Below are 57,358 nucleotides of genomic sequence, written 5' to 3'. Positions count from 1 at the left end.
AGAACTGTATTTCTGCTGACGGATAATAATTTACTAAGTTCTCGGGTAGACGGGAGCTTCTGGTGCTCCAGAAGGTGTCCTTTCATAATCATTTTTTTAAAATAATCCTTTAATTGGATATAAAACGGACGATCCTCGGCAAGCTTAAAATCATTAAACACTTCCTTTGCCTCCTTGCTATCATTTTTACATAATTATAACTATCACAAAAGGTCCACTATATATATTTTTTCTTTAACTAGTGGTATGGTTTTGGGTATCATTTATATAACTTTGATGGAGAATGTGATAGGTTTAAACTTACTTCATTTTCTTATTTATTAATAATTAAGTCTCATGAGCTATCGAATTTTATTTTAATGATACATTAGTTGGTGTTGCACAATCTACAAGTGCATCAAAGGAATAGAAGAAGATCGTCACAAAGAAGCTTTTGCTTTAATAGGCAAAGGCTTTAGAAGGATCATTAAAAATTTTTGAAATATAAACACAGGGATTGATTTTATCATGCAAATGATAATTATCCATATGATTCTAACCACCTTAATTATGTCTTTCAACAATTAAATAAAAAGAGAGCCCTCTTATTACCTATTTAATAGTAGTCAAAGTGGTAGCTTATTAAAAAGCAAAAAAGGATGACAAACATGTTTGTCATCCTTTTTTTGTACATGGCAACCGTTTAGTCTTTATCACAAGGAAGTGAAACATCTAATCCCACTTTTTAAAGTGTTATTTGTTTCTAAAAGTTAGTATATCAGTCGTATAAGGAAATATACATCCACTATTTACCATGAATACATCTCTTCTACAATAGGAAACTTAAAAGAAATAAGGAGGTGACACAACATGGCAAACAACAAAAGCAGCAACAACAATGAATTATTAGTACGTGGTGCTGAACAAGCAATCGATCAATTGAAATATGAAATCGCTAGCGAATTTGGTGTAAACCTTGGTGCTGATACAACTTCACGTGCAAACGGATCAGTAGGTGGCGAAATCACAAAGCGTCTTGTACAAATGGCTGAGCAACAACTTGGCGGAGGACGTTTCTAATACAACTTTATAATTGATGGCTGAAGGGAGAATGGATATCCATTCTCCTTTTTTATGAGTAATTTTTTACACCTTGGCAACTCTTACATTAACTTTTGCTTAATTGAAGCCACTCTAAAAGAGTGGCTTTTTTAGAAGGATTTTAGGTTTTTAAATCCAAATAACAGGTTAATATTTACTTATAAAGCAATTGAAGGGTGTAGAAATGGAGGGGAGTAAGTTGCCTAACAAAGAATATCCATACTATTTTATAAAGGTAGGTAAGTTATATTATGTAAATGAATCATGCAGAAACGTAAAAAGGAAAGAAATCTCTAGTTACGAATTTACAAACAATGAATTGGTCGCATTTCCCTTTGACACACAGTCCATTGCAAAACAGACCGCAGATGAATGTGGTGGTTATATTGTAGTTAGAAATGCTACGTTTGATGATTATATTAACCAAGAAGAACGTTGGAGTAAGTATATAGATTATAAAGAGAAACATATATGGAAACTCTATAATGTTAAGTAAATAGTAAAGTACTTTTGCTATAGTAATTTTATATTTATCTATTTTGTAGAAAAATCGCCCATTTGTCGTCAGTTGGAGTAAATAGTAAAATTATAATTTTTATAAGTAAGTTTATTCATTTACTTCTTTATATAAAATAAATTTATCTTATATTTTAAAATAAATTCACCTTATTAAAAACACGTTAATGCTAAATGTTTATAAATCTTATGTTGAAATAAAGGATGATAAAAAAATTTCTTAAAAGGGAAGTAGAACATAGAGTAGTATAGAATATGAAGTGGAAATTATCATTTGTCGTCAATGAGTATAATTAATAAGACCTTGATCTTTAAAAGTTAGTTTTTATCTTTTCTCTTTGAACAATTAGTTATTAATGATGTAGTGATATCTTTTTTTATCTAATTGAAGACATATGAAAAATACCTCAAAGGAAATAGGAGCGTAATTATGCATATTATTCTATATATCACTTCATCTATCAACCTTGCATAAAAAGAGTGCAAATGGGAATACTGTTTGCAAAAGAGAAAAGATAAAGGGTTTGACGTTTTATGGAAAATAATGTTCTTAATGAAATGGATCGAGTCGATCCAAATTTACGTGATGAAATGTTGGCTGAATTGTTTTTGGAACAGATTATGAAGAATTTCAAAAAAAGTAAGATCCTTGAGGAAATTGATCATTCCTTAAAAAAGAAAGATAAAAAAGCTTATTTGCTTTTAACAGAGGAACTTAAATTTTTATCTTGATAAAAATACTGTACAATAGAAGAAACTCGTCAAAAAAAGCCTTTGCCTGTAATGGCAAAGGCTTTTCAATTTAAAAGGATTTTAATAAAAATAAACTTCTTATGCTAAAAGTATAAATTAACTAGTTTTTTCAAAAAAATCAACTACAAAGGTAGATAGTGTTAGATCGTCAAGATTAAAGGCAACTTTAATTTTATTCTCAAGATCCTTTGTTACTCTTCTTTTTCCAACTTCAACTAAAGCAATTAGTGAAAAACTACAATTAACTGCTTTGGCAAAATCACGTTGATTCATGTTGTAACTTTTTCTTATTAGTTTAACGAGATCTTTATCCATCCGTTCTCACTCCACATGTAAATTAGTTGAGTCAACCTTTTCTGATAAAAAGAAACGCCAACAGATGCTAGTTCAGCTTCTTTCTATTAAGAAAAGTTAAACCAATTATTCTATATTTTATTTATTAAAGTACACCCTGCAGAAAATCATTTATGCTCTTATGAAAGACCATTTAGAAACTATATGAAAATTTATTTTACAATGATCACTGGACAGTCAGCAGAATGTGCGACTTTATGGCTTACGCTTCCCAGCAACGCTTCTTTTATCATACCTTTTCCCTTATTCCCTACTATAATTACATCGTAACCTTCTTTCTCTGCATACGATGTAATTATAGTTGAAGGATCTCCATGAAAAGCATGCACGTCATACTCAACGTTTGATTCAGAAAGAAATTGAACGACTGAAGATAAAAGCTGTTGATCTTCGTCATCAATTAATTTATCTAGATCAATATTAAGAACAGGTTCCTGTAGGGGAAGTTCTTGATTAATATGCACGACTGTTATTCGTTCTGATCCCATCGTTTTGGCTAGTCTTGCTCCATGTTTCAGGGCAGAAACAGAGGGCTTTGAACCATCAAATGCTATTAGAATTTTTTTGTACATATAAGTTCTCCTTTCAAGGTGGACTTTTCCCCATAATCGTTAGTAGAAAGAGCATTTATTTTTAGATGTCATTTAAATTTGAAGAGTTATACTCATTGATCCTGTTAAGTTTTCTTAATGGGTGATTTTATCAACGTGCAACAGATGTTTGCGCCCAAATGCAACGACAAGCATAGCTAAAAGAACGAAAATAGCTCCTGTTATAAATGGAACATGTGGAGAATAGGTTTCAGCTAACTTATTAGCTAGCCATGGACCAATTGCTCCTCCAATAAAACGAACAAAACTATATGCAGCAGAAGCTGTTGCTCGTTCCACGGGTGCAACCTCCATAACGGCTGTTGTAATGAGAGTATTAATTGTACCTAAGAAAAGACCAGCAACAATAACTGAAATAATGACGACAGTTGGAGAATCTGTCCAAATTCCCATCGCTAGTAAGGTTAATGCAAATAAAATGAGCATTGTACACATAGATTTAATCGTTCCAAATCTTGCTTGTAGTCTTGGAGCGACAAACACAGAAGTGATAGCTAAACAAAGTCCCCATCCAAGAAAAACATAACCTAATCCATGCTCATCTAAATTCATAACAAATGGAGAATATGCCATTAATGTAAAGAAACCAATGTTATAAAGGAAAGCTGTAAGTCCGAGCCTAAATAAACCAGGAAATTTCAATGCTTTAATAGGATCTAGTACAGAGCTTTTAACCTTTGGTTTGGCTACTTGCGGCATTTTTAGTAGAAGTGCTAAAAATGCTACAATCATCAAGACACTGACGCCATAAAAAGGACCACGCCATGAAATAGAACCTAATTCACCACCAAGTAATGGACCTACTGAAATACCTAATCCAATGGCAGCTTCATATAAAATAATAGCCTTGGCTGTCCCTCCTAGAGATAGGCCAACGATAGCAGATAATGCTGTAGCAATAAATAATGAATTACCAAGCCCCCAACCACCGCGGAAACTCACAATTTGCCATATCCCATTAGACGACCCAGCAAGTGCAGAGAAAACAATCGTGAATAAGATACCCGTTAATAACGTCCATTTAATTCCTATTCGACTAGAAACTACACCTGTTATCAGCATAGCTACACCTGTTATTAAATTATAACTTGAAAATAATAACGAAACCTGGCTAGGAGTAGCATGAAGCTGACTTGCAATGGCTGGTAAAATAGGATCGACAAGACCTAATCCCATGAAGGAAATGATCGTTGCAAAGAATATGACCCAAACGACAAGAGGTTGCTTACTTGACTGACTTTGGGCATTCAGTTTTTCTTCATTCATAACTTAAAAACTCCTTATATAATTTGTTGATTACAAGCTTCTCATCTCTTAAAAGAGCTGTTTAAAAATAAGAATAGAAGGAGAGAAATCTCGGTCATCCTATTTACTTCTTATTTTCATCTAAAACGCTATATATGATTCCATTTATTGTACGAATAAATTATAATCTCATTTAACGTTGACGTCAACGTTAAATTTAGTTGTTTTATACAAACTTTTTTATTGTCTACTATTTTCTTTATAGAACTTATTTTTTAACTTTTAGAGAAAAGTTTGGAAATGCTGTACAATATAAAATAACTTTTTATCTACTAGTGAATTTATAAATTTTTAAAAAGGAGCTTATTTATGAATGAATTAAGAATAGATGATGTGGCCAGAAGAAGTGGATTAACAAAGCGTGCCATTCGCTATTATGAGCAAATTGGGCTTTTACCTTCGCCTACACGTAGCGAGGGTGGGTATAGGCTATATACAGAAAAGGATGTTGAGTTTTTAAAGAAAGTTATAAATGCTAAAGAAGTAATGGGATTTTCACTTCAAGAATTACAGGAATTCCTCAAACTTAGCGAAACATTAGAACTTCAAAGGTTGGATTATAGACAGGTAAAGGGAACAAGTCAACAAAAGAAAAAGCTAGAAAAGGTCCTTCACACTGTAGAGGAGGAGTTAAGATTAATCGAGCAAAAAAAGAACAATATTCTAAAAGTAGAAGCTGATTTACTTTCACTTCGAGATCGTGCTCAAAAAGCAATAATTCGATTTGAACAAGGGGAATAGTGATCTTTGCATAGTCTTGCTAGGAAAGTTCAAGTAGTACCACAATGTGTAAACATTGCTGCATAGTGTGATTTGATGCAGATAATGTAAGAACAGAGATTATCTATTGCTCATACTTTAATATTTGTACACATGTTTGATGAAAAAAAGGGCAAACTTTTCGGGATGAAATGAATTCCTAAAATCAAGGGAACTTTATTCCTCATCTTTTTGGTATGCTGACATAAAAAGGACCAAACGTTAACGTTGACGTAAGCGTAAAAAGGGAGTAAGATTACTCAATGTAAATTCAAATTAATAATTTTGCTAAAAGGAGGTTTGTAAAATGGATTCAATGACTTTTGTCTTATTTGGGGCGACAGGGGATTTGGCTAAAAGAAAAATTTTCCCTGCTCTTTATAATTTATTCTTAGATCAGAAAACCCCTCAAACAATTTCTATTATTGGATCAGGTAGAGAAGAGATTTCTGATGTAGATTTTCAAAACCAGGTGAAACAATCAGTAGAAACCTTTTCCAGACGATTGACAAATGATCATTCTAAAATGGAAGACTTCATAAGTTTTTTCTGCTACAGAGCCTTGGATGCGACAAATGAGGAAGACTATAAAGATTTATTAAATCTTGTTCAACGTCGTGAAGAAGAGCTAAGCATTCCAGAAAATCGGATGTTTTATCTATCAGTGGCACCGGATTTTTTTGATCTCATTGCGTTAAACATCAAAGAAAGTGGACTAGGTTCTACAAAAGGATGGAAGCGTCTCATTATTGAAAAACCGTTTGGGCATGATTTGAAATCTGCGCGAGATTTAAACACAAAATTAAGTCAAGCGTTCAAAGAAGATGAAATTTATCGAATTGATCATTATCTTGGAAAGTCTATGGTACAAAACTTGGAGGCTTTAGAATTTGCGAACCCTATTCTTCAATCATTATGGAATAATCAATATATTTCTAATGTCCAAATTACAGCAAGTGAAACGGTCGGAGTAGAAGAAAGAGCTGGCTATTATGACCAAGCAGGTGCAATTCGAGATATGGTTCAAAATCATATGTTACAACTTTTAATGATGACTGCTATGCACCTTCCAAAAAAAATTAGTTCAGAAGAAATTCGTGATGAAAAGAGAAAAGTGATGGAATCACTTCGTCCGATAAAGAAAGAAGATGTAGGCTTGCAGGTTATTCGAGGTCAATATGATGCAGGGGAAATTCATGGTCAGCCCGTTGTAAAATACATCGATGAACCTAAAATTAATTCTGCTTCTCAAAATGACACGTTTGTAGCTGCGCGCTTATGGATTGATAATTCTTTCTGGGGTGGAGTCCCATTTTACATTCGTACAGGTAAAAGAATGAAAGAGAAGTCAACTCGAATTGTCATTGAATTCAAAGATTCTTTAAAAGAACTTTACAAAAATAAAAATGAGAAAGTTGAACCAAATCTTTTAATTATTGAAATTAATCCAAATGAAAATGTGTCCTTACAGTTGAATAGTAAAAATCCATTGAAGAACGGAAAAATTGAACCGGTTAGAGTGGAGTTTGCGACAGAGCAAAAGGGCGTACCTGAAGCATATGAACGTCTAATCTTTGATGCTTTAACAGGGGATTCAACATTCTTCGCCCATTGGAATGAAGTTGAATTAGCTTGGGAATGGGTACAACCTGTACTAGAGGCTTTTGAAGAAAATCTTTTACCTCTTTATTTGTACCCATCTGGTTCCTATGGTCCAGATGCAGCTAATAGTTTGCTGAAGGAAGATGGGTTTAAATGGTGGCTAGATGAAGAAAATCTGGAGCCTTCAACATTAGTTGTTCCAGTTTAATACAAAATAATAAAATTGCTAGGAGATAACAACATCTATGAATACTAACATTGAAAAACTTGCTATAAATACAATTCGAACTTTGTCTATTGATGCTATTAATGAAGCAAATTCTGGTCATCCAGGTCTTCCTATGGGAGCCGCGCCAATGACGTATGCTTTATGGGCAAATCATTTAACACATAATCCTCAGAATTCAAAATGGTTTAATCGAGATCGTTTCGTTCTTTCTGCTGGCCATGGTTCTAGCTTGTTGTACAGTATGTTGCATTTAAGTGGGTATGACTTGTCTATAGAAGATTTGAAGAGTTTCCGAAAATTAAACAGTAAAACACCAGGTCATCCTGAGTTTGGCCACACCGATGGTGTGGAGGCTACTACAGGTCCTTTAGGTCAAGGGATTGCCAATGCAGTAGGAATGGCCATGGCAGAAGCACATTTAGCTGCAAAATTTAATAAAGAAGAATTTCCTATGATTAATCACTATACGTATGCCCTAGTTGGAGATGGAGATTTAATGGAAGGAATCTCTTACGAGGCGATGTCGATGGCTGGCCATATGAAGCTTGGCAAGCTGATTGTATTATATGATTCAAATGATATTTCTTTGGATGGGGAACTAAACCTTTCTTTTGCTGAAGATATTAAAAAACGAGCTGAATCTGCTCACTGGCAATATTTAAGAGTGGAAGAGGGCAATGATGTAAATGATATCACAAAGGCGATCGAATTAGCAAAGCAAAACACAAATCAGCCAACTCTTATCGAAGTTAGAACGATTATCGGTTTTGGTAGCCCGAAAGTAGCTGGATCAAATAAAGCTCATGGAAATCCCCTTGGAATAGAAGAGGCACAGGCAACTAAGCAAGTGTATGGATGGAATTATGAAGAGGATTTCTTTGTTCCAGAAGAAGTAAAATCTCATTTTGAAGAACTAAAACAAAAAGGGATTGAAAAAGAAAGAGAATGGAAAGAATTGTTTAGCTCTTATAAAGGAGCTCATCCTTCATTGGCAAAAGAGTTAGAAGATGCTATAGAAGGGAAAGTTTTAATAGAAGCAAAAGACATTTTAACATTCGATACAGAAAAAGCTATTTCAACTCGCGTAGCAAGTGGAGAAGCGATTAATCATTTTGTGAAATCAGTTCCTTCTATTTTTGGTGGAAGTGCCGATTTATCTCACTCTACGATGACTGATATAAAAGAAGAAGGAGCTTATTCGGATAAATATTTCGGGAACCGAAATATTTACTTTGGCGTTCGAGAACATGCTATGGGTGCTGCAGGAAATGGGATGGCTCTTCATGGAGGAGTAAAGCCTTTTGTAAGCACATTCTTTGTGTTCAATGATTACCTTCGTCCATCTATCCGTCTGGCAGCTTTACAAAAGTTACCGATTACTTATGTGTTTACCCATGATTCGATTGCAGTTGGGGAAGACGGTCCTACTCATGAACCCGTGGAACATCTGGCAGCTCTTCGTGCTATACCTGGGCTTACGGTCATTCGTCCATCTGACGCAAATGAAACAGCTAGTGCTTGGGCTTATGCGTTACAACAAACTGAAGGTCCAGTTGCCTTAGTTCTTAGCCGCCAGAACTTACCTGTATTTGAGGAGACAAAAGGAAACTTAGATGATCTTTCTAAAGGGGCTTATGTATTAACACAAACAAATGAAAAGCCAGATATAATTTTGATTGCTACAGGTTCTGAAGTCTCTTTAGCCACAAATGTAAAAACTGAACTGGAGAAAGAAAGTGTTTCGGTTCGTGTTGTAGCTATGCCAAGCTGGGAACTTTTCAGTCATCAACCAAAAGATTATCAAGAGCGAATTCTTCCTTCTTCTTTAACAAAGCGTGTGTCATTAGAGATGGGGATTTCTCTCGGATGGGAACGTTATGTAGGACCTGAAGGGAAAATAGTATCGATTGACACATTCGGTGCGTCAGGAACGGGAGCAGAGGTTATGAAATTATTTGGGTTTACGACAGAAAATGTTGTTGAACTTACTAGAAGTGTATTAAACGCTTAAATAAAAGATATGGGGAAGGAGAACAGAAACAACCTCATGTTTCCCTCATTATCATGTAGTTGTAGACGAAAAGAGAAGGATCAGTTTGTAAAAGCCAACTTGTATCTATAAGAAATATTAGCTGTAGGAGGCAATGAATATGAAAGTCGGATTAATTGGTTTAGGAAAAATGGGCGTAAATTTAGGACAGAATCTATTAGATCAATACCAGGAGGTTGTCGCATTCGATGTGAATCCAGATGCTGTTGAAGAAATGAGAAAGTATGGTGCTACAGGCACATCTAGTTTAAAGGAACTTGTTCATTCACTGGAAACACCCAGGGTTCTTTGGATCATGGTTCCCCATACGGTTGTAGATTCAGTTATTGGTGAAGTTACTCCTCTTTTAGGAAAGGGAGATATTGTGATTGAGGCCGGTAACTCTCACTATAAAGAATCCATTCGTCGTTATAACGAATTAAAAGAAAAAGGGATTCACTTTATGGATGTGGGAACTTCAGGTGGAATGGAAGGGGCTCGTCATGGGGCTTGTTATATGATTGGGGGAGACCCTGAAGCATGGGAAATTGTTGAACCTATTTTCCGTGATACTGCTGTAGAAAATGGATACTTCTATGCTGGAAAAGCAGGAAGTGGGCATTTCTTAAAAATGGTTCATAATGGAATTGAATATGGAATGATGGCAGCGATAGGCGAAGGGTTCGAAGTGTTAGAAAAAAGCGAATTTGATTATGACTATGAAAAAGTAGCAAGAGTCTGGAATAATGGATCAGTCGTTCGCTCATGGCTGATGGAATTAATAGAACGTGCTTTCTCTAAAGATGCAAAACTAGACGAGATCAAAGGTATTATGCATTCTTCTGGTGAAGGAAAATGGACAGTTGAAGAAGCGCTGGATCTTCAAACAGCTACACCGGTTATTGCAATGTCTCTGTTAATGCGTTATCGCTCATTAGAAAATGATACATTCACAGGAAAAGTTGTGTCAGCTCTTCGTAATGAATTTGGCGGACATGCTGTAGAAAAAAAATAACTGGGATAATAGTGGATATAGTAAAAAAATAACCTAATGGAGGAATAAAATCATGAAATTCTTTATTGATACTGCAAACCTTGAGGATATTAAGAAAGCATATAAAGTAGGCGTTTTATCTGGTGTGACAACTAATCCATCTTTAGTGGCAAAAGAAGGAGTAAAATTTGAAGACCGCATTGAAGAAATTCTAAAAACAGTACCTGAAGTAGAATCAGTTTCGGCAGAAGTGACTCCAGATGCTGAAACAGCAGAAGAAATGATTGCGCAGGCAGAAGAATTAATTAAAATTAACGGCGGCGACAAAAATATTACTATTAAACTTCCAATGACAATCGCTGGCCTAGAAGCAACACGCTATCTTGCAAAAAAAGGAGTGAAAATAAACGTAACACTTATTTTCACGGTGAACCAGGCACTTTTAGCAGCTCGTGCAGGTGCGACTTATGTATCTCCATTCTTAGGACGTTTAGATGATATTTCAGAAGACGGTGTCCACCTGGTCTCTAAGATTGCAGAACTGTTCCGTGTACAAAACATTGATTCACAAATTATTGCAGCTTCTGTCAGACATCCGGATCATGTGACACGTGTAGCGCTTGCCGGAGCTCATATTGCAACGATTCCGTATGCTGTTATTGAACAACTAGTGAAACATCCTTTAACTGAGCAAGGTATTGAAAAATTTGCAGCTGATTGGAAAAAGGCTGTTAAAAACTAAAATCTTTTAACTGAAAATAAGTAATTAGATGGAAAGGAACGTTAGCTTCTCGGGAAATGCTAACGTTCCTCTATCTTAAATGGATAGTGTTTATTTTAATATGATTAGAGGTTTAAGTATGATGGATTTGTTAAATGCCAAAGGAATTAAGACTACCCATGGTTTGGAACTATATGTAGATTTAATAAAGAACATTAAGATTAAAGAACTTAGTATCCCAACTGTAACTAACCCATTCTATGAGGTTAAGTTTGAAATTGATTATCTTTTATTAGAAGAACATAAATATTATGATCATCAACAAAATTATTTTTGGATAGTTATGAACGAAAACCTCAGTTTAATTACATTAAAGGAACCAGAGATGCAAAGCTTATTTGGCGTTAAAAATGAAGAGGAGCGAGAAGCCACCAAACAGCTTTTAGGTGAGTGGTTAATCAAAACAACTGCTTATAAAAAAGCAATTACGCGATACCTTAATGAATTTGAACAAAATAACACGAGAATAGAAGAAACCCAACGTGCTAAGAAAACTGTACAGTTCCTAAAGAAATTACTGGAACTAAAAACAACAGATATTGAAAAGGCTCTCATAGAAAAGCCAGTTTACTCTTAAGTGAGAACAATATAGATCAATTATCTATAATTACGTACTTAATAAGTGTAATACAAAAGCACTCTTATATCTAATCTAATATTGAATGTATGTGATATACAGAGGTAGTTAACATAATCAAAATTCTAGGAATAAAAAAGAGACCTTGATTTATAAGGTCTCTACAAGTTAGCAAGCTTTTGATCGGCTACAAATTTCATAAGGATGCCTGAACCTAAAACATTTAATAATATGCTGCTACCTAAGATAACACCATATAATAATCCAACTATATGTAATGTTAAAGTTAAAATTAAAAAGATTGTTCCTGTACTTACTAGAAGTAATCCTAAGCTTCGATTATCCATCTATTTCACCACCAATAATAAAAAAAGTAAATATAGTTATATTTTAACATAATACACCTTATTTTACTTTTAAATATTATGTATAAGATATACAAATTAAGTTTACATAATACCTCTTCAAGGAACCAAGCAAAAAATGAACCCATGCAGGATAAGGGTTCGGAGTAGGATGACTTTTATCGGATATGCAGCCTTTTATACATCTTTGACATACCAACGCTTTAGTAGGAGACGAACGAGAAAAAAATGTATAAAAAGCGCATGTTTTATACATATGCAATAGAACAAAAACACTTTACTTTATTATCCAAATTATTTATGATTTACAAATCGATTAGTAAGTTAATTACCACTTACTGAAAAAGCTATCTCATTCCATGAGATAGCTTTTTACTTTCATCTTTTCACAGCATGCTTTCGATGACTTCAAAGGCAATTAGTGAAATCATAAGCCCTAAAATAATAGAAATCATATCAATCCAACATATATTATTGAATTTAATCAGCCACAAACCAGTTAATCATGATTGGTCTGTATTATTAATCAGACAATTCCTTTAAAATGTCTTTCTTTGACAAATAATAAGCTGGAATTAAGGTTGCAATTAAACCCATCATAGGAGTAGTGATCAAACAAATTAATATCATCTTCCAAGGGAGAGTAACACTATTATGATCAAGTGACAACAATAGTTGGTTTAATAATACAGATCCGAAAAGAACTCCTAGGATTCCACCACCTAATGTTACCAGTGCTCCCTCTACTAATGTCAAACGAACTATATTTTTAGTTTTACTTCCTAAAGCACGAATTGTAGCAAACTCTCGTGAGCGTTCTTGAAGACTACTTGCCATACTGTTCATTAGGCCTATCATTGCTAACAAACAAATCAACAACACACATGATAATAAAATAACAACCCTTTGATTAAATTGGTTATATAACGTCTCCAATTCAGTTTGACGGTTGTATAATATAACTTTAGATGAAGGCTGATTTCCGATTAAAGCTTCAACCTTATTTTCTATGTTATTTTTAGATTTTTTATCAAGTATTTTATAATAGACTTCATTTATACTATCTACATTAAAACGTTTTTTTATAAATTCAGGTGAAGTATAGATACCTATATCAGGACCTTCTTGCATAGGGTAATCTTTTATAATGCCAACTACTTTTAGACTAACTACTTGCCCTTTAGATTTTCCATCTTTATATTCAAATGTATCTTCTTTAAAATTTAATTCAGTATCCTGTATAACTTTGATGTAGTCTCCCAATTTATATCCTAACACTTTAGAACCATAATCTGTTATGACTATTCCACCTTGATTCAATTGGTTTACATTTATACTTCCTTTAGTGACTTTTAATGGTAGGCTGTCCTTAATTTTATTAAAGTCTACACCTTGTAAACCTGTCAGGACTTCTGTTCTTTTATTTACATTGTACAACATAAGGTTTGAATTCCTTTTAAGATTAGCTTCATTAAAATTTTGAGTAAATACAGTAATATCTTTATAAACTGGGACTGTTTTTATCCCAGGAATGCTGTCTACTTGCTTATAAAACGTTAACGGTAATCCAAGTTCGTCATACTCTGAATTAGAATCAATTACATGGCTTAGAGGATATTTCGTTTGTATTGATTTCTCCGTTGTATCTCTAACAGTAGTTAAAACATTTATTCCAACAATACTTATAATGACACCTAGCATTATTACACCTGCTATTTGTACGCTTCTTCGTAACTGCCTAATCGTATTACGACTTGCTAATAAACTATATTGTTTTAAAAAAGGTTTGATTATAAAAGATAATATTTTAACAGTACATCTTAACAAGAAAGAAATACCAAAAAATATAGACAAGATTAATATGGCAGCCGAAAGTATATAGATCTTAGGATCATGGATTTTTACATAATTAAAAAAGCTTAGAGCAATAGATAAGAAAACTAAACAAACGCTAATAAAAGGTAAAGCAACCCTTGTTTTACGTTCTGTGCCAATGGATTGTCTATATGCTTGCATAGGAGATAATTTACTGGCTAAAGTTGCAGGGGTTGTACTTGCTACTATTGTTATAAGAATACCCCATAACGTGCTATACATAATGGAAGTCCATTCAATATAAATATGTTGTACTGATATTCCACTCACTTTTGTTATTACACCCTTTAGAATAAAAGAGATTCCTATGCCAAAAATGACACCTAGTATAGCAGATAAAATTGCAATAATTATTGACTCAGAAATCACTAACCATGCTATTTGTATCTTCTTTGCCCCTAATAACCTTAGAGTAGCTAATTCCTTTTTCTTTTCTTGAATCGACATTTGCAACGTGCTAATTAACAAAAGGGCACTTCCAATCAATACAGCTATATTTAACCCTTGAACGACAGGTTTTAGTCCTCCTAATTGCTTGCGCTCTTTATCCATCTTTATTTGTCTATCAATAAAAAATTTAGGATCAATCTCTTTCACTTGATTTATTACTTGTCCTTTCACATGCCAGTCATTTAATTTAATCATTAATGTTGTAACATGATTATCCTGAGAAGTAGCTTTAGATAACCAATCATATTGGAATAAAACAACTGAGTGAAGATATTCACTTTTCTTCATAATTCCTGAGACACGTACGGTTTTCTCTCCATTTGGTGGAAATGGAAAAGTTAATTTAGAACCAATTTTTAAATTCTTTGCTTTAGCCCAGCTATATGGAATAGCCACTTCAGATTTTCCAGGTAGATGACCTGAAGATAGCTTTGTGAGTTCATGCTCTTTTGATAAAGAATCATTTTTTAATCCCACATACATTGGCTGAAGTTCCATTTCTTTTTTATAGGGGTTACCTTTACCGATATATGGATAAAGAAATGGGCTGGTTCGTTGAACATTTTCAAATTTATTGATTTTGTCTACATCACTACTATTTAAAAATAAAGTAGATCTTTGATAACCCACTATTAAGTCATAATTACCGTATTTCTCTTCAACTATGTTCTCATTTGATTTTTCCAGAGTACTCATCAGTATATTAGAAGAAATAAGTAACATGAAGCCAATTGAAATTCCTATAATAGACAATAACGTTCTGCTTTTTCGTGATTTAAGAAAGCTTTTTGCTAAAGAGAAAATTAAACTCATAATGAAATACCTTCCACTCTTTCAGTTATTTTAGTAACTTTTTCTTTAGCAGATAAATTTTTATTCTTTAATAGTAATTCGTCTTGAATTACTCCATCCTGTAAAAAAATCACTCTATGTGCGTATGATGCTACATTCGCATCATGAGTAACCATGACTAAGGAATGATTTAAATTATCACAAAAATGTCTCAATATATTTAAAATTTCTTTTCCTGTTTTAGAGTCTAAACTTCCAGTTGGTTCATCAGCTAATATAATTTTAGGTTCTGTCACTAATGCCCGTGCTATTGCAACACGTTGTTGCTGACCACCAGACAGTTGAGAAGGGTATGAATCTCTTAGTTGACTAATTCCTAAAAGTTTTAAAATTTCTTTTCCTTTTGGTTCTGTTTTTCTTTTTCCTGCAAGATCGATGGGTAAATTAACATTTTCTAAAGCTGTAAGAACAGGTATTAAATTAAAAAATTGAAATATAAACCCTATATTATCCCTTCTTAAAGTTGTTAAAGCAGAATCATTTAAATCGTTAATCTTTTGACCACCCAAAATTACTTCACCTGTAGTGGGCTTTTCTAGACCAGACATCATATTTAACAAAGTAGACTTTCCAGAACCACTAGTCCCCATAATGGCTAGAAATTCGCCTTCTTTTACTGTCACACTTACATCTTTTAATGCGTAAAATTCATTAGAATCTTTACCGTATATTTTAGTAATATCTTCAACACTTAATATAGTTTTCATATTTAATCCTCTCCTTATAGGATTTATTTTAAGAAAAAAATCTAAAAATATTATCCAATAAATATCAAAAAAGTATCAAAATTAACAAAAATAAACATCAAAAGAATTTATTGTTATAATTAAGTGTATTTTAATAATGAGGAGAATCTATTATGGATAAAAATGTTTTAATTGTAGATGATGAGGAAGAAATAGCTGAGCTGTTGGAGGATTTTCTAAGTATTGAAGGCTATAAAGTCTATAAAGCTGCAAATGGAAAAAAGACACGGGAAATTCTTTCTGAAGTAGATATTAACTTTATATTGTTAGATATCATGATGCCAGAAGAGTCGGGTTTTTCCCTCTGTAAAAGCTTAAGGGAATTGTATAGTATGCCAATTATTTTCCTCAGTGCTTTACAAAGCGATACGGATAAAATTAGAGGATTAAACATTGGAGCAGATGATTATATTGTAAAAGATGCTACTCCAGGGGAAATAGTGGCAAGAATTAAGGCAATTGAAAGAAGACTAAATAATTTTAATAATCAATTAAAAAATAAAACAAACGAAGTTATACGGTTTAAAAGTCTAGAATTGAACACACTGACACGATCTTTATTTATACGGGATGAAGAAGTTACCCTAACAGCGAAAGAATTCGATCTTATCAAGCTTTTTTTGACTAATCCTAATCAAGTTTTTACATATGACCAAATTATTGAGAAAATCTGGGGCTATAACCAAGGAGATTTTCATAGTGTGAGAGTCTATATTGGTAAATTAAGAGATAAAATTGAGGAAAAAACAAATGATTTTAAAATATCTACAGTGTGGGGAATAGGTTATAAAGCAGAAGGAGTTTCAGGTGACTAATTTTCAATTATCTATAAAGAAATGGGCCTTAATCTTTTTAATTTTATTTTTAGTCATTCCTTTGCTTATTACAAGATTAACCGTTCATCTGTATGAAGATTTTTACTCTCCCTATAAGAATGGGGAATTGGATAACTTAGATACATGGATGAAGAAGTATGTTTTAGATGATGTAAAACAATGGAATAATTTATCATGGCAGAGGTCAATTAATGAAAAAACTAGTACATTAGGAATTAAAATAAGGCTAATAGATCGGAAACAACAGCAAATATTTTCTAACATTAACAATTCTAATAAGTATGAATTAAACTCAGATATCCCAAAAACTAAGGTGGAACTGTCAAGTTTCTTGGAAGAATATAAGGTTTATTCTAATGGCGAGCTACTAGGCGTAGCCTATGTACAAGATAATCGTACTTTTGAGATGAAACATACCCCTAATAGATGGATATCTTATGTAATAAATGAATGGGGAGGAGCGTTCATTTGGTTATCTACCTTTGTTTTAATTTTATTTATTAGTATAAGGTTTATTAAAAGAAAAATACTTTTTCCATTGAAGGAATTCAGGAAAGCTACTGACTCAGTAAGTAAACAAAATTTTAATTTTAATGTACCCCATACTCCAGTAAAGGAAATAAATCAACTTTCTGAAGCTATAATAATTATGCAGGAAACTTTAAAAGAGTCTCTAGATAAGCAGAATGAGATGGAAAAGGAAAGAAAAATTTTTATATCCTCTATCATACATGATTTAAGGACTCCTCTTTTTTCTATTCGTGGGTGCTTGGAAGGAATAAAAAAAGGAGTAGCCAATACGCCGGAAAAGATTAATAAATATGTTGATATTAGTTATAAAAAAGCAAACATTTTAAATGAACTGATTAATGATTTACATACTTTTACTACTGTTAATTATATTGAACCTAATCCTAAATTTAAAGAAATCAATATAATTAATATAGTTGATGTTACGGTTAAAGGATTCTATCCAGCAGCTTTAACAAAAGAGATAAGCTTACAATCTAATTATAATAGTGAAGAGGTTATAATTATAAATGGAGATCAGTATCTCTTATCTAGAGCTTTAGAAAACATAATAGGAAATGCTATAAGGTATACTCCTATTAAAGGAAAAGTATGTGTCACGGTTACAACATTAAACGGAGAATATTGCAGAATAATTGTAAAAGATAACGGTATTGGAATTTCACCTAGCGAGATTCCTCATATATTTACGCCATTATATCGTGGAGAAAAATCCCGGAATAGAAAAACAGGAGGAAATGGATTAGGATTGTCTATAGCTAAACAAATTATAGATCAACATAGAGGAGTTATTAAAGCTTATAGCAATAATGGGGAAGGAACTATTTTTGAAATTGTCCTACCTATTGAGACTACACCTTAGCAATGTAGTCTCTTTATTTTTACTAATAATTAATTTTATATAGTGTTTTCTTTCTGAAAATGAGTTTTGGTTAATGAATTGTAACGATAGCAAGAAATCAAAAATTTCTAAAGCACTGAAATTTGCATCGAATGATCTGTCTGATCTGTCATATGTAAAATGAAAGTTAAGTTTCTCAGAGAGCGTTTCTCTGCATATTAAATGCAGGTTTTTTATGTTTTTCTCCCTTTATTCAATACCTTTAAAGAGAAAAAACTATTAATCATTACCCAGACATTTATGAAACTATTTTTTAATAAAGCCATTTTTAAATAAATCGTACCATTCTTCTAGTTCTTTTCCTTTTAAAACATCTAATTTATTTAAAATGTCTCTCGAAAATTCTAGTGCACCACTTCCATTAGCTGTAATTAGACATCCATCATTAACAGATTGTTTATCTATATACTCTTTATCCCCTCGATAATTAGGTGCTCCTTCTTTTAAATAAGGTAATGAATTGCCTGTATGTTTATAGTTATCAAGAAACCCATAATTCCCTAAAAAGGTAGTTGCATCACAAATTGCTGCAACGGGAATGTTATGTCCAAAACAAAAACTCACAAGCTTCTCTACCTGATGGTTTTTCTTTTCTCTCCATCCAGTTCCCCCAGGAATAATTAACATGGAAAATTCCGATTTAAGAGAAAAGTCCTGTAAGTCGTAATCCGGAAGAACAGTCAATCCTCCCATTGAAACTTTAGGGTTTTTGTCAATCGCAATTGTTTGAACTTGGAATCCTGCTTCCGGTTTATTTAACTCAGCTGTCACATAACTGGCCTCCCAATCGGCAAAACCATCTGTAATAAAGACCAACACTTTCTTCATGTATATGCCCTCCCTAATTCTTGATTAGATATATAACCAAGTACATTATCAACCTTCTGTTTAAATTTACCACATTCTAGATATTCCATAAATTAGAGAATTATAACGTTCATAAAAGTATACGTTTACGGACTTTTCTTTTGTATAGAAAATTTATCATTTTTATCGTTCGTTTAAGTTTCAAAATAAATTACGAACGCCTTCTAAAAACCATACACTTTGCGAACGTTTCTGATAGAAAAATAGGATTATAATTAAAAAATAGTATAATAATGTAAAAAAGATTAAGCTAGTGATTTGCCGTCGTTAAACGTGATTGTTAGAACCTATATTCTTAAAAGTTAGTTTGTAGATTTTCTTCAACAAATAAATAAAATAGTGTTTGTACTTCCTTCAGGATTTATAAGTATGAAATAAAAATCAGAATAGTAAGAGGGTTGTAAATACATGGGTTAAATATTATTAGATGTCTCATTTTATCTATCAATCTCGTATATAAAACGGCAAAAAGGTCAATGCTGTTTGAAAAAGAGAAAAGGTAAAGGAGTTGATTTTCAATGGAAAATAACATTATTAACGGAATGGATCGAGTTGATCCAAATTTACGTGATGAAATATTGGCTGAATTATTTCTGAATCAAATGATGAACAACTTCAAAAGAAGTAAGATAATCGAAGAAATTGATCATTCCTTAAGGAATAAGGATAAAGAAGCTTTTTTACGTTTAACAGAGAAACTTAAATCTGTATCTTAATAAAAAACTATAATTATAGAAGAAACTCATCAAAAAGAAGCCCTGTTATATAAAGACTAAGGCTTCTTTTTATTTTACATTTATATCTTTTTATAATGAATTAAAAATGTAATTAGAGAACCTATTGGTTCCAGTATACAAATGTCCGGAAGTTTCGTGTGAAAACTAATTACTAATTATTTAATACTTGGATAGATGCAATAAATCCATCCTTTTCAGAAAAGGATAAATTAATTTGTAAATGATCAGCGACGAATTGATGATAGTCCTGTAAATATACTGCAACAGCATCAATAATGTCTTGTTCATGCAATCGCGCTGTACGTCCTAATCCTAAGGTAGAAGCAGTAAGCCCCAGAGAAGGATGAAACTCCAAATCTACTTCTACCTGTTCAGGTTCAATTCTTTCTTTCAGGGCAATATAAATACAAATGCTATCCACAAGATCTTGTTCGTTAAATAGTACTTCCATTTTAAATTTCTCCTTAATATCTTCTTCTTGTAAAGATGTTTTTAATTACCCAAATGATGACTAAAATCACAAGTATATCTACAAGAATTCCTAAAAAAGAAAATCCATTTGAAGTATTATTTCCATATGTACCATTATAATTTCCTCCAAATGGATGAAGCATATGGCCTAAAAAAGCACCTGTTCCAAAAGCTGCAGCATGAGTCAGTATACTTTTTGCTCGTGAAGGCGGGGTCTGGTTATATGTCATGTGAGAGCTAGAACGTGATGGCGTTCTTGTAACGTTGCTTGACGGAGACTTATATCCAGAATGATAAGTTCCACTCGAATATGTGCCCCTACCTGAATGAGAACTGAACGAAGAACTGTGACTGAAAGAACTATGACCACTAAATCCCTTTGCCTGAGCAACATTTGGTAAAGCTATTGCAAATATTAATACAAAAATCAAGGTCAATTTTTTCATTACAATTACTCCTGTCTTTATCAATCTAATATAGAGCTAATTTATAATAAAGTTTTTTTCTTAGAGAGCTTATTTAGATGTTACTATACCACTTAATTTATAAATTTCTACTAATTTCATCTATTTTTAATGTGATTTTAAGGTAAATTTTAGGGTGACTATAATGATTAGAAAAAGTAAAAAGAATTTCAATATCTAATTGAAATGTGAAATTAACATAAAAAACGGTGATATAATTAATAAGGATTAGAAAAGAAAGAAAAAGACGAAAAGTGGGTGTAGAGTATATTCGATTATCCAATGGTTCACAAATGGGTAGTATGGAGGGAGAAAAGTGAAAATAGTAGAACTACCAATTGAATTTGAATTTAATGGACAAAAAAATCACATTTATCCTAGCCTAATTATATTGAATAATGAACTAACCTTAGTCGATACAGGGTATACAGGTTTTTTAACTTTAATTAGTAAAGAAATCTCAAAAAAAGGATATGAAATAAAGGAGTTAAAGAATATAATCATTACTCATTATGATGATGACCATATAGGTTCCTTATATGCCTTCAAAGAAAAGTATCCTTGGGTCAATATTATTGCTAGTGAAATCGAATCAAAATACATAAGTGGTGCGATGAAGTCAGAAAGGTTGATTCAAGCCGAAGAAATGCTCAAAACTATGTCAAATGAAGAAATTGAATTTGGTAAATGGTTTATACAGCAATTAAAGACTTTAAAGCATGTTTCTATTGATGAAAAGGTACTTGATGGCGATATGATTTTAAATAACAAATGTAGAGTAGTAGCAACACCAGGGCATACTTCCGGACATATTTCATTATATTTTCCAAGTTTAAAGAGTGTAATTACGGGTGATGCAGCTGTTAATGAGAATCATGAATTATCTATCGCTAATCCATACTTTTGTTTAAATATTAAGGAAGCCGAACAGTCTTTAAGAAAGATTAAAAATCTTAAAGCAGAGACTTATTATTGTTATCATGGTGGAAAATTGACTTTATAGTTGGAGGCTAAGGAAATATATTTGGAATTTCTCTCTTAACTCACATAGATAAAGGCCAATGGTATGCTCCTCTATAATTACATCTATTGCTCTTTTACTTTAGTATGTGTTTCATCAACTTCTCACGATTCATCCTTTGTCTTAAGACGATGTTTTTCTTTTCCCTCTAGCGTAGGAACATATTGATGCAGCAAACGTTTAATCATTATATAAGTAATCTTATCCTTCAATATTCCAGTATATCCACTAAATCGCAAAATTTGAGCTTGTACCGCAGGTAACACCTCACTATTAACAATTGAATATCCAAATGACAATATTTCCACTTGAATAAACTCATTCACCTTTTCTATATCGATTATCCATTTTTCAAAATAATAGTATCATTGTCTCTCAACTTACTAGGTTTCTTGTACTGTGCCTTTTATTGAAACCAACTATAAATCCTCCACATAAGAAACATAAAAATCATGTACCCAAAGAGAGAATAGGAATGATGCCATGCTTCGCTATGGGTGAACCAACCTAAATTATCAGCGAATTGTTCAAATATACTTGCACAAAGCCCAATTAAAATGATAAACAGGGTTCTTGAAAATGCGAATAACGTTTTTGAAATCTGTAAAAAGAAAGCAACGAAAATTGGCAATACCAAAAATAGAAAAATGATATTGACTGTAAATATATCCGGGAACGGGCGCATTGGGAAGGTATACATTTTTTTACTAACAAATAGTAGATCTAAATACGTTCCCAAGAAACAAGAGAAAATGATGGTGATTACAAATGCTAAATGGTTACTCTTCTCTTTCTTCTTCTCTGAGAAGGACATTTTTTTTTGCCAGGATTGCAAGTTCAATTTTTTCAAGTGTTTTGCAATACTCATCATAAATCTCTCCATTTGTATTTTCTCCCTTATCGATTAAATAATCCACGATATACCAGTCATCAAACCAGTCCCCTTTTTCCGCCTCCTCATGATTAAAATCTTTCCATGCGTATATTAATGATGGACTATATAAACGATTCGCATCTTTTCTTAGTTTACATTTTTTTGTACGACGTTTATAAAAATCACGTGAAAGTGATTCATTAATATCAGAAAACAAATGGGGACAATAGTCTCTTCGCGAACCAGTATGTGGGTGATCATAAGCCCAATTTATTACTTTCAATAAGGTACTTTCATTGCGAAACAATAGGGAGTATAATCGTTTACCTAGCAGAATTCTTTCATGCAAGGAAGTAAAATGTGTTATTGTATCGCCAAATAGTAATATTTTTTGTTTAGTATGATCTTCATAGAATGGAAAGAGGATATGATTAAAACGAAAAAAATCAAAAAATTTGAATCCAACACTATTTAGTATTTTCTTTTTAAAGAGTGCATTTTGAATAACTCTTTTTTCTAAATAGCTTTGTTCATTAATGATAATTGCAATGGCTAATGTATATTGATTGCCTGTTCTCCAAAAATGATTCCACATCGTTTCCATAAACGTTGATACGTTGAGAAGTGGTAGAAGATGAAACATATTTTTAGATTTTTTAATACTTTGTTCATACAATAAAAATTGGGGATAAACGTCTTGAAAAATTAACCAGTTTCCTCTTTCTAAAAAAGAGAAGAAGGTGAATTGATCCTTTTCGGACAATAGTCTTGTATATAACTCACCTTTTAAATCCGTCATACTCCAACCACCGTTACGCGATACCATGTGTCCAAGTAGCGCCCATTGTATTTCCGGGTACCTTAGGTAAAAATGATAATAGGCACGTGTTCTTGTAATATTATTTTTATTGAGTTGTCTTGTTAGTTCTTTAATTTCATAAATTAGCATAGTTTCCTCCTCCGTTAATTGAGACATTTTAACGGAAGTTTGTTTATTTTTGCTTTTTTTCTTTAATTCATTTTTTACATCTAAAAGAGAATATGGAATTGATTTGGAAATTTCGCTCCATTTCCTTTTCCGATCATTATGATGCATCCCTCTTCCTCCCATTAATACGATAATACGAATAAAGATGAGTAGGTAATTTCAGTAAGCACTAAATAATAGATTTTTCTATATTATTTAGTAGAAATCAGCCCCTTAACTATTAATAATAATTCTTAAAAGTAGTTTGATAGTACAGTTATCATCATTTTATTATGAATATTTTAAATAAATGAGGGGTCTCGTGCAAAAAGTTTAACACACTTAGTCGTCATGTTATGAGGTCACGCTGAGCAGAAGAGGCGAAGGGGGCGACCGGATGCCCTAAGCTTAAATAATTCATACATTTTTATTTATTGTTTATTTAACCCTTTTTTGATTAATTCGCGAATCGTTTCAGTTCGGTTTTGTAGTCTTTTTTCGTGCCAGTATGTTTCAATAACTTACTTAAGGTGGCATTTTATTTCGAGACCCGAATATTCAAGAAACGCGCTTGATAGTTGAAGATTATTGTAAAGCCTTATTGAACAAAGGCTTCCTCCACCTTCTAATAATTGAGCGATTAAAAAATTTTTAGCTTTTCTATACTAGGGGTCACGTCACCAAAAGTGAAAAGTTGTACGTTTAGACACATTTTAGCCGGTTACCTGTACGTTAAGGAACCGGCTATTGTTATTTTCTTACTTTTCGGCCTGTATTTAGTAATTAGAAAATACTGCTATTATAGCAGTGGTTTTTAAAATGTACAAAATCTAGAAATACGCAAAAATAATATTATTTTTTATTTTTGTCTAATGACTTCAATGCGTTTCGGAACTCATCATCATTCATTTCCTGTTTCTCTTTATTACTGCCTTTAGCTAAATTGCACACTGCTTGACGAAACATTCCATCTTTTTCTCCTATATGGTGACTTTCCCTTTGCTCGTGAGTAGGTGGTTCATGAGGAATTTCATTTCCCACTTCTACCTCAATTTTCTTTCCGCTTTCATCAACAACTGCTTCTTTATATTTTTTAGTAAGATTAATGAATACAATAAGAATCGCTAATGTTAAAACAAAATAGATGGAGAGTGCCAATAAGGCTGGTCCAAGTCCTGCCTCCAATCTTCCGTCATAATAAAGTAATGCCCTTATTCCGTCCACAATATATCTTGTAGGTAGAATATAACTGAACAGTCGATGGACGGTAGGTAATGTTGATAGAGGAAATGCTCCGCCACTAGAAAATATCCCCATAAAATTTACCGGGAACATTACTAACATTCCCCATCCACCTAAAAATACTGCTATCGTTTTAAATAACAAAAACATGGTCGTACAACTAAAGAAAGTAAACAGGAATATCGTCCAAATGTTTGAAGCATGTGCACTCCCAAAAATTCCAAATACCCCTAGTTGAATAAAAATTGAAACACAGAAAGTTAAAATGATACCAAAAATTATTTCTGATGTAAGGACTTCAGATTCACTTAATGCAGATCCCCTTTTCTTCAAAATACCATTACTTCGCAAAAGATATCCATGTATCATATTTGCCCCCAACATTCCAGTAATAGATGATATAAGGGCCATGACAAACGGTGTCATTCCTTTATTAAGATTAACCGGCAGCCTCAGTACATTTTTGGAAACAACCTGTACGGGATTTTCTAATAATGAAGCATTCTCTGGTGCTACTCTCATTCCTTTTTGCAGTAATTCATTTTTTAGTTGACTACTAATTCCTTTAGAAGCAGTTAAAGCGACTGTCTGAAGGGTATTACTCGCAATCATGGATGCAGTTTGCCCAATCCCTTCGTTCAATAAAATTTCTAAATCAGCAGGTTTATCATTTGCAAGACCGGAAATAAGCGTATCATGAACTCGACCAAGACTTTTTGAATAGTCTGAAGGGATAATTAATGCGCCATATGCCTTGTTATTTCTTATATCTGTGAATGCTTGTTTCCTACTTTTATCAACTTCCCATTTAAAGGAATTTCCATTTTGCTTTTCGATAAGATTTAATAATATGGCATCGCCAACTTTTCCCTTATCTTCATTTACAACAATTAGAGGAACATCAGACATGTTTTGTTTTGCACCTTTAAATATAGGCAGATATACAAATACCATGACTAACATTAATAATGATATTAACCAAATTGGAAACCATGAGGAGCTTAATTTAAACAATTGATTCACGATTCAATTCCCCTAACAATGGATATTTTTTGTCCATTTTATTATGTCCAGTTTGGTATCGATTATTAGGTTATCAAAAAGACATCTTTCATAGTTACAGGAACGTTTCTTTTATTGGGGAAAATTGATATTTCTTCAGTCTTTTATTTTCATAAAGACTTTTTGTATTGCCTTATTTTCCAAAACACTTTCCATTTTTACTGTTTATGATATTTGTAAGACCGCTCGGGAATTGACATTAGAGGAAAAACATATGGTTGGCCGTGTTATCGCACGTCCATTCTTAGGGGAACCTGGAAAATTCCAACGTACAGCTAACCGTCATGATTATGCTCTAAAGCCGTTTAATCGTACCGTTATGAATGAATTAAAAGATGAAGGATATGATGTTTTTGCTATCGGTAAAATCTCGGATATTTATGATGGTGAAGCAGTAACAGAGTAACAGAGTCACTACGTACCAAATCCAATATGAATGGCATGGATAAGCTGATTGAAACATTAAATATGGATTTCTCAGGACTAAGTTTCGTTAACCTTGTTGATTTTGTTGCGATTTACAGCCATAGACGTGACTCTCAAGGATATGGAAAAGCACTACAAGAGTTTGATGTACGTCTTCTAGAAGTATTTCAGAAGATAGAAGAAGAGGATTTATTAATTATTACAGCTGACCATGGAACAGATCATACACGTGAGTATGTTCCTTTATTACTTTACAGCCCAAGTATGAAAAATGGTGGAAAAGAAATACCCCTTCGTACTACATTTGCAGATATTGGGGCTACTTTAGCAGATAACTTCGGTGTTGAGAAGCCAGGTTATGGAGCAAGTATTATACAAGAATTGGATTAATAAGAAATAAGCTCCTACTGGTACTACACGAACCATGCCTTCTGTAAATAGTGATTCTCCTGTAATCATTCAACCTGATATATTGCCAGTACATTATAAGTTGGCATAAATATTGCAAATTAAATAAATCAATCAACCTGAAATTCAAAGGAAGTAATATGAAAACCAGATTGATTCTTTATTTAATTCAATTTTGAGGACAAGGAGACGAAAAGACTATGACCATGAAAGTGCCAGTAGAAAATTTTGTAGAGTTATATGTTTCTCATCAATTCTTGCAGTCATTTCCATTTTTAAATCATATCTATAAGGATATAACCTTAGACACATGTTTGGATTTTATAAGTACGAAACAAAAACAAGGTTATCAATTTTTTGCCCTCTATCATGATACACAAATTGTAGCTTTAGCAAGCGTTAACTGGTGTAGAAAAAAGAAAAATGTGTATGTTCAAGGACTAGTTACTGAACCATGTAGTATTTTTTCAAATCAATATATAAAAAAGGCTCTTCTTGATTCCTTATATGTATGGATAACAAACAAAGGAGCTGAATCCTTGCAAGTAGAATGCCTAGTTTAAAGATTTAATTATGTCTTTAAAAAAGAGAAATTAACGCTTATATACCATTATATTAAAGTAAAAAGAGTAGCTCCTGGGAGGACTGCTCTTTTTTATGCCAACAGGTAAACTCTTTACATAAGAGTTATCAATAATTATGTAATAAAGCATAAGTTATGCAAATATGGGTAAGACCACGAAAGGTATATGCAGATAATCAGTAAATTGGATATGAAATTATCTTGTAGATACAGCTCTTGCAAGCTGGTATAAAAATTGCATTGTTCTTAAATGAATCAGAAAATTTAAAATAGAAAGAAATACACCGTTTTTATACAAAAAATATCTACTTAGGCTATTAACATCGATATTTAGAGTGGATAGAAAACGTATGTATGGACTTGTCTATTTTTTTCTATTAGCAGGAGGAATGATAAGTGAAGCAGGTGGAGTTGAAACGTTCATTGAAGTTATGGTCAATCGTATTTTTAGGAGTAGGGTATATGACACCGATGGTAGTATTCGATACCTTTGGCATCGTAGCTCAAAAAACAAGTGAGCATGTACCAACAGCTTATATTTTGGCCTTAGTGGCTATGCTCTTCACAGCAATAAGTTACGGGAAAATGGTTAAAGTTTATCCGGTAGCAGGATCAGCTTATACATATACTCAGAAAACTATAAATTCAAATCTTGGTTTTCTTGTTGGATGGTCGTCCTTGTTAGACTATCTGTTTTTACCCATGATCAACGCTGTTTTAACAAAGATATATCTTTCTGCACTTTTTCCTAGTATTCCATCTTGGTTGTTTGTGTTAGGTTTTGTAGGAATAATAACGGTTATTAACTTGTTTAGTGTTAATGTTACAGCTAACTTTAATAATCTCTTAGTTACCTTCCAAATGTTAGTTATCATCATTTTTGTAATTTTAGTTATTATGGGATTAAATCATGGGGAAGGAACAGGTAGAATTCTTTCTATTCAACCCTTTTTTCAGTCAGACATGCAGCTAACCAGCTTAATATCAGGGGCAACGATTCTTTGTTTTTCATTCCTAGGGTTTGACGCAGTAACAACGTTGGCTGAGGAAACAGCCAATCCAACAGTCACTATTCCACGCGCGATATTCCTCACAGCTCTTGTAGGGGGAATACTATTTATAGGGGCTTCCTATTTTACACAGTCCTACTTCCCTGATGTATCGCGCTTTAGCGACGTTGAAGCAACTTCTCCAGAAATCGCTTTATATGTAGGGGGTAAATTATTTCAGGCTTTCTTTTTGGCAGGTACTGTAACAGGAACTCTGGCCTCAGGGTTATCATCACATGCGAGTGTATCCCGACTATTATATGTAATGGGGCGTGACAATGTACTGCCAAGAAGGTTTTTTGGCTATATACATCCTCGTTGGAATACCCCCTTTCTAAATGTTCTATTTGTAGGGGCCATTTCATTATCGGCAATATTTTTTAATCTATTAACGGCTACTTCTCTAATTAACTTTGGAGCCTTAATTGCCTTTACTTTTGTGAATGTATGCGTAATTGTACATTATGTAATAAGAAAGAGGCAACATAAGACAATTTTGGGGTTTATAAACTATCTCTTGCTGCCGGGGATAGGAGGCGGAACGGTGGTTATTTTATGGATTAACCTAAGTACAGACTCCCTCATACTAGGAATTATCTGGGCAGGAATCGGTCTCGTTTACCTGACTTACTTAACAAAACTATTTACTTGTAGGCCTCCGCAATTCCAATTTGAAGAGGTAAAAGAATTGTAATTGTCTACTCAAATATGTTTTATGGAAAAGTCATGGTCGTTTCTATCCAAACAGGAAATATGTTGCTATTATCTAGCGATGATCTGGATGATGAGGAACTATGGATAGAAAAGCTAGGGATCTAGATGGTTGATATTATTAAGTGCAAGGCGTTTTTACAACTAATTTTGCAGCAGATATAATTCTTTACCTCCTATTAGAACGTTCAGTAGGTAAAATGAAAGGAGATTATAATATGATTAGTCATGAATTTATTACGAGTCCATGTTATGGAATTATTGAAGATATACTCATTCAAATTCACTCACAAATATATGAAGGGGAACCTTTGTTTAAAATAAGGAATAGGGAAGGAAATATCGAAACCGTAAGGGTAGAACTAAGTGGAAAGATACATTCTTTAGAGGTGCAAAAAGGAGATCGTGTAATACCAGGCGTGGTACTTGCCTTTGTTAAGGAGGGTTCCTTTTTAATTGAAAATCAGAAAGAGAAAAGCTGCCAAAGAGGGGATGAATAACTATCTCCTCTTTTCCCAATGAGGGGAAATACTACAATTATGTTAGGTGCACATTTTTTTATATAATCAGATTTTTTCAAATGATAAAATAAGAGGATAGAAGGAGGAACATCAATGTTTTTACTAGCTGAAGAGAAAATAAGACCAATTATTTCAATATCAATTGACTGCCCTGAAGAAGGGTGGCAAAACCAACTGAAAAATTATTCCGATCCGTTTCTTTTTCTTATGAAAGACAGTCATCTATTTTCTTATATTCGTTTGAAAGATTTTTTATTAACTAATCAAGTGGAGCATAGTACTAAGCTTACAGACTTAGTAGAAAATTCTGTTCCATTAGAAAATGTATGTAAATTAAATGAAACAATTTCGTTACCTCTTCTTTTTCAAATCATTGGAGAACCTATCGCTCTTGTTAAAGATACGAAAGGAGAAGTGATAGGGTATATAAGAAGGGAAGATGTATTAGTTGAACTCTTTAAGCAAGAAAATAGACATAGTTTTGATTTATTAAAAATTATTCTCACTTCTATTCCCATGGGAATCTTTGTGGTAGATCAAGAGAGGAAAATTGTTAATTGTAATGATTCAGGAATAAAAATGATGAAAATGATCCGCGAGGATGTAATGAATAAGTCTGCTGAAACCCTTTTTAATGGTGAGCATATAAGTACTGTATTTTCATCAAATGAAACCATTTTAAATGAACTAGAAATTACTGATAAAACAAGCGTTCTAGTGGATTATAGTCCTATTACAAACTTTAATCGGGAAGTGGAAGGGGTTCTTATCATTGTTCAAGATTTACCAATGGTTGAGAAAATGGCTATGGAAATTGAACATATAAAAAATTTAAATAAAGATTTAAATGCCATTCTTTCCACCATATATGATGAGATCCTTGTAGTAAACAATAAGGGAGAACTCATTCGTTACAGTGATAGCTTTATTTCAGAGTTCTGGCGTAGAGACTTAAAAGATTTTATTGGGAAAAATTTAATAGATTTAGAGGATAAAGGGCTATTCAGTCCATCCGTAACTCGTTTAGTCATTGAACACAAAAAGAAAGTTTCAATCGTGCAAGAAACAGCTAATGGTAAGAAAATTCTTGCTGTGGGAAATCCTATTCTTGATGAAAAAGGAAAAATTGAACGAATTATTATTGCATCAAGGGATATCACGGAAACCACTAAGTTAAAAACTGAATTGAGGGAAATTAAAAAGATTTCAAATCAATATAAACAAGAACTGGATACATTTAAGAGCAAGAATAAGGTTTTTGAAAAGTTAATTTATTGTAGTTCAAAAATGGAACGAGTCGTAGAGCAAATAAATAAAATTTCCAATTTTTCTTCTACAGTTTTAATCTATGGCGAGTCAGGAGTAGGAAAGGAAGTTATTGCCCAGGCTATTCATCAGTTGGGAAGCCGATCAAATCAGCCATTTCTAAAATTAAATTGTGGTGCCATACCTGAAAATTTACTAGAAAGTGAATTATTTGGTTACACTCAAGGATCTTTTACCGGAGCTGATAAGAATGGAAAAGTAGGTTATTTTAAGAAAGCAGATCAAGGTATCTTGTTTTTAGATGAAATTGGTGAGATGCCTCTAAGCTTACAGGTAAAATTACTTCGGGTTTTGCAGGAGCAAGAGATCATTCCCATTGGAAGCACGACGCCCATACCTATTAATGTACAAATTGTTGCAGCAACGAATAAACGTTTAGAGAAAATGGTTGAGGAAGGAACCTTTCGCGAAGATTTATTTTATCGTTTAAATGTTATTCCCATTTATATTCCTCCTTTACGTGAGCGATCAGAAGATATTCCTTTATTGGCTTTTCATTTTTTACAACAATTAAATAAAAAGTACAATAAAAATTATCATTTGTCACCGGATGCACTTAACTTATTAGAGGTTTACTCATGGCCAGGGAATATACGTGAGCTTCAAAATATGATTGAAAGATTAGCTGTGTCTGCTGATGATTCAACTATCGATGGTAACTTTGTAAATGAATTTTTAGCTGCTAGCCATCATTTTAAAAAGGCAAAACCAACATTTACTCAAATTATGCCACTTCATGAAGCACAGAATTATGTAGAAGAGCAATTAATTTTATTAGCAATGAAGAGATATAAGACTACTACTAAAGCAGCAAAGGCCCTCGGTATAAGCCAATCTTCTGTCAGTCGAAAATATCAAAAGATTTTAAATGAACAACAGGAAAATAATTCTTTATAGTTTTATTATTTCGTAATAAATAAGCGATGCAGATGTAAATCTGTATCGCTTATTTGTTTTTTATACATCTGTACATAAAGTATGCATCCATGCATACCTAGGGGCAAATTTCCGATAAAAAATTAAAAGAAACCCGCCTTCTTCTACCTGGCATAGTTCTTGCATTGTTCATAAATAAAGGGGGAGTAAACAGATCAATACATAATAGAGAAAATTATGAGATAAGGAAAATCAAATTTTATTAACTTATATAGAAGGAGCATATAAAATGCAAAAGCATATCACGTTAAATACCGTAATACCAGGACCAAAATCCCAGGATCTATTAGAAAGAAGAAAGAGAATAGTTCCGAGAGGAATTAGCAATGGATGTACAGCCTTTGTTAAACAGGCAAATGGCGCACTTGTTGAAGATATGGACGGGAATAAATTTATTGACTTTGCCGGAGCAATTGGCACAGTAAATGTTGGTCATTCCCATCCCCAGGTGGTAGAAGCTCTCCAAAAACAGCTGGAAAATTTTATTCATACGGGTTTTAATGTCATGATGTATGAATCTTATATTGAATTAGCAGAAAAATTGACAGAACTGGCACCCGGAAATTTTCCGAAGCAAGCAGCTTTTTTTAACAGTGGCGCGGAAGCAGTAGAAAATGCAGTGAAAATAGCTAGGAAATATACAAAAAGACAAGGAGTTATTTCATTTACACGGGGATTTCATGGTCGCACATTAATGACTATGACAATGACAAGTAAGGTTAAACCTTATAAGTATGAATTCGGTCCTTTTGCCCCTGAAGTATATAAGGCTCCTTATCCATATGAATATCGCAGACCCAAGGAAATGACTGAACAACAATATAGTGAATTCATAATCGAACAATTTGAACAATTTTTAGTAACAGAGGTTTCTCCCCAAACGGTGGCTGCCGTTGTTATGGAGCCAGTACAAGGGGAAGGTGGCTTTATTATTCCTAACAAAGCATTTGTACAAAGAGTATATGAAATTTGTAAAGAAAATGGCATTGTATTTGTTGCCGATGAAATTCAAACTGGTTTTGCAAGAACAGGAAAATATTTTGCTATTGAGCATTTTGATATTACCCCTGATCTTATTACAGTCTCAAAATCAATGGGAGCCGGAGTGCCAATCAGTGGGGTTATTGGTAGGAAAGAAATTATGGATGTATCAGAACCTGGCGAATTGGGTGGAACCTATTCAGGAAGTCCACTAGGTTGTCGTGCAGCATTGGAAGTCTTGGACATTATTGAAAAAGAGAACCTAAATAATCGGGCAAAAATATTAGGAAAAGAGGTGTTGAATAAATTTGAATATTTATCTGATCGTTTTGAGCAGGTTGACGGGGTTCGAGGTCTTGGGGCAATGTGTGCGCTAGAAATTGTAACAGATAAGCATACAAAAAAACCAGATAAAGAAATGACTCAGAAAATCGTAAAGGAAGCAATAAATAGGGGGCTGCTCTTATTAAGCGCAGGGATATTTGGAAATGTGATTCGTATTCTAATGCCCCTCACAATAACAGATGAACAGCTTGAGGAAGGGTTAGCAATTTTAGAGGAATCAATAGAAGCTGCAGTAACAGTTCAACATATCTAAGAGAGGAGAAATAAAAATGAAGACTGGTAGCACAGAAGCAAAAAATCAGCTGTTTAGCATGTATATTGACGGAAATTGGATAGGTAGTGAATGCAAAGAATTAAAGAAAGTAGTAAATCCAGCAACACATGAAGTTGTTGGGCTCATTCCTCAAGGAGGGTTTTATGAGGCCAAACAAGCTGTAGATGCTGCTTATCAAGCTTTAAAGCAATGGAGACACAAGACAGCTGAAGAGCGTAGTCAAGTATTGATGAAGTGGTTTTATTTAATTGATGAGTCTAAAGAAGAAATTGGAAAAATAATGACCCAAGAACAAGGAAAGCCGATAAAAGAAGCAATTGGTGAAGTTACGTATGCCAATAGTTTTATTTCTTGGTACGCTGAAGAGGGAAAGCGAATCTATGGGGAGACAATTCCAGCTTCGCATCCTGATAAACGGATTCTCATCCGTAAAGAACCAGTAGGGGTTATTGCAGCCATCACCCCGTGGAACTTTCCAGCAGCCATGATTACAAGAAAAGTCGCACCAGCCCTTGCAGCAGGCTGCACAGCAGTTGTAAAGCCGGCCAATGAAACTCCATTAACAGCTTTGAAATTAGCCGAGTTGGCTGAAAAAGCCGGTGTTCCAAAGGGAGTGTTAAATGTTGTAACTGGTAATTCACAAGAGATTGGTAAGACGTGGTTAAATGACCACCGGGTTAGAAAAATAACTTTTACAGGGTCTACAGAGGTAGGAAAAGTACTAATGAAAGGTGCTGCTGAAAATGTAAAAAAAGTCTCCCTTGAATTAGGGGGAAATGCACCTTTTATTGTAATGGAAGATGCCAACCTATCAAAAGCAGCAAAAGGATTAATTAACTCTAAGTTTCGGAATGCTGGCCAAACTTGCATATGTACAAATAGAATATATGTACATGAATCTATTGAAAATGAGTTTATTGAAATCTTTAAGAATGAATTAGAGAAGCTAAAGGTAGGGAACGGATATGAAGAGGGAACAGATATTGGACCATTAATTGATCAGGCAGCCGTAGACAAAGTAAAGTCGTTTGTTGATGATGCATTGTTACACGGTGGGGAAACTGTCTATGTCGGCACTAAGCCTGAATCAAATAATGGATTTTATTACCCACCTACTATTATTAGGAATGTAAAAGATCAGATGTTATGTGTGAGAGAGGAAATATTTGGCCCCTTAGCCCCTATTACCACATTTAAAACCGAGGAAGAAGTGATTCAACGAGCTAATAACACTAATTATGGGTTAGCAGCTTATGTTTTTACTCAAAGTCTTAGCCGTGCTTTTCGTATTAGCGAAGAACTTGAATATGGAATTATTGGGTTAAATGATGGGTTACCTTCAGTAGCACAAGCACCTTTTGGGGGCTATAAAGAAAGTGGTTTAGGGCGTGAGGGCGGCCATCATGGGATTGATGAATACCTTGAATTGAAATATATATCAATCGAGTTGAACAATGAAAGATAGAAGGGGAAAACTTACAATGAGTAATAAGGGAACAAATCGAGTAAAACGCGGTATGGCAGAAATGCAAAAAGGCGGCGTCATCATGGATGTCATAAATGGAGAGCAAGCAAAAATTGCGGAAGAATCGGGCGCTGTTGCGGTTATGGCGTTAGAAAGGGTTCCTGCTGATATACGGGCTACTGGCGGAGTGGCTCGTATGGCTGACCCTACTATTGTAGAGGAAGTAATGAATGCCGTTTCTATACCGGTTATGGCGAAAGTACGGATAGGACATATTGTTGAAGCTCATCTACTTGAGGCAATGGGAGTCGACTATATTGATGAAAGCGAAGTCTTGACGCCTGCTGATGAGGAATATCATCTTTTAAAAAATCGTTTTACTATACCGTTTGTATGTGGTTGTCGTGATTTAGGCGAAGCCAGTCGCCGCATTGCAGAAGGTGCGTCGATGTTAAGAACAAAAGGAGAACCTGGAACTGGAAATATAGTGGAAGCTGTACGTCATATACGAAAAGTAAACGCACAAATTCGAAAGATTACTAATATGAATGAAGATGAGTTAATGACAGAAGCTAAAAATCTAAGGGCACCTTTTGAACTTTTACTTCAAATTAAACGTGAGGGGAGATTGCCTGTTGTAAACTTTGCTGCTGGCGGGATAGCAACACCTGCTGACGCCGCACTTATGATGCAATTAGGTGCAGACGGTGTATTTGTTGGTTCTGGAATCTTTAAATCAGAAAACCCTGTGAAATTCGCACGTTCAATTGTAGAAGCAACGACTCATTATGAAGATTATGAATTAATTGCTGCCCTTTCAAAAAGATTGGGAACAGCAATGAAGGGCATTGAAATATCTACTATTTTACCTGAGCATAGAATGCAAGAGCGTGGATGGTAAATACATTTATTTTTACTCTATTTGATGAAACTAGCATATCTTCAATCTATATAATGAATGACAATCAGTCATTTAAGATTATAAATAGCTACTATTAAATGAAAAAGAGGGGTCCATATGAAAAAAGAACTTATAAAAATGGAGAGCACTTCACATCATGAGGAATCAGTAGAGTTAAATAATCCCTTAGAGGAATTTCAAGAAACGTTAAAAGAAGCTATTAGTTATCTAAATTATCCAAAAGAAGTATTTGAATTTTTGAAGAAGCCCATGAGGTTTTTAGAGGTAAGTATTCCTGTAAAAATGGATGACGGCACTACTCAAATATTTCAAGGATATCGTGCCCAACACAACGATGCAACCGGCCCCACAAAAGGTGGAATAAGATTTCACCCAGATGTTACAGCCGAAGAAGTTAAGGCACTAGCAGGGTGGATGAGCTTAAAATGTGGTATTACTGACCTTCCATATGGAGGAGCAAAAGGCGGCATTGTATGTGAGCCAAGAAACATGAGTTTATCGGAACTGCAAAGGTTAAGCAGAGGGTATGTAAGAGCCGTCAGTCAAATTGTTGGACCCACAAAAGATATACCTGCACCGGATATGTATACAAATTCTCAAATTATGGCGTGGATGCTTGATGAATATGATCACATTCGTGAGTTTGATTCACCAGGATTCATCACAGGTAAACCTTTAGTGCTTGGCGGGTCAGAAGGACGAGAGACAGCAACTTCTAAAGGAGTCTTATATACAATTCAATTAGTTAGCGAAATAAAAAATATTCCTATTACGGGTATGCGTGTTATTATCCAAGGATTTGGAAATGTAGGGAGTTATTTAGCTGAATATTTACATGAATTAGGCGCAAAAGTAGTAGGGGTTTCAGATGCATTGGGAGCATTATACGATCCGCAAGGGTTAGATATCCCTTATTTAATGGAAAATAGAGATTCTTTTGGTGTTGTAACTACTCTTTATAATGACACAATTTCAAATCAAGAACTATTAGAGAAAGAATGCGATATATTAATTCCTGCTGCAATCGGTGGAGTTATCACAAGAGAAAATGCAGAGCGCCTTCAATGCCAAATTGTTATCGAAGCCGCCAATGGGCCTACTTCCAAGGAAGCCATTCAAATATTGGATAAAAAAGGAGTAATGGTAGTTCCGGATATTCTCGCTAACTCTGGAGGCGTTATTGTTTCATATTTTGAATGGTGTCAAAACAATCAAGGTTATTACTGGCCAGCAGCACTTGTTGATGAACGTTTAAAAGAGAAAATGACAGAAAGCTTTTTAAACATTGTCCATACAGCCGATAAGTTCGGAACAAACCTAAAAGTTGCAGCCTATATACAAGGAATCCGAAAAATAGTAGAGGCTTCTCGTCTGCGAGGATGGTTTGAATTTTAAGGGACCGGAGAAAAATAAAATTATTTTATTGCAAATAGTGATAGCTCTAGAGACAGATCGTCGATAATTAATAGCAATAATCGGGAAAAATTAAAAGTTTTTATCCAACAAAGAACATTTGTTCCTATATAAAAGAACAAATGTTCTTTTATATTGTCCCATAAATGCCCCTTTCTCCTGAAATAAATTGGTTCTTATAATATAAGTTATGTAAACTAGAAAAAAAAATAAGGTAAACCCTACTCATTTCTGAGTTAGGGTTGTAATTTTCATTTATACATGTAACTGCTGCTGATTAACCAATCTCTTTACTCTCTCATAAGCTTTGACCTCACCTTGGTAAAAACATGCACTGTTCCAGTCTTCTCTTTTCTCCGCATCCTTTCTCCACGCGTCAGATTGTTCTATTAAATTATCAATGTGGTCAATAAACTTCTTTCGTTCCATTTAATCACCTGCTTTTATCATATTTGAAAATATTTGTATGACAGTTTGATAAGTAATATTTCTAGAGTTTAGTGAGAATACCTGTTGGAATTTGATACAATCTCCAGTACTTTTAGGAATAAAAGAAATGACCCCCAGTAATGAAAGTCATTTCTTTTATTATATTACCTGTTTATGCTCATTTTAATAAGTTATTACTAATCACAGTCAATTCGGTCACCATCATGGTCAAAGTTCGCTTGGAATCCTGGCTCGCCTTGTCTAATTGGTCCTCTTCCTGCTACACGAACTTCTGTAAAGTTTGCAAATTTTAAATCTATCGTTTATGAAGGGGGTTGTTCTTGTTTCGAAATAACCCCTTCCCAAAATCATTATTTTATTTCCAATTGTTTACTCTGATTAAAAAACAGCATTATTTTGAGGAGAGAGGAATTACCTCTTTTAGTTTCTTTCTTCCTCTTTCGCTTAACAAGATAGTTAATCCGACAATAACAAGTACTGTACATAACAAATATAAGTTATGGTACCCTATCAAACTTGAAAAGAACCCGAACCCCAGGAAGCCAAGCACATTTCCTACTTGTGTCGTGTTCATATATAACGCCGTTGCCGTCCCCGGTTCATTTGGAATAAAGTCTTGAAAGTACGACACAGCAATGCCTGCTGTTATGGAAACCTGTGCAGCACTTAATATTTGAATCGGATAAATTTGCCACGGTTCTGTGACTAAAAATAGGAGTCCATAGTAAAAAACTGAAATACAAAATCCCAATCGTATCAACAACCGACTACCTATTTTTGTAGCTAATATCCCCACTGCAATCATAAATGGAACCTCAAATACTGGAGGCACGCTCACTACTAAGCCTACCTGCTTTTCCGTCCCGTTAAGTATTTTCGTAATAAATTGCGACATGTTTAAATTAGCCATAGAAGCAGCCATAGCCATACACGTCATTGCGATAATGTTCTTTAAGATATGAGATTGAACAATGAATTTACGCAGAACCACAGGGGCTGGCTTGGCTTCCACCTCAATTTTGATATCCTTTAATAAAAAGGCTAACGTAATTGCTGCTAGTAGATATCCGCCTGATACGCATAGAAAGAGCCCCTTAAATCCAACCGCATACAGTACCCACCCTGCAACTGCTGGACCAACCGTCCAAGAAAGAGCGAAAAACGCACGAAAAACATTCATTACAAAAGGTGTTTCTTTTTCTTCTACTGTGCTTTGTTTTAATGCTTCTCTTGTAAATGCCCATAATTGAGGTACGGTAGAGGCTGCTGTTCCCAGTAAAAAGAAAGCAATAAAAGCAAGAAGAAAAAAGTTACGGATGAATGCAAACCCAGTGTACCCTAAAATGGCAGCACAAGTAGTGAGTAATAACAATTTTTTTCGACTGGACACGCGGTCTGAGGCTTTACCCATAATGGTGGTAATAACAACAGCGCCCACTGAAATAATGGTCATAAAAAAGCCAAATTGCATATTGCTCATTCCGACTTCGTCAATACCAAATAATGAAGCATAGGGTGCAAAAAAAGACGTGGCTAATCCAAATACAAAATTCCCTAGTAAGAGTACTGGAAACATAGGAATGCCCCATAACATCTCAATGGTTTTTTTAACTCCCTTTCCTTGTAGCATGATCACACCTCCTTTTTATGAGATACTATGATTAAAACAAGACTATAATTGATGGGTACTAGGTTATGTGAATTTTTCCCTTTTGTCTTTTGGCCATCACCTATCACTTCTTCCACTTTACTTGGTCTCAAAAGTAAGAGCAAGTAAATCATGATTTAAAAAGGCAGATAGAGCATTAGATTTAGCAAAAGGTTAAATGGTATGTAGGTTTGGAGTATCTCTTTGCAAGAGTATTCAAATCAAATAATAAGTATAAAACAAATAACTAAAGCTATCCGCTTTATATAGGGGATAGCTTTTTTGCTAATGAATATGTCTCCTTATTATTGTTGAGGAAGATTTAGGGCTGTATCAGTTGCTTGCAAGTCAACCTTTAGCTGTTCTTGTACATTTTGAGGATGATAGTAACCCTTTGATACCATATAATCGGTAATCTCTTGATGTGTATCAATGGCTTTATTTAAATGTGCACGTAACACTTCTCTGACTTCTGGATTATAAGTTTCAGACAAAGCTAAAGCATAGTTTTTAATTCCTGTTTTTGCAGCGATTAGAAAATCAGTGGCAATGACTTGGTCTGTCATTCCACCCATTCCAGTCATATTTTGAACAAATTGATTCATGATCGTAAACTCCTTCTAAGATAAAAAACTTTTTAATTGTTGGACATGTAATTTAGTTTGAGTAACGTCTCGAGCTAAGATATTTTTGAGTTCTACATCTTGTGCTAATCCACTCATGGTCGCAGATTTAGTTAAACAAATATTTTTAAACGTTAAAAGTTCATGAAGTTCTAATGTCTCATGAACGCCTAAGTCTTTCATTTCAGCCATTGCATCGTACCCTCCCTTCACTAAATAGATAGCTCACGCTTTAACGTCCCCTTGGAAGTCTTTATTATTCTAAACACATTGAAACCTTATTGACTAAGCCGGAACCTATATGTAAATAACTTTATATAAATGATTACAAAAGAAAATTTGCTAAAAGGATTAATTTGGTCTCTCTAATCTTTTAGCTACATACAAATATATTTTTTCTAGCAATAAAAAAAGGATGACAAACGAGGTGTCATCCTTTCCCCAGTTATACTAAGTTCAAGTCCTTGTATAGTGAAACGGTCATACATATACTCTGTTAGGTGACTTCTTACACCTGACATTACAACTATCCCTGTTATTAACGGTCATTTTCTATATTTTCTTGTATATTACTTAATATGTTTTTCGTATTAGCTATTTCGTCTAAACCTTCTAACTCGTGCATGTTAGTAGAGGTTGGATTATTTAAGTGTAAATGCTTAGCATAATCATTGTCGAACTTTCCTAAATAATTTTTTTTACCATCTAATGGTTTGTTGACACTAAATTCTCGCATAAAAAACCTCCCAAATATATTGTTTGATTTGAGTAAAAAAATATAAGAGGTAGTATAAGACAAAATGACTTTTCTGTTATAGATACTTCTTACGGTTAATATTCCAAATTTCTTTTTCCACTAACAAAATGTTATAAGCACCAAAAAGTAAATTAATTTTTTTCTTAATGGAAAGTATATACCTATAAAATCTTAACAGGAGTGATCAAATGTTAATATCTGAAGAAAGTAAAAACGATGTACCACGTCCACAACATTATTTAAAGCTAATAAATGACACTGATAGAAAATTGAAGTTAGAGTGGAAAGGAGATATAGATAAGCCTAATGTTATTGTTTCATCAGAATTAAACCCAGGTGACGCTGATAAAAAAAATTCCAAAAAAACTAGTGATGCAAGTTTTATTGTAGATATTTATCGTTGGAAAGATAACTCTTATATTTATAGTGGGCAACTAACAGAACATGTGCATGGCAGAGTGTATAGTAGTGAAGAGACATACTATTTAAAATTACAGTCATTTCCTGACAAAAATCAAATTCATTTGATAAAAAAATCAGAAGTAGATGAAACTGAACATACCATAATTAACACTTTTTCAGAAGATGAGTGGTAATATAATCAAGGTTTTTTCTTAATCAAAAAACTGCTGAGTAGGTAACAACGATACAGTTCTAATTTTCCTTCAAGGTTTTGGGTTGCCAGCAGGATCTACTGTATCGCTACTTGGTTTGCCTTTCTGGTCATTGCTTTTATGCCGTTTCTGACTTATTTTTGGACTTCTTTTTAAATTTAGTTACATTGTTAAGGTGAGTTAACAGGTGGAAGCTTATTCAAAGTCATAATACTTTAGATATAATGTATTAGCGCGTTCTCTAAAGAATTCAGATATTGGAATATCTTTAGATTTCTCACCCAGTTCATTGAAAATATAAGTGACTAGATTAACGCTAGTATATAAAAAATAAAACAGGAAACTCAAAAAGACGTAAGTGAAGAGCAAGCTGCAACAAATTCTTGAAAGGTAGGAGCAATGCGTGAATAAAAACACTCTAAGTCGTTTTTATTTTTCTACTTTAAACAGAACAAAATAGTTAAAGTAAAAAAATAATATTTCGCGGATGTTGACTTCTGCGAAGTTATGGAGTAGAATATGTGTATAGTTAGTAAAAACAAGGTGAATTACTTAATTACCATTTTTATACGCGGATGTGGCGGAATTGGCAGACGCGCTAGACTTAGGATCTAGTGTCTTATGACGTGGGGGTTCAAGTCCCTTCATCCGCATTATCTGATTAAGTAATAAGCAGAAGCAGGGCGGCATAGCTAAGAGGTAAGGTCAAGATTTGCAAAACCTTTATTTACTTGTTCAAACCCTGTTGCCACCTTTACATTATGATTCGAAAATTAGGAAGGACCTTTAGCTCAGCTGGTTAGAGCAGACGGCTCATAACCGTCCGGTCGTAGGTTCGAATCCTACAAGGTCCACCATTAAATTGAAATACGGAGGAATACCCAAGTCTGGCTGAAGGGATCGGTCTTGAAAACCGACAGGGGTGTCAAAGCCCGCGGGGGTTCGAATCCCTCTTCCTCCGCCATTTATTATTTATCTTACCATCGCGGGGTGGAGCAGTCTGGTAGCTCGTCGGGCTCATAATCCGAAGGTCGCAGGTTCAAATCCTGTCCCCGCAACCATTTCTATTGGGCTATAGCCAAGTGGTAAGGCAACGGACTTTGACTCCGTTATGCGTTGGTTCGAATCCAGCTAGCCCAGTCATTTATATTTTAGCAGGCTGTCATCCCTGTGACCTTCTACTCTCTATGAGTAGAAGGTTTTTTTATGTGTTTAAGTTCTTTCCTTTTGGATATAAAAATAAATGTAAAGTTATCTAAGTCATCTACCTTTGTTTATAGTATGTTTCCATCTTGCCTTCTATCTATAGGATAGAGGGTTTTCCTTTGTAATCTGTTTAAATTATAATTTTATTGGCAATGAATAAATGTGTTACCTTTCTCGCAGGGTATACAATCACATTTCCATCACACAAATGACCTTCTACCTGACAGGAGTAGAAGGTTTTTTGATATTAATTATTTATCAACATCAACACTAATTGCTGAGTTAACTATATTATTCAAAGTAATTTTATTTTTATCATCTAATTTATTACGTAAAAAGGAATCCTATGTAGCTTCGCAAACACATCTCTTTACATCATTATTCCAGCTTTATTAATCAGGGTTACATGTTATTTTTCCATATCTCAATGCATCATAAATAGCACGTCCATCGCTTGAAGTTGTTTCTGTAAATTTAATAGGCAATAGCGAGAAGACAATATAATAAACAGAAAAATAGACAAACTGGTAAAAAAAGAGATTTGTTGGAAGGATGTCAGCTATAATTAAGCTATTTATAAGGAAAATAGAAGCTAAATTAGCAATGGCACCTCCAGCATAGACACAAGCATGGGTAAATCGATTGTCGTATTTTAGTTTTTCATATACACAAAAGGAATCTAAAAAGTAAACGGATTTTATTTCAACTTTCTTCCATTTAAAAATTGTTTTTCCTTTCCCAATTGTAAAATCCACTCTCCCTCCAAAAAAAATTGCCATGATAGAATGACCTAATTGGTGAACTAGAGATACAAGTGGTAGTACAAGTAAGAAAGAAAATAAGAATTTAGGTATATCCCTGAGTCCGAACACACTTCCATCTCCTTTGTTATAAAATGATTTAATAAATGGTTAGCTTATTTAAGTAGATACATTCTTTTTGATAGTGGAAAGACTTTTCCCAACAGAGAATGTGCCTTTTTTAATCGTATGTACAATCCTCCAATTGGCACTTGGAAAGGACTTTAATCAACGTATAGGACCAATTGATTTTTACTAAAGCAGTAGTTAAAGTGATTAATACCCATTGGGCATTGGGCATTGCCTATGAACAATAATATCTTAAACATTCTTCATAACAATAAACGACCTTATGTATCGTGAACAAAGTCACTAAGGTCGCTCATACTACATTCTGATTTATTATTTTTTTGTCTTTTTCTTTTTTAGAAAATATGTGGCTTCTCATTAAGCTTCTGACGGAATTTTGCTTTCATGATTAACTTGATCGAATAAATAAGTAAGGTAAGAATCCAATTCGAATTGATTATCTTCAACAAAACCATCTAACACTGACTTACTTTCTTCTCTCATCTTTAGCCCCTCCACTTTATATTCGTTACTTTATTTTGCATGACGACCATGATTCTTGTTTTGGCCCATTTTTCTTAAAATGAAACTTACAATTAGTACTAAAACGATAGATCCGATAATTGCTGGGATGATGGCAAAACCACCAATAACGGGTCCCCAACTTCCTAAAATAAGACCGCCTAACCATGAACCAATAAAACCAGCAATAATATTACCGATAATCCCTCCCGGAATGTCACGCCCTGTAATTAAACCGGCAAGCCATCCAATAATTCCACCTACAATTAGCGTCCATAGAATGCTCATACATCATTCTCTCCCTTCGAAACAGTTAGTTGACTTTACCCCCAACTAAGGCTCATTAATCTTGTTATTTTTTCCTCACTAAAGTTTTTCTTCAAATGGAATAGGATTATATATCTATGCTACTGCTTTATTTCATTATTTTGGACACACCCCAAAATCTCGTCCATTCCGTAAAAAAAGTAAATGTCTTGGACAACTCCTAGCATATAAAACCTAGATTTTCTTGCACCACCATCTACTGATTCCCTACTGTAGTAAGTTTTTTTTATGTAAATGTGTGCCTTTGCAAAGTGTGATATAGGAAGAAGAAATCTAGTCGTGCTATACTAATAACAAACATAAATATGACGGAGGGCATTATGACGAAACGATTAGATTTGCGTGTCGACTTTGCGTTTAAATCGTTATTTGGCACCCATGGAAATGAATCCATTTTAGCTGCCTTTTTAAATGCGGCACTTCGCTTTCCAGATGAGAAGAAGATTCAAACGGTTCAGTTATTAGATCCGCATTTTAATAAAGAAAACCAAGAAGATAAACGTTCAATTTTAGATGTACACGCGCAGTTGGAAGATGGAAGCCGGGTTAATATTGAAATTCAACTTAATAATAAGCATGATATGGAAAAGCGAACACTCTATTATTGGTCCAAAATGTATAGTAGCCAAATGAAGGAAGGCATGGATTACGGAGAGCTTTGTAAAACCATTACCATTAACATTGTGAACTTTCGTTATTTATCACATATGCATGATTATCACTCCACTTTTCAGTTATATGAGCGCGAACAGAAATTACTTTTAACCGATATGCTGGAAATTCATTTTATGGAGCTACCTAAGTTATTAATTAAATGGCGTAACAGAGAGGTAGATCCACGAGAAGATCAACTTGTGCGATGGTTATTATTACTTGAAGCATCCGAAGATGAAGAAATCACTCAAGTATTGGAGGAGATTGCGATGCAAGAAGATCAAGTATTAAAGAAAGCAATGGATGAATGGGAACGTGTGAGTCAAGATCCAGAAGTATTACTTGCTTATGAAGCAAGACGGAAAGCTCTTTTGGACGAAAAATCTGCTTTGAGAAGAGCAGAAAAACTGGGTGAAGAGCGAGGAGAAAAAAAGGGGATTCAGAAGGTTGCTTTAGGCATGATCCAAGAAGGTATAGACAGTAAAATGATAAGTAAACTGACAGGTCTTACAATAAAAGAAGTGGATAAACTTCGTTACCAATAAATATCAATAAAAAGAGCCGTATCGTACGATACGGCTCTTTTTATTATAGATTAGGCCTTGTTTTTCGTTACTCAGATAAAATAACAAACCTCTTGTTCTACAAGGAAGTTTGTTATTTTTAGTATTTGATTCATCTAATTGAATTCCTGCTAATTATTGCTTTGTTCTATGGTCTTATATTTTGAGGCAAACACCTTATGAATATGAATAATTCATCTTTAGATATAAAATGCTTAAAATACGCTACGTACTAGTCCTCCATCTATCCGCAGTGCTGAACCATTAATAGCTGATGAAAGTGGACTACTTAAGAAAGTAACAAGGTTTGCAATTTCTTCTGGACGAATAAACCTTTCGATAATAGAAGTGGGGCGATTTTCTTTCATAAATCGCGTTTCAGCTTCTTTTAGGGTTAATTGTTCGTTTGGATAAAGACTATTTAGCATCGTTTCTACTCCTTCAGTTAGAGTTGAACCAGGCATAACGGTATTAACTGTCACATTTGTACCTGTGCATAATTCAGCTAAACTACGAGAAAGAGACAGTTGCATGGTTTTAGTTGCACTGTAATGAGCCATTTCTTGAGAAGGCATAATAGCTGCCTCACTTGCAATGAAGATTACTCTTCCTTCTTCTTTTTGAATCATTTTCTTGAGGTAAGAGCGTGTTAATCGAACGCCACTCATAATGTTGACTTCAAATAACCGAAACCAATCTTCATCTGGTATATCAAAGTATTCAACAGGTTCAAAAATACCAAGATTATTAACAAGAATATCTATTTCTGGATACTGTTCCATTAGCTGTTGACAACCTTGCTCTGTTCCTAGATCATGTACAGCAGGGTGAAGAATGGCTTGAGGATACTGAGTTTGAATATCTTTAATGGTTTCATGGACCTTTTCCTCTCGTCGTCCATTAATAAGAACCGTAGCTCCCTCTGCTACTAAGGACAGTGCGATAGCCTTACCTATACCGGCTGTCGATCCCGTAACTAGGGCTGTTTTTCCTTTTAAATTTAATTCCATATTAGGTCACTCCTATTATATATAAAAACTATATTTTTGGTTAATAGAACTAATAAAATAAATACAAACCTGTCATTAGTTTGGATAAATCTTCGAATTTTAAACAAAGAAGGAGATAGACAACTACCAGTGTGTCTATCTCCTTCCTTCCTCATTAAAAATCAAAGTTGTCAGGATCGGGACCTACACGATGATTTTGATTCAATTCATCAATACGTTCTATTTCTTCTTTAGTTAATTCAAAATCAAAGATCGACGCATTTTCTACTATACGATGTTCTTTTGTTGATTTTGGAATGGTAATAATACCATTCTGTACATCCCAACGTAGAATGACCTGGGCTACAGATTTATTATGCTTATTTGCAATCTCTGTTAAAACCTCATTATCTAATAATTCTCCTTGCATTAGTGGAGACCATGCTTCAAGTTGAATATGATGTTTCTCACAGAATGCTTGAAGTTCTTTTTGCGTTAGACGCGGATGATATTCTACCTGATTAATTACAGGCTTGATTTCTGCATCTTCCATTAAATCTTTAAGATGATGAACTTGGAAATTACTTACCCCAATTGCTTTAACCTTTCCCTCTTTATAAAGGGTTTCTAAAGCTTTCCATGCTTCTTTGTATTTTTCTTCAACTGGCCAGTGAATCAGATAAAGGTCTAAATAGTCTAATCCAAGTTTTTTTAGGCTTGTTTCGTAAGCTGCAATTGTTGCGTCATATCCTAAGTCTGCATTCCATACTTTTGATGTGACAAATACGTTCTCTCGTGAGATACCAGCTTCTTTTAAACCTTCGCAGATTCCCTGACCCACACCTTCTTCGTTACCATAAATAGCTGCTGTATCAATACTACGATACCCATGTTTAATGGCTACTTTAACTGCATTTACTAATTCAGGACCTTCTTCTACTTTAAATACACCGAGGCCAAAGCCAGGCATCTTTACTCCATTGTATAAAGTGACTGTATCCTGTAAATTTTTCATCATAACAATATTACCTCCTGTTTACTATCAATTAGTTTTATTTGTATTTGTATCATTTCTTTTTTGAATTAAGCTTGGAATTATAGTAAAGACATAATATAAATGAGCCATCACCAATTAGTTCATCTGACAAAAGTTATTATCCACTATAAAAACAGGAAAAAAAAGTACGCACTTTAAAGTAATATAGGTACCAAAAAGTAATAATAGTAAAAAAGGGCGGCCTCCTTTAACGGTTACATTCAAGGAATGGGAACATTAATTTTGTCTTATGCTACACGGACAAAGTTTGATGTTTTTAAAATTGCTGATCCAGGGTGATTCATTTATATTTTGAAAATAAGTAATCTACTACATCACTTCTTAAAAAAGGTATTATTGGGACAAACTCCAGCATATAAAAAATCATCACTTCTTACGTAACCATCTATCCCTTACCTACTGCAGTAAGAGTTCTTTTTTATTTTTTGAGTGGACAGGCAAGCTTACTGCAGTAGCTACATAGTATCTAAATAAATATAACCCCATTCCTTAATCAGTATCTAGCTCAGTATCACTACCGCGTTAATACAAGCTGTATACGCCTCGTGAAGCCCTTCATCGAATCTGTAAGGGAGCTGAGCCGAAGAGGCGAAGGGGGCGACCGGATGCGTTGAGCTGAAATAACAGGTACATAAAAGATAAAAAAATAAAAAGAATGAAAGAAGGTATTAACATGAGAAAAACACAAAGGTTTCTTTTTCGAAAGATCTTTCCTTTAAACCTCAAACCATCTCTCACGAGACCTCGTCTTTTCAAGGCTTATTCCTTTGTTCCGTTTAGTCCACTAGCTATGCTTGACCCCACTATTCTGACCATAGGAAGCATCGTCTTAGGAATTGCCATCATCGAACGGGTATTAGAGCGATGGGGTGTAATCGATCTTGTTGATCAGTTCGCAAAGGTAATGCGCTTTATCTTGCCTGTTACCTTCTATAGCACCTTGATTTACTTTTTTGCGACCTTTATGTTTTGAGGAGGAATGTTGATGTTTGAAAAACTAAAGCTGCGTGGCCAATTGATTAAAGCGTTTCGTACGGCAGAGATTTACGGTGGTGAAACGTGGAGACCGCACCTCCTATCTGTTTCCGAAAATTCATCAAATCGATAACCATCATACGTATACTCGGTACGCTTTTTCCTTACTAAATGGCATTAATCCTGAGCTCTTAAACAAAGAGAGATGGGCTTTGTGACAAGTATTAGGCAGCAACATCGAGATAAACGGCAGCCTGAAGAATTTTAGCATCACGGTTCATCACAAAAGTCTACCTCAGATGCTCAATTATACATATGATTCGATTCATCCTCATATTGAGAAAATGGAGCTTCCGGTCTGCATTGGTCAAGACATCTATGGAAACCTCGTTTCATGAGACTTTGCGGATTTAGAAATCTTATTGATATCGGGTGAAATTGGAGCCGGAAAAAGCAGCTTAATGCGTGTGATTCTGACTACATGGGTGAAATATACCTCTCCTGAAGACTTGCGCTTGGCATTAGTGGACCTTAAACGAGCCAATTTAGAGTTGTTTCATGGAATTGAGCATGTGGATGCGCTTTGTTTTGAAGCGAAAGACATGAGAAAACCATTTGCCTTACTTCGAGCTGAAATGTATCGACGAGGTGATTTACTGTTAGAGCATGGTGTAACTCATATCAGCAGGCTTCCCTTTAAATTACCTCGTATTGTCGTGGTGGTTGATGAAATGAGCATCATCAAGCGAGAAACAGATCTCGTAGAGATGATTCAACAGTTCGCAAGTCAAGGTCGTGCGCTGGGCGTTCATACGATTATTGCGATGCAACGTCCGGATGCGGATTTATTAAACTCTGCGCTAAAAGCCAACTTACGAGTAAGGATATCTGGGAGGCAAGCAGATGCGACAAATGCAAAAGTTGCCGGAGTCATTGGAGCAGAAGAAATCGATGCAGCAGCTAGAGGACGTATGAAAATTAAAATTGATGACGTGAAAGAGTTTCAAGCTTTTTTCTTAGATGAAGGAGCTTGCAAGGAAATACTTTCCCCTTATAAGACCTTGGTACATGATCCTGAGCTAGATATAGAAGTTGCATCACAATCCATCTTTGGCTTATTAGAGAAGGAGGAGCAGCGATGAGCTTTCAATTATCTCAGCGTGATAAACACATTATTGGGTTTATCAATCAGTTTCGGGCTGTAGATCGAGATTCATTAGTGGAACTGTTCTTTAAACAGCTGAAATCGCCTGTCAATGCGTGTAATAGTGTAATAGTGTCATGGTACGTTTATATCGATTAGGGTTGATTGAACGCACACAGCAGTATTCTCCGACTGTCTATTTGCCTGTAGATGCGAAGATCAAAAAGAACTCTCAAAAAATATTACATTTCCTTTCAATTCTAGATATCTATAAACAAATGTGTACGTATAGTGCGCCTAAACAGGTTATTGTCGAAGATAAGCCCACTGGACGAAAAGGCGGCATTGAACCCGATCTCTTTTGTATTTTTAAAGGACCTCCGTTTTAGATTGAAATTCAACGAAATCAGTATTCGGAACAGAAAATGCAGGATAAGGTCAATTTATATGAGGAATTCTTCTTTTCGGATGAGTGGAAAGCGTTGCACTGGCAACCAGAAGAATGGTCATCTATCTTCCCTTCCGTTATTTTGATTACACCTGTTCGGTATGCAGCGTCTTCGGACCATATCCGCATCATACAAGTAGCAAGCATTCATGAATTAATGGAGAAATACAACGGCTCAGGTAAACAGCAAAGAGAGGAAAAGCCAAGAATATCAGCTTCTTCAGGTGGGATTAAAATTAATCTGACGTAATGGTAAACAATATAAAAAAGCTGCCTTAAAACAGGGAATAAGGCAGCTTTTTTGACTTCACACTCGTTGAAATGTGAATGTTACAGCAATTAAATAATATCAAATTTATTCCATAAATTCTATATTATTCATTAAATTGTATGAATTTAAAACGACTATTCATCCCCTTATTTTATGGTTTGATTACCGATAACACTCATTATGTTGACTAAAACTTCCTATGAAAGTTTAAAACGCATATATGTTGGATAATAATAGAAATGTCACTTTCCGAGGGTTGACTATCTGACAGGCAGGCATGGATCAATGACCTTCTATTTTTCAAATAGAGGGTCATTCCTGTTAAATATGGAGGATAATAAGTAAAGAAATATATGCTGTGCCTTTTTATATATCAAAGAAATCATCCGGTTTTAAATTAGAATCTAGCATTCTAAGAGCTTTCATAACTTTTTTTATCGTAGTACCCGAAGGAACATAATTAGCATCCGTACAAAGCTTGCTAACAGTACTTTTATTAAGCTTTGTCAATTTGCTTAACTCTGTTTGAGTATAACCATTCTTATCTAGAAACTTTCCCAACTTACTTCTTTTTTTACCACGACTCCACATAACAAAAGCCTCCTTTTTTATAAAGGCTTGACCTAATTTACGAAAAATATTCAACTATTACGAAAAAAAAAGAACTTTACTTATAAAAAACGGAAACTTAGGAGTCTTCCCTGCATACAATAAAGTAAATAGTGTAATACTTTTATATAGTTCTATAGAATAATGTCGATATTTTTGTCATAAACATATAGCATGAATATAGTTAAGACCGCCTTATACACTGATACATAATGGGCGGTCTTTGCTGTACTTATTCTTACGTTCTCTGCAATTATGATACTATTTCTTTTCGTATATTCCAACCAAACATAAGCGTCCATATGAATGGAATTCCGGAGGTTAATGGAAGGACCAAAATTGCCATTTCTGAATAAATAATCGAGATGACAATTCCAAAGGCTCCAATCAACCCTCCATACACTCCTATTTTCTTCAAAACAGTAAATTTCTTGTTTATCTTCTTTATAGACAAACTTAACAAGGAGATACCAATCCAAGTAAATAAAACCGCAAAATAACCACCTAATAAACCAAAGGCAAACGTAGATTTCCAAACTATTTCCATAATTCGAGATGGATTTTCTGCTACTTCTATTGCTAAAGCTGGCAATGAAGCCAATTCAGCAGTTAGAACTACCATCCAAACAGTTACAGAGAGAATAAACAATCCATTAGCTATTTTTATAAAAGGGGGCGAATGCTTTAAAAACAGAGTTCCTCCTAATAAGCCAAAATACCATAAAAGCATAGCTATCATCATTAGGGAATGATCCCACACCCACATAGATAAAGAATGATTTATCCTTTCAAGTGCATGATTTCCATTCCATGGATCTAACGTAAGAGGATGTAAAATGGTCGATACGAGTATTAAAAAACCACCAACTAATATAGCATTCCCCATCAATCTTAACGATTTATGATTTTTCATGCTTATATCTCCTAGTTTTTTATGACCTTCAGTTTACTGGGTCTCTTCTGTATCCTTTTTTCCCATTTTTATCTAGTGTTAATCAATGTAATCTCTTTTTTCTTTTTGATCTATGAACAAGAAAGATTAGTAGGGAAAATAACATCTCAGATATTATCGATAGCCTAAGAACATGAAAACAGTAAATTTCCCCTTATTGATTTCCCCTAGGAAAATTAATAAGGACTTTTAATTTTATTTTTGATACTCATACACAACCGGAACTTTGTCCATTTTTACCGTTTTGGCGACGATATAACGACGATAACCATCTTTTAAGATATTTGATCCTTTTTCAATGGTTAACGGCTCATCCAAGCGCCCTGTACGCTTCACAAAATCGATGACCTTTTGTGTTTTTTCAGGGTTTGGGCGTGTCTTTAGGAACTCTTCAGGCACGATAATGTCGTCAAAGCTCAAAAGATCCTGTGTCCCTTTTGGCTGATTTGGCATAGATTTCTTTTGAGGCGTAGCCTTTTCCTCTTGAACAGGATTTTCTTTCATTTTTGGCTGTACTATTTCTGCTTCTTTCTTCTTTTCGTTTGCTACAGGTTGAGAAACAGCTGCTTGTTCTTCTTCCTGTTGCTTAGAATCCGTGTTCTGTGGTGCTTCAGAAGAAGCAGACGCCTCTTGTTTAGGTTCCTTTTTCGCCTCTGACTCATTCTTCTCTTTGTCATTTTTGTTCGGGAGAACGGTAATTTGAAAACAAATCACCCCTACTTCACCAGGGCATTCATCAATCGGAATATCTAGGGTTGGTTCCCCTTGAATTAAAATCTTTTCATGCATGATGCTTTTCTTCGTAAGTCCTGTTTTATTAAAGGCTTTCCTCGCAACAAACACCGTATACGAAATAAAGGTACTCTTCTTTAATCCTTTAGGCGCAGACGGTGACCCTTTTTCACGCATATCAAAAGCAACGTAGCGATCGTATTCTCGTAGTGGTCCTGTGGCTGATCCGGTTAAGGTAATTTTGTGTGGCATAATAGTCTCCTCCTGCGTAGATTTTTAGTTATTGTTTATTTAGAACACAGTTCTAAATAAACATGTTCTATTAAAACATCAGCTTCTAAGAGATTTCTACTTTTTTTGATTAGGAAGCTGTGTCTTTTAACTGGTTCTGTTGGCGCAAACAGTCTTGTTCCTCTGGTGTTAAAGCTTGTCCTAAGTCTTGTTTTACCTGAGCTATCTCCAACAAACTATACGTGGAGCTGTGCTCCTCCAACAAGTTCTCTTCTTCTGGTGTTAGCTCTTGTCCTAAATCTTGTTTTAACTGAATCATTTCAAGCTGTTGATCCAAAGAAATCTCTGTTTCTTTTGTAGCTTCTTCTTGCTGCTGTTCAGTTTTTAACCAATCAGGAACCAATTCCTTACGGATAATATGTTTTGGTTTAGCCAATGTTGTTGTTTGACTTTCGTTATGTATAACTTCTTGTTGGTTTGCGTATACTGATGAATAATCCTGCTCTTTAGGGTTTACCAACTCATAGAATTGATTTTTCGCAATTCGATAGATTAATCGACACATATCCCGTAGGGATAAAGGAGTGCCTTGTTGATTGGCTTCATGGACATATTTATCTAATCCAACAATGGTTGAATACGCAATTTCATGTATTTGCTCTTTTTTAATCTCAATCTCTGTATCTCGTTTTACAGCTTTTGCAGCATTTTGAATACGAGCATAGAAGTCTTGTAGTTGATGTCCATACTTACCTGCATAGACTTGATTGACTTTCTTAGGCACACCTTTGATATAGGTGAAGGCCTGTGAAACAGACATTAAATGATTATTTATATGATTTACAGGTAAATCAAGGTTAATAAAGGCATCAGGTGATTTATCGGCCTCTAAGCTTGGTGTATCAACGTTTTCAGTGCTTTCTGGATGCGTCACAGGACGTGTCACAGGAGTGGTCATTTCTTCTTGCTGAAGCGTTTGGATACCTGTTGTATCATGGGCAAAAAAGATTTCGTCGCAAATGTGCTGAAAGTTTTTATGGCTTTTAAGGATAAATACATAACTGTCAGGATGAGTACCTGTTGCATCCTCTTTAATGTATCGTGCCACAAGTATAAAGGGTGTCGCTTTTAATGAGCGTACAAAACGAGAAACGGTACTTTTGGAAACATTAAATTTCTTCATAAGCGTTTCAGAACGGATCGCTTGAATACCTGTAGCCACTAGGTTATAGATGACGTGATCCAGCATTTCCATTCTCTTCTTAGGGAACTCTTTATGTATGGCTGATTGTTGTTGTTTAAAGTGGGTACGAAGACTTTCTAAAAACTCTTCTTTCTTTTTACGAAGTGTGGATTTGTTTTTCCATAACCATTTGAATCGTCCATTGAAGGTATCTACATCTTTTAAATAGCAGGTCAAGATCTTTGTCATTTGTTCATCGTCTCCTTTTAGGAACAAAAAAAGACACTGTTTCCCTGGAAAAAGGAAAACAATGCCTTGATTTTGATGAACTAAGCCCTTGAAATAGATGTCAATTTCATATAAAATAAAAACATAAGTTTTATCTTATAGAAAAACTAACTCTATTAACAAGAGACTTCGACAAGTGTTTTCCCTACTGTGATTAGGGTGAACGGTTTAAGTGTGTTGGTCGCACTACTTAAACAGTTGAAGTCTTTTTTCTATTCCGGTCATTTTTGTTAGTTTTATTATAGCGTTAATTAATCTCATAATTCAATAAAAATTAGTAATATATCTCAAAAGAATTCTTTTTGACTGTTTTTCTTTAATAATAAATTTGTTTTATTATACAATTTATTTTAAAAAATGAGGAGGGTCAAAAAAATACCCCTCTTCAATATATTAAAAATATGTTATAATCAATAGTTTTTATAATCGGATTACAACACTATAATAATAAAAAGCTTCTACTAGGGATAGTAGAAGCTTTTTATTATTTACCCATTAATTTTTCCCACCATGTTTTTTTCTTTTCTAACTCTGCACTAGCAGAAGCTTCTTCAATCATTCTTTTACTTTCTGATAATCCTTTTCTTAACTCTCCAATCAACTCAGCATCTTTTCTGTTTATCATTTGCTTTAATTCTTGGTTGGTTTGGCTAACTTTCTGTAACTCTTCTACTAACTTTTGATTAAATTGCATTTGCTGTGTCATCTGTTGTTCTTGTTGTTGTAACATCTTTTTTATTTCACTCAGCTCATCGTTTATAGAGATAGAGCCTTTCTCCTCTTGATTTTTGACTGTAATAGTTATAGGAAGCCCATCACTTGCCAAATTATCGTTCACATCTTCTTTTAATAATCCCTCACTATAGAGTTCACGGATTTTCTTTAATAGATCTAGTGATTCAATACTTATTTTATAGCGTCTACCTTCTTTTTTGAAATTCAAAAACTGTTCATGATTAATTAGATATCTTTTTAATGTTTCAGGAGGAATATTGGTATATTCAGATGCTTCTGGTACGCCAATGAAACTTGCACTTTTAGAATTATTCATTTAATCCACCACCATTTATTAATGTTTTATGTACATTCACTCATTTCACAGGCATTCACATGTGAGTTTTATGAGAATTCATTCGGTTCACGGTCATCCATGTACCTTTTTTGCTTATGTTCACTCAGTTCACGATTATTTACTTGTTGAGTTCGTGGTTGTTCACCCGATTCACAGCTATCTGTTTATTTAATTCTATATGATTTCGACAAAAAATCAACAAATCCTGTTTTAAATTTATGTATATGGTTTATTTTATGAACTTTTACGATGCTAGTTTAACTTAAGTTATACTCAGGCGAATGTTGATGTGTTTTGTGGTAAATACATGGTGAACTTATGTGGGTTTTGGTTTAACTTGTGTTTCGGGAGTTGAAAAATCGATTATTAAGTGCAACTAAAGATGAACTTATGTTTTTTAGTGACACCAATCTCTATTTTATAGAAATAGGGAATAACACGACAATGAACTAATAGCAGTTCATTATCTATTTTTAAGAATTGGATTAAGATAATTTCTATTCCAAATGTAGAGAATGTTTATTGGGTTCGTAGAACATTTAGCATTGATTGGGTAACAAAAAATTCTTTTTTATAAAAGATGAGATCAAAGACTATCATATGATTTAAAAAATGGTAAAAAATGGTTTTATTTATCTTAATGTGAATAAAAAGAGATTATTTGGTTCTCATATATTAGAGATAAAGGGGTTGTTGATTCATGTAGATCTAGTCGAGAGTTTGATATCATGAGAAATGATGTGAAAAATAAAGAATCGGTTGGGAGGAGATATTAGCTTGTTACTTTCAAAATTGATAGATTATTATGCTCTACATGATTTGCATAAAGGTCGAAGTGAGTAGAATCAATGCGATATTGATTCTACCCATATACCAATAAATATAGATAGAGAAACTTTTTTTGAAGTATCAGCATCACTTTCAGATATTGGCTTGAACATAACTTCTACAGACAAAGGGTATAGCATGGGTGAATTCGGATTTGAAAGTTTGATACCTTCTGGGGATGATCCCAATGACTATGTAAGAGGAGAGGCTTACTTAAATGAAGCTGAAAGTAAGCCTAACGTTATCTTTGTACATAGTTGGCGAATGAAAGGATTTGATAGGGTAAAGAAGATTATTCATAATTCGATTATGAATAATTTAGGATGGAATATGTACTACTATACTCTTCCTTACCACTTGGAACGTCAGCCAGAGACACCACTTTATAGTGGTGAGTTTATGGTTAGTGCCAATATTAGTAGGACTGTTGAATCTACTAGACAAGCAATTGTTGATCTAAGGGCTTTGATCCAGTGGATAAAAAATAACAAACAAGGTCCCGTAATTATAATAGGTGTTAGCCTTGGTGGCTTTATCTCAAATGTAGTTGCTACACTTGAGTCAGAGATCGATGCATTAGTTTCTATATTCTATTCTAATTGCCTTAGTTATTCGATATGGAATACGATTCCTGGTAAGTATATAAGACAGGACTTAGAGTCTCATGGAGTGAATTACAACGATCTAGTGAAATATTGGGAATTAACCGAGCCAAATCAAGCCGTTCCAAAAATGAATAAAGATAATATACTACTGATTTCTGCTAAACACGATCAGTACGTTCACATTCACTATGCAGATCTAGTATGGGAGTCTTTTGGGGAACCTACACGGTATGCCTACAATTGTGGACATGCACGAATAGCTCTTAAATGAAAAAAATTGCAAAGGATACCATTTCGTTTCTACAAAATAAGCCAAAGAGGTAATGGACATATGTTTACGTTTATAATGATGGCTTTACTGCGGTTAATGAGTTCAATTCTTTTTTTTAGAAATCCTCAAAACGAAAAAATTAGATAGGCAAGTGTTACTTGGAGGGATAGGAGCTTTACTAGGAAAAGGGATACAACGGCCAGAGTGGGTATTACACTTGGATGGGATATTTACATCGATAGGACGCTATTTCACTCCA

Annotated in this window: 59 protein-coding genes, 5 tRNA genes and 2 pseudogenes (1 of these 66 cut by a window edge); 37 read left to right on the top strand and 29 right to left on the bottom strand. The window is 34.2% G+C overall.

Annotation, left to right across the window (positions count from 1 at the left end; genetic code table 11):
* Positions 1–161: the beginning of a PLP-dependent aminotransferase family protein gene (locus ACLHDF_RS26280; protein WP_413921482.1), read on the bottom strand. 1,297 nt of this gene lie to the left of the window's left edge; 161 of the gene's 1,458 nt are visible here — the first part of the coding sequence; it begins with the start codon at positions 159–161; the stop codon falls past the left edge of the window.
* Positions 162–849: 688 nt separating this feature from the next.
* On the opposite strand from ACLHDF_RS26280, the gene ACLHDF_RS26275 reads away from it, so the two are divergent.
* The 3 genes from ACLHDF_RS26275 (at position 850) to ACLHDF_RS26265 (ending at position 2,328) form a co-directional block, all read left to right on the top strand.
* The gene (locus tag ACLHDF_RS26275; protein ID WP_061860438.1) at positions 850–1,059 is read left to right on the top strand and encodes an alpha/beta-type small acid-soluble spore protein; all 210 of its coding nucleotides are present in this window, start codon (positions 850–852) and stop codon (positions 1,057–1,059) included.
* A 220-nt stretch (positions 1,060–1,279) separates the two neighbouring features.
* Entirely contained in the window at positions 1,280–1,576 is a 297-nt protein-coding gene (locus ACLHDF_RS26270) for a hypothetical protein (protein ID WP_413921481.1), read from the top strand.
* Between the two features lie 554 nt (positions 1,577–2,130).
* On the top strand, positions 2,131–2,328 hold the full coding sequence (locus ACLHDF_RS26265) for an IDEAL domain-containing protein (RefSeq protein WP_413921480.1): 198 nt from the start codon (positions 2,131–2,133) through the stop codon (positions 2,326–2,328).
* Positions 2,329–2,445: 117 nt separating this feature from the next.
* Here the strand turns inward: ACLHDF_RS26265 and ACLHDF_RS26260 are convergent, their stop codons facing one another.
* The 3 genes from ACLHDF_RS26260 to ACLHDF_RS26250 form a co-directional block, all read right to left on the bottom strand.
* Complete coding sequence (locus ACLHDF_RS26260; RefSeq protein ID WP_413921479.1) at positions 2,446–2,664, bottom strand: helix-turn-helix transcriptional regulator; 219 nt, start codon at positions 2,662–2,664, stop codon at positions 2,446–2,448.
* A gap of 191 nt (positions 2,665–2,855) precedes the next feature.
* Positions 2,856–3,275 (bottom strand): universal stress protein, encoded by a 420-nt coding sequence (locus ACLHDF_RS26255; RefSeq protein WP_413921478.1) that lies wholly within the window; start codon positions 3,273–3,275, stop codon positions 2,856–2,858.
* A 114-nt stretch (positions 3,276–3,389) separates the two neighbouring features.
* Entirely contained in the window at positions 3,390–4,580 is a 1,191-nt protein-coding gene (locus ACLHDF_RS26250; protein ID WP_413921477.1) for an MFS transporter, read from the bottom strand.
* Between the two features lie 348 nt (positions 4,581–4,928).
* On the opposite strand from ACLHDF_RS26250, the gene ACLHDF_RS26245 reads away from it, so the two are divergent.
* The 6 genes from ACLHDF_RS26245 (at position 4,929) to ACLHDF_RS26220 (ending at position 11,590) form a co-directional block, all read left to right on the top strand.
* Positions 4,929–5,360, top strand: coding sequence for a MerR family transcriptional regulator (locus tag ACLHDF_RS26245; protein WP_413921476.1), 432 nt, complete (start codon positions 4,929–4,931; stop codon positions 5,358–5,360).
* Positions 5,361–5,685: 325 nt separating this feature from the next.
* A complete protein-coding gene (gene zwf / locus ACLHDF_RS26240; RefSeq protein WP_413921475.1) occupies positions 5,686–7,188 on the top strand; it encodes a glucose-6-phosphate dehydrogenase in 1,503 nt (500 codons plus the stop codon).
* A gap of 37 nt (positions 7,189–7,225) precedes the next feature.
* Positions 7,226–9,220: a transketolase gene (tkt, locus tag ACLHDF_RS26235; RefSeq protein WP_413921474.1), complete on the top strand. Its 1,995-nt coding sequence runs from the start codon at positions 7,226–7,228 to the stop codon at positions 9,218–9,220.
* 139 nt (positions 9,221–9,359) lie between these two features.
* The gene (gnd, locus tag ACLHDF_RS26230; RefSeq protein WP_413921473.1) at positions 9,360–10,253 is read left to right on the top strand and encodes a phosphogluconate dehydrogenase (NAD(+)-dependent, decarboxylating); all 894 of its coding nucleotides are present in this window, start codon (positions 9,360–9,362) and stop codon (positions 10,251–10,253) included.
* A gap of 52 nt (positions 10,254–10,305) precedes the next feature.
* Complete coding sequence (gene fsa / locus ACLHDF_RS26225; protein WP_413921472.1) at positions 10,306–10,974, top strand: fructose-6-phosphate aldolase; 669 nt, start codon at positions 10,306–10,308, stop codon at positions 10,972–10,974.
* Between the two features lie 118 nt (positions 10,975–11,092).
* Positions 11,093–11,590: a hypothetical protein gene (locus tag ACLHDF_RS26220; RefSeq protein WP_413921471.1), complete on the top strand. Its 498-nt coding sequence runs from the start codon at positions 11,093–11,095 to the stop codon at positions 11,588–11,590.
* Positions 11,591–11,751: 161 nt separating this feature from the next.
* On the opposite strand, the gene ACLHDF_RS26215 is transcribed toward ACLHDF_RS26220, so the two are convergent.
* The 3 genes from ACLHDF_RS26215 to ACLHDF_RS26205 form a co-directional block, all read right to left on the bottom strand.
* A complete protein-coding gene (locus ACLHDF_RS26215) occupies positions 11,752–11,937 on the bottom strand; it encodes a hypothetical protein (RefSeq protein ID WP_413921470.1) in 186 nt (61 codons plus the stop codon).
* Between the two features lie 540 nt (positions 11,938–12,477).
* Positions 12,478–15,093 carry an ABC transporter permease gene (locus ACLHDF_RS26210; RefSeq protein WP_413921469.1) on the bottom strand — a complete coding sequence of 872 codons (2,616 nt, stop codon included), beginning with the start codon at positions 15,091–15,093 and terminating at the stop codon, positions 12,478–12,480.
* Positions 15,090–15,839, bottom strand: coding sequence for an ABC transporter ATP-binding protein (locus ACLHDF_RS26205; RefSeq protein WP_413921468.1), 750 nt, complete (start codon positions 15,837–15,839; stop codon positions 15,090–15,092). Before ACLHDF_RS26205 ends, ACLHDF_RS26210 begins: the two co-directional genes overlap by 4 nt.
* Positions 15,840–15,991: 152 nt before the next feature.
* Here ACLHDF_RS26205 and ACLHDF_RS26200 point away from each other — a divergent pair, with 152 nt between their 5' ends.
* Both ACLHDF_RS26200 and ACLHDF_RS26195 read left to right on the top strand, forming a co-directional pair.
* The gene (locus tag ACLHDF_RS26200; protein ID WP_413921467.1) at positions 15,992–16,693 is read left to right on the top strand and encodes a response regulator transcription factor; all 702 of its coding nucleotides are present in this window, start codon (positions 15,992–15,994) and stop codon (positions 16,691–16,693) included.
* The gene (locus ACLHDF_RS26195) at positions 16,686–18,107 is read left to right on the top strand and encodes a sensor histidine kinase (protein WP_413921466.1); all 1,422 of its coding nucleotides are present in this window, start codon (positions 16,686–16,688) and stop codon (positions 18,105–18,107) included. Before ACLHDF_RS26200 ends, ACLHDF_RS26195 begins: the two co-directional genes overlap by 8 nt.
* Before the next feature lie 285 nt (positions 18,108–18,392).
* On the opposite strand, the gene ACLHDF_RS26190 is transcribed toward ACLHDF_RS26195, so the two are convergent.
* Complete coding sequence (locus ACLHDF_RS26190; protein WP_413921465.1) at positions 18,393–18,974, bottom strand: type 1 glutamine amidotransferase family protein; 582 nt, start codon at positions 18,972–18,974, stop codon at positions 18,393–18,395.
* Positions 18,975–19,531: 557 nt separating this feature from the next.
* Here ACLHDF_RS26190 and ACLHDF_RS26185 point away from each other — a divergent pair.
* Positions 19,532–19,729 carry an IDEAL domain-containing protein gene (locus ACLHDF_RS26185; protein ID WP_413921464.1) on the top strand — a complete coding sequence of 66 codons (198 nt, stop codon included), beginning with the start codon at positions 19,532–19,534 and terminating at the stop codon, positions 19,727–19,729.
* A 172-nt stretch (positions 19,730–19,901) separates the two neighbouring features.
* Here the strand turns inward: ACLHDF_RS26185 and ACLHDF_RS26180 are convergent, their stop codons facing one another.
* Both ACLHDF_RS26180 and ACLHDF_RS26175 read right to left on the bottom strand, forming a co-directional pair.
* On the bottom strand, positions 19,902–20,201 hold the full coding sequence (locus ACLHDF_RS26180) for a DUF2653 family protein (RefSeq protein WP_413921463.1): 300 nt from the start codon (positions 20,199–20,201) through the stop codon (positions 19,902–19,904).
* 13 nt (positions 20,202–20,214) lie between these two features.
* Complete coding sequence (locus ACLHDF_RS26175; protein ID WP_413921462.1) at positions 20,215–20,667, bottom strand: hypothetical protein; 453 nt, start codon at positions 20,665–20,667, stop codon at positions 20,215–20,217.
* Positions 20,668–21,001: 334 nt separating this feature from the next.
* Here ACLHDF_RS26175 and ACLHDF_RS26170 point away from each other — a divergent pair, with 334 nt between their 5' ends.
* Entirely contained in the window at positions 21,002–21,688 is a 687-nt protein-coding gene (locus tag ACLHDF_RS26170; RefSeq protein WP_413921461.1) for an MBL fold metallo-hydrolase, read from the top strand.
* Positions 21,689–22,112: 424 nt separating this feature from the next.
* On the opposite strand, the gene ACLHDF_RS26165 is transcribed toward ACLHDF_RS26170, so the two are convergent.
* The 3 genes from ACLHDF_RS26165 to ACLHDF_RS26155 form a co-directional block, all read right to left on the bottom strand.
* Positions 22,113–22,520, bottom strand: coding sequence for a CBO0543 family protein (locus tag ACLHDF_RS26165; RefSeq protein ID WP_413921533.1), 408 nt, complete (start codon positions 22,518–22,520; stop codon positions 22,113–22,115).
* A complete protein-coding gene (locus ACLHDF_RS26160; RefSeq protein ID WP_413921460.1) occupies positions 22,486–23,676 on the bottom strand; it encodes a DUF2515 family protein in 1,191 nt (396 codons plus the stop codon). The genes ACLHDF_RS26165 and ACLHDF_RS26160 overlap by 35 nt, the downstream gene beginning before the upstream one ends.
* Before the next feature lie 723 nt (positions 23,677–24,399).
* Positions 24,400–25,812, bottom strand: coding sequence for an ABC transporter permease (locus ACLHDF_RS26155; RefSeq protein ID WP_413921459.1), 1,413 nt, complete (start codon positions 25,810–25,812; stop codon positions 24,400–24,402).
* 205 nt (positions 25,813–26,017) lie between these two features.
* Here ACLHDF_RS26155 and ACLHDF_RS26150 point away from each other — a divergent pair.
* The 10 genes and pseudogenes from ACLHDF_RS26150 to ACLHDF_RS26105 form a co-directional block, all read left to right on the top strand.
* A pseudogene (locus ACLHDF_RS26150) lies at positions 26,018–26,667 on the top strand (phosphopentomutase); the annotation flags it as partial.
* Between the two features lie 218 nt (positions 26,668–26,885).
* Complete coding sequence (locus ACLHDF_RS26145) at positions 26,886–27,248, top strand: hypothetical protein (protein WP_413921458.1); 363 nt, start codon at positions 26,886–26,888, stop codon at positions 27,246–27,248.
* 416 nt (positions 27,249–27,664) lie between these two features.
* Positions 27,665–29,011 carry an APC family permease gene (locus ACLHDF_RS26140; RefSeq protein ID WP_413921457.1) on the top strand — a complete coding sequence of 449 codons (1,347 nt, stop codon included), beginning with the start codon at positions 27,665–27,667 and terminating at the stop codon, positions 29,009–29,011.
* Positions 29,012–29,025: 14 nt separating this feature from the next.
* Positions 29,026–29,136 carry an SAV0927 family protein gene (locus tag ACLHDF_RS26135; RefSeq protein ID WP_413921456.1) on the top strand — a complete coding sequence of 37 codons (111 nt, stop codon included), beginning with the start codon at positions 29,026–29,028 and terminating at the stop codon, positions 29,134–29,136.
* Positions 29,137–29,246: 110 nt separating this feature from the next.
* A complete protein-coding gene (locus ACLHDF_RS26130; RefSeq protein WP_413921455.1) occupies positions 29,247–29,528 on the top strand; it encodes a hypothetical protein in 282 nt (93 codons plus the stop codon).
* A gap of 114 nt (positions 29,529–29,642) precedes the next feature.
* Positions 29,643–31,772, top strand: a complete 2,130-nt coding sequence (locus ACLHDF_RS26125; protein ID WP_413921454.1) for a sigma 54-interacting transcriptional regulator — start codon at positions 29,643–29,645, stop codon at positions 31,770–31,772.
* Positions 31,773–32,040: 268 nt separating this feature from the next.
* Positions 32,041–33,390 carry a 4-aminobutyrate--2-oxoglutarate transaminase gene (gene gabT / locus ACLHDF_RS26120; protein WP_413921453.1) on the top strand — a complete coding sequence of 450 codons (1,350 nt, stop codon included), beginning with the start codon at positions 32,041–32,043 and terminating at the stop codon, positions 33,388–33,390.
* 16 nt (positions 33,391–33,406) lie between these two features.
* Positions 33,407–34,876: an NAD-dependent succinate-semialdehyde dehydrogenase gene (locus tag ACLHDF_RS26115; RefSeq protein ID WP_413921452.1), complete on the top strand. Its 1,470-nt coding sequence runs from the start codon at positions 33,407–33,409 to the stop codon at positions 34,874–34,876.
* A gap of 16 nt (positions 34,877–34,892) precedes the next feature.
* Complete coding sequence (gene pdxS / locus ACLHDF_RS26110; protein ID WP_413921451.1) at positions 34,893–35,777, top strand: pyridoxal 5'-phosphate synthase lyase subunit PdxS; 885 nt, start codon at positions 34,893–34,895, stop codon at positions 35,775–35,777.
* A gap of 138 nt (positions 35,778–35,915) precedes the next feature.
* Positions 35,916–37,193 carry a Glu/Leu/Phe/Val family dehydrogenase gene (locus ACLHDF_RS26105; protein WP_413921532.1) on the top strand — a complete coding sequence of 426 codons (1,278 nt, stop codon included), beginning with the start codon at positions 35,916–35,918 and terminating at the stop codon, positions 37,191–37,193.
* A 273-nt stretch (positions 37,194–37,466) separates the two neighbouring features.
* On the opposite strand, the gene ACLHDF_RS26100 is transcribed toward ACLHDF_RS26105, so the two are convergent.
* The 6 genes from ACLHDF_RS26100 to ACLHDF_RS26075 all read right to left on the bottom strand — a co-directional run bounded on the left by ACLHDF_RS26100 (position 37,467) and on the right by ACLHDF_RS26075 (position 40,668).
* Entirely contained in the window at positions 37,467–37,640 is a 174-nt protein-coding gene (locus tag ACLHDF_RS26100) for a hypothetical protein (protein ID WP_413921450.1), read from the bottom strand.
* A 197-nt stretch (positions 37,641–37,837) separates the two neighbouring features.
* Positions 37,838–37,960 carry an excalibur calcium-binding domain-containing protein gene (locus tag ACLHDF_RS26095; RefSeq protein WP_413921531.1) on the bottom strand — a complete coding sequence of 41 codons (123 nt, stop codon included), beginning with the start codon at positions 37,958–37,960 and terminating at the stop codon, positions 37,838–37,840.
* Positions 37,961–38,052: 92 nt separating this feature from the next.
* Complete coding sequence (locus tag ACLHDF_RS26090) at positions 38,053–39,291, bottom strand: sugar efflux transporter (protein ID WP_413921449.1); 1,239 nt, start codon at positions 39,289–39,291, stop codon at positions 38,053–38,055.
* A gap of 323 nt (positions 39,292–39,614) precedes the next feature.
* Positions 39,615–39,914, bottom strand: coding sequence for a spore coat protein (locus ACLHDF_RS26085; RefSeq protein ID WP_413921448.1), 300 nt, complete (start codon positions 39,912–39,914; stop codon positions 39,615–39,617).
* A gap of 15 nt (positions 39,915–39,929) precedes the next feature.
* Positions 39,930–40,124, bottom strand: coding sequence for a hypothetical protein (locus tag ACLHDF_RS26080; RefSeq protein WP_413921447.1), 195 nt, complete (start codon positions 40,122–40,124; stop codon positions 39,930–39,932).
* 346 nt (positions 40,125–40,470) lie between these two features.
* Complete coding sequence (locus ACLHDF_RS26075) at positions 40,471–40,668, bottom strand: hypothetical protein (protein ID WP_413921446.1); 198 nt, start codon at positions 40,666–40,668, stop codon at positions 40,471–40,473.
* Positions 40,669–40,877: 209 nt separating this feature from the next.
* Between ACLHDF_RS26075 and ACLHDF_RS26070 the strand changes: the two genes are divergently transcribed.
* The 6 genes from ACLHDF_RS26070 (at position 40,878) to ACLHDF_RS26045 (ending at position 42,443) form a co-directional block, all read left to right on the top strand.
* Complete coding sequence (locus ACLHDF_RS26070; protein ID WP_413921445.1) at positions 40,878–41,285, top strand: hypothetical protein; 408 nt, start codon at positions 40,878–40,880, stop codon at positions 41,283–41,285.
* Positions 41,286–41,874: 589 nt separating this feature from the next.
* Positions 41,875–41,956 (top strand) — tRNA-Leu (locus ACLHDF_RS26065).
* 127 nt (positions 41,957–42,083) lie between these two features.
* Positions 42,084–42,160: transfer RNA gene (locus ACLHDF_RS26060), tRNA-Ile, on the top strand.
* A gap of 14 nt (positions 42,161–42,174) precedes the next feature.
* A tRNA-Ser gene (locus tag ACLHDF_RS26055) sits at positions 42,175–42,267 on the top strand.
* 20 nt (positions 42,268–42,287) lie between these two features.
* Positions 42,288–42,364 (top strand) — tRNA-Met (locus ACLHDF_RS26050).
* Between the two features lie 7 nt (positions 42,365–42,371).
* Positions 42,372–42,443 (top strand) — tRNA-Gln (locus tag ACLHDF_RS26045).
* Between the two features lie 458 nt (positions 42,444–42,901).
* Here the strand turns inward: ACLHDF_RS26045 and ACLHDF_RS26040 are convergent.
* The 3 genes from ACLHDF_RS26040 to ACLHDF_RS26030 all read right to left on the bottom strand — a co-directional run bounded on the left by ACLHDF_RS26040 (position 42,902) and on the right by ACLHDF_RS26030 (position 44,188).
* A complete protein-coding gene (locus ACLHDF_RS26040; RefSeq protein WP_413921444.1) occupies positions 42,902–43,381 on the bottom strand; it encodes a site-2 protease family protein in 480 nt (159 codons plus the stop codon).
* A 375-nt stretch (positions 43,382–43,756) separates the two neighbouring features.
* Complete coding sequence (locus tag ACLHDF_RS26035; RefSeq protein ID WP_413921443.1) at positions 43,757–43,882, bottom strand: hypothetical protein; 126 nt, start codon at positions 43,880–43,882, stop codon at positions 43,757–43,759.
* Positions 43,883–43,912: 30 nt separating this feature from the next.
* On the bottom strand, positions 43,913–44,188 hold the full coding sequence (locus ACLHDF_RS26030) for a GlsB/YeaQ/YmgE family stress response membrane protein (protein WP_413921442.1): 276 nt from the start codon (positions 44,186–44,188) through the stop codon (positions 43,913–43,915).
* 359 nt (positions 44,189–44,547) lie between these two features.
* Here ACLHDF_RS26030 and ACLHDF_RS26025 point away from each other — a divergent pair, with 359 nt between their 5' ends.
* Positions 44,548–45,426 (top strand): Rpn family recombination-promoting nuclease/putative transposase, encoded by an 879-nt coding sequence (locus tag ACLHDF_RS26025; RefSeq protein WP_413921441.1) that lies wholly within the window; start codon positions 44,548–44,550, stop codon positions 45,424–45,426.
* Positions 45,427–45,659: 233 nt separating this feature from the next.
* On the opposite strand, the gene ACLHDF_RS26020 is transcribed toward ACLHDF_RS26025, so the two are convergent.
* Entirely contained in the window at positions 45,660–46,454 is a 795-nt protein-coding gene (locus ACLHDF_RS26020; protein WP_413921440.1) for an SDR family NAD(P)-dependent oxidoreductase, read from the bottom strand.
* A 154-nt stretch (positions 46,455–46,608) separates the two neighbouring features.
* The gene (locus ACLHDF_RS26015) at positions 46,609–47,451 is read right to left on the bottom strand and encodes an aldo/keto reductase (RefSeq protein WP_413921439.1); all 843 of its coding nucleotides are present in this window, start codon (positions 47,449–47,451) and stop codon (positions 46,609–46,611) included.
* A gap of 712 nt (positions 47,452–48,163) precedes the next feature.
* On the opposite strand from ACLHDF_RS26015, the gene ACLHDF_RS26010 reads away from it, so the two are divergent.
* The 6 genes from ACLHDF_RS26010 to ACLHDF_RS25985 all read left to right on the top strand — a co-directional run bounded on the left by ACLHDF_RS26010 (position 48,164) and on the right by ACLHDF_RS25985 (position 50,307).
* The gene (locus ACLHDF_RS26010; RefSeq protein ID WP_413921438.1) at positions 48,164–48,463 is read left to right on the top strand and encodes a hypothetical protein; all 300 of its coding nucleotides are present in this window, start codon (positions 48,164–48,166) and stop codon (positions 48,461–48,463) included.
* A 12-nt stretch (positions 48,464–48,475) separates the two neighbouring features.
* Positions 48,476–48,598 carry a hypothetical protein gene (locus tag ACLHDF_RS26005; RefSeq protein ID WP_413921437.1) on the top strand — a complete coding sequence of 41 codons (123 nt, stop codon included), beginning with the start codon at positions 48,476–48,478 and terminating at the stop codon, positions 48,596–48,598.
* A gap of 334 nt (positions 48,599–48,932) precedes the next feature.
* The gene (locus ACLHDF_RS26000; RefSeq protein WP_413921436.1) at positions 48,933–49,607 is read left to right on the top strand and encodes a hypothetical protein; all 675 of its coding nucleotides are present in this window, start codon (positions 48,933–48,935) and stop codon (positions 49,605–49,607) included.
* A complete protein-coding gene (locus tag ACLHDF_RS25995; RefSeq protein WP_413921435.1) occupies positions 49,604–49,768 on the top strand; it encodes a hypothetical protein in 165 nt (54 codons plus the stop codon). The genes ACLHDF_RS26000 and ACLHDF_RS25995 overlap by 4 nt, the downstream gene beginning before the upstream one ends.
* Complete coding sequence (locus ACLHDF_RS25990) at positions 49,747–49,998, top strand: hypothetical protein (RefSeq protein ID WP_413921434.1); 252 nt, start codon at positions 49,747–49,749, stop codon at positions 49,996–49,998. Before ACLHDF_RS25995 ends, ACLHDF_RS25990 begins: the two co-directional genes overlap by 22 nt.
* A 36-nt stretch (positions 49,999–50,034) precedes the next feature.
* Positions 50,035–50,307, top strand: a complete 273-nt coding sequence (locus ACLHDF_RS25985) for a hypothetical protein (protein ID WP_413921433.1) — start codon at positions 50,035–50,037, stop codon at positions 50,305–50,307.
* A gap of 387 nt (positions 50,308–50,694) precedes the next feature.
* On the opposite strand, the gene ACLHDF_RS25980 is transcribed toward ACLHDF_RS25985, so the two are convergent.
* The 5 genes from ACLHDF_RS25980 to ACLHDF_RS25960 all read right to left on the bottom strand — a co-directional run bounded on the left by ACLHDF_RS25980 (position 50,695) and on the right by ACLHDF_RS25960 (position 55,374).
* A complete protein-coding gene (locus ACLHDF_RS25980) occupies positions 50,695–50,919 on the bottom strand; it encodes a helix-turn-helix domain-containing protein (protein ID WP_098325173.1) in 225 nt (74 codons plus the stop codon).
* 271 nt (positions 50,920–51,190) lie between these two features.
* Entirely contained in the window at positions 51,191–51,850 is a 660-nt protein-coding gene (locus tag ACLHDF_RS25975) for a hypothetical protein (RefSeq protein WP_413921432.1), read from the bottom strand.
* A gap of 234 nt (positions 51,851–52,084) precedes the next feature.
* Positions 52,085–52,873 carry a plasmid stabilization protein gene (locus ACLHDF_RS25970; protein ID WP_413921431.1) on the bottom strand — a complete coding sequence of 263 codons (789 nt, stop codon included), beginning with the start codon at positions 52,871–52,873 and terminating at the stop codon, positions 52,085–52,087.
* Positions 52,874–52,982: 109 nt separating this feature from the next.
* The gene (locus ACLHDF_RS25965; RefSeq protein ID WP_413921430.1) at positions 52,983–54,284 is read right to left on the bottom strand and encodes a replication protein; all 1,302 of its coding nucleotides are present in this window, start codon (positions 54,282–54,284) and stop codon (positions 52,983–52,985) included.
* A gap of 523 nt (positions 54,285–54,807) precedes the next feature.
* Positions 54,808–55,374: a hypothetical protein gene (locus ACLHDF_RS25960; protein WP_413921429.1), complete on the bottom strand. Its 567-nt coding sequence runs from the start codon at positions 55,372–55,374 to the stop codon at positions 54,808–54,810.
* Between the two features lie 891 nt (positions 55,375–56,265).
* Here ACLHDF_RS25960 and ACLHDF_RS25955 point away from each other — a divergent pair.
* Positions 56,266–57,152 (top strand): annotated as a pseudogene (locus ACLHDF_RS25955) (alpha/beta hydrolase).
* The last annotated feature ends 206 nt before the right edge of the window (positions 57,153–57,358 follow it).

The sequence above is a fragment of the Priestia megaterium genome, assembly GCF_046599315.1.
In the GTDB taxonomy this organism is placed as follows: domain Bacteria; phylum Bacillota; class Bacilli; order Bacillales; family Bacillaceae_H; genus Priestia; species Priestia megaterium_F.
This window is presented reverse-complemented; position numbering and strand designations above follow the sequence as displayed.

Excerpts from the sequence above, each read along its gene's own strand:
- ACLHDF_RS26275 (WP_061860438.1), top strand. The coding sequence starts at position 850 with ATGGCAAACAACAAAAGCAGCAACAACAATGAATTATTAGTACGTGGT.
- ACLHDF_RS26265 (WP_413921480.1), top strand. The coding sequence starts at position 2,131 with ATGGAAAATAATGTTCTTAATGAAATGGATCGAGTCGATCCAAATTTA.
- ACLHDF_RS26260 (WP_413921479.1), bottom strand. The coding sequence starts at position 2,664 with ATGGATAAAGATCTCGTTAAACTAATAAGAAAAAGTTACAACATGAAT.
- ACLHDF_RS26255 (WP_413921478.1), bottom strand. The coding sequence starts at position 3,275 with ATGTACAAAAAAATTCTAATAGCATTTGATGGTTCAAAGCCCTCTGTT.
- ACLHDF_RS26250 (WP_413921477.1), bottom strand. The coding sequence starts at position 4,580 with ATGAATGAAGAAAAACTGAATGCCCAAAGTCAGTCAAGTAAGCAACCT.
- ACLHDF_RS26245 (WP_413921476.1), top strand. The coding sequence starts at position 4,929 with ATGAATGAATTAAGAATAGATGATGTGGCCAGAAGAAGTGGATTAACA.
- zwf (WP_413921475.1), top strand. The coding sequence starts at position 5,686 with ATGGATTCAATGACTTTTGTCTTATTTGGGGCGACAGGGGATTTGGCT.
- tkt (WP_413921474.1), top strand. The coding sequence starts at position 7,226 with ATGAATACTAACATTGAAAAACTTGCTATAAATACAATTCGAACTTTG.
- gnd (WP_413921473.1), top strand. The coding sequence starts at position 9,360 with ATGAAAGTCGGATTAATTGGTTTAGGAAAAATGGGCGTAAATTTAGGA.
- fsa (WP_413921472.1), top strand. The coding sequence starts at position 10,306 with ATGAAATTCTTTATTGATACTGCAAACCTTGAGGATATTAAGAAAGCA.
- ACLHDF_RS26220 (WP_413921471.1), top strand. The coding sequence starts at position 11,093 with ATGATGGATTTGTTAAATGCCAAAGGAATTAAGACTACCCATGGTTTG.
- ACLHDF_RS26215 (WP_413921470.1), bottom strand. The coding sequence starts at position 11,937 with ATGGATAATCGAAGCTTAGGATTACTTCTAGTAAGTACAGGAACAATC.
- ACLHDF_RS26210 (WP_413921469.1), bottom strand. The coding sequence starts at position 15,093 with ATGAGTTTAATTTTCTCTTTAGCAAAAAGCTTTCTTAAATCACGAAAA.
- ACLHDF_RS26205 (WP_413921468.1), bottom strand. The coding sequence starts at position 15,839 with ATGAAAACTATATTAAGTGTTGAAGATATTACTAAAATATACGGTAAA.
- ACLHDF_RS26200 (WP_413921467.1), top strand. The coding sequence starts at position 15,992 with ATGGATAAAAATGTTTTAATTGTAGATGATGAGGAAGAAATAGCTGAG.
- ACLHDF_RS26190 (WP_413921465.1), bottom strand. The coding sequence starts at position 18,974 with ATGAAGAAAGTGTTGGTCTTTATTACAGATGGTTTTGCCGATTGGGAG.
- ACLHDF_RS26185 (WP_413921464.1), top strand. The coding sequence starts at position 19,532 with ATGGAAAATAACATTATTAACGGAATGGATCGAGTTGATCCAAATTTA.
- ACLHDF_RS26180 (WP_413921463.1), bottom strand. The coding sequence starts at position 20,201 with ATGGAAGTACTATTTAACGAACAAGATCTTGTGGATAGCATTTGTATT.
- ACLHDF_RS26175 (WP_413921462.1), bottom strand. The coding sequence starts at position 20,667 with ATGAAAAAATTGACCTTGATTTTTGTATTAATATTTGCAATAGCTTTA.
- ACLHDF_RS26165 (WP_413921533.1), bottom strand. The coding sequence starts at position 22,520 with ATGTCCTTCTCAGAGAAGAAGAAAGAGAAGAGTAACCATTTAGCATTT.
- ACLHDF_RS26160 (WP_413921460.1), bottom strand. The coding sequence starts at position 23,676 with ATGCATCATAATGATCGGAAAAGGAAATGGAGCGAAATTTCCAAATCA.
- ACLHDF_RS26145 (WP_413921458.1), top strand. The coding sequence starts at position 26,886 with ATGACCATGAAAGTGCCAGTAGAAAATTTTGTAGAGTTATATGTTTCT.
- ACLHDF_RS26135 (WP_413921456.1), top strand. The coding sequence starts at position 29,026 with ATGTTTTATGGAAAAGTCATGGTCGTTTCTATCCAAACAGGAAATATG.
- ACLHDF_RS26130 (WP_413921455.1), top strand. The coding sequence starts at position 29,247 with ATGATTAGTCATGAATTTATTACGAGTCCATGTTATGGAATTATTGAA.
- ACLHDF_RS26125 (WP_413921454.1), top strand. The coding sequence starts at position 29,643 with ATGTTTTTACTAGCTGAAGAGAAAATAAGACCAATTATTTCAATATCA.
- gabT (WP_413921453.1), top strand. The coding sequence starts at position 32,041 with ATGCAAAAGCATATCACGTTAAATACCGTAATACCAGGACCAAAATCC.
- ACLHDF_RS26115 (WP_413921452.1), top strand. The coding sequence starts at position 33,407 with ATGAAGACTGGTAGCACAGAAGCAAAAAATCAGCTGTTTAGCATGTAT.
- pdxS (WP_413921451.1), top strand. The coding sequence starts at position 34,893 with ATGAGTAATAAGGGAACAAATCGAGTAAAACGCGGTATGGCAGAAATG.
- ACLHDF_RS26105 (WP_413921532.1), top strand. The coding sequence starts at position 35,916 with ATGGAGAGCACTTCACATCATGAGGAATCAGTAGAGTTAAATAATCCC.
- ACLHDF_RS26100 (WP_413921450.1), bottom strand. The coding sequence starts at position 37,640 with ATGGAACGAAAGAAGTTTATTGACCACATTGATAATTTAATAGAACAA.
- ACLHDF_RS26090 (WP_413921449.1), bottom strand. The coding sequence starts at position 39,291 with ATGCTACAAGGAAAGGGAGTTAAAAAAACCATTGAGATGTTATGGGGC.
- ACLHDF_RS26085 (WP_413921448.1), bottom strand. The coding sequence starts at position 39,914 with ATGAATCAATTTGTTCAAAATATGACTGGAATGGGTGGAATGACAGAC.
- ACLHDF_RS26080 (WP_413921447.1), bottom strand. The coding sequence starts at position 40,124 with ATGGCTGAAATGAAAGACTTAGGCGTTCATGAGACATTAGAACTTCAT.
- ACLHDF_RS26075 (WP_413921446.1), bottom strand. The coding sequence starts at position 40,668 with ATGCGAGAATTTAGTGTCAACAAACCATTAGATGGTAAAAAAAATTAT.
- ACLHDF_RS26070 (WP_413921445.1), top strand. The coding sequence starts at position 40,878 with ATGTTAATATCTGAAGAAAGTAAAAACGATGTACCACGTCCACAACAT.
- ACLHDF_RS26035 (WP_413921443.1), bottom strand. The coding sequence starts at position 43,882 with ATGAGAGAAGAAAGTAAGTCAGTGTTAGATGGTTTTGTTGAAGATAAT.
- ACLHDF_RS26030 (WP_413921442.1), bottom strand. The coding sequence starts at position 44,188 with ATGAGCATTCTATGGACGCTAATTGTAGGTGGAATTATTGGATGGCTT.
- ACLHDF_RS26025 (WP_413921441.1), top strand. The coding sequence starts at position 44,548 with ATGACGAAACGATTAGATTTGCGTGTCGACTTTGCGTTTAAATCGTTA.
- ACLHDF_RS26020 (WP_413921440.1), bottom strand. The coding sequence starts at position 46,454 with ATGGAATTAAATTTAAAAGGAAAAACAGCCCTAGTTACGGGATCGACA.
- ACLHDF_RS26015 (WP_413921439.1), bottom strand. The coding sequence starts at position 47,451 with ATGATGAAAAATTTACAGGATACAGTCACTTTATACAATGGAGTAAAG.
- ACLHDF_RS26010 (WP_413921438.1), top strand. The coding sequence starts at position 48,164 with ATGAGAAAAACACAAAGGTTTCTTTTTCGAAAGATCTTTCCTTTAAAC.
- ACLHDF_RS26005 (WP_413921437.1), top strand. The coding sequence starts at position 48,476 with ATGTTTGAAAAACTAAAGCTGCGTGGCCAATTGATTAAAGCGTTTCGT.
- ACLHDF_RS25995 (WP_413921435.1), top strand. The coding sequence starts at position 49,604 with ATGAGCTTTCAATTATCTCAGCGTGATAAACACATTATTGGGTTTATC.
- ACLHDF_RS25990 (WP_413921434.1), top strand. The coding sequence starts at position 49,747 with ATGGTACGTTTATATCGATTAGGGTTGATTGAACGCACACAGCAGTAT.
- ACLHDF_RS25985 (WP_413921433.1), top strand. The coding sequence starts at position 50,035 with ATGCAGGATAAGGTCAATTTATATGAGGAATTCTTCTTTTCGGATGAG.
- ACLHDF_RS25980 (WP_098325173.1), bottom strand. The coding sequence starts at position 50,919 with ATGTGGAGTCGTGGTAAAAAAAGAAGTAAGTTGGGAAAGTTTCTAGAT.
- ACLHDF_RS25975 (WP_413921432.1), bottom strand. The coding sequence starts at position 51,850 with ATGAAAAATCATAAATCGTTAAGATTGATGGGGAATGCTATATTAGTT.
- ACLHDF_RS25970 (WP_413921431.1), bottom strand. The coding sequence starts at position 52,873 with ATGCCACACAAAATTACCTTAACCGGATCAGCCACAGGACCACTACGA.
- ACLHDF_RS25965 (WP_413921430.1), bottom strand. The coding sequence starts at position 54,284 with ATGACAAAGATCTTGACCTGCTATTTAAAAGATGTAGATACCTTCAAT.
- ACLHDF_RS25960 (WP_413921429.1), bottom strand. The coding sequence starts at position 55,374 with ATGAATAATTCTAAAAGTGCAAGTTTCATTGGCGTACCAGAAGCATCT.